We start from the raw sequence: 57,671 nt of genomic DNA, 5'->3' as shown, positions 1-57,671 counted from the left end.
CGACGAGGCGGCGTCCCGGCTGCGGATGGAGATCGACTCCTCGCCCGTCGAGATCGACGAGCTGCAACGCGCCGTCGACCGGCTGCACATGGAGGAGCTGGCGCTGAAGAACGAGACCGACCCCGGGTCCGTGCAGCGCCTGGAGAAGCTCCGCCGCGACCTCGCCGACAAGGAGGAGGAGCTGCGTGGCCTCACCGCCCGCTGGGAGAAGGAGAAGCAGGGCCTCAACCGCGTCGGTGAGCTGAAGGAACGCCTCGACGAACTGCGCGGACAGGCCGAACGCGCCCAGCGTGACGGTGACTTCGACACGGCTTCCAAGCTGCTGTACGGGGAGATCCCGGGCCTGGAGCGGGAGCTGGCGGAGGCCGACGAGGCCGAGCAGGAGGCCGCCAAGGACACCATGGTCAAGGACGAGGTGGGTCCGGACGACATCGCCGATGTCGTCGGTGCCTGGACCGGCATCCCGGCCGGGCGGCTGCTGGAGGGCGAGACCCAGAAGCTTCTGCGGATGGAGGAGGAGCTGGGCAGGCGGCTGATCGGCCAGACCGAGGCCGTGCAGGCGGTGTCGGACGCGGTGCGCCGCACCAGGGCCGGCATCGCCGACCCGGACCGGCCCACCGGCTCGTTCCTCTTCCTCGGCCCGACCGGTGTCGGCAAGACCGAGCTGGCGAAGGCACTCGCCGACTTCCTGTTCGACGACGAGCGGGCCATGGTCCGTATCGACATGAGCGAGTACGGGGAGAAGCACAGCGTCGCCCGGCTGGTCGGCGCGCCGCCCGGTTACGTCGGTTACGAGGAGGGCGGTCAGCTCACGGAGGCGGTCCGCCGCCGCCCGTACAGCGTCGTCCTGCTCGACGAGGTGGAGAAGGCCCATCCCGAGGTCTTCGACATCCTGCTCCAGGTCCTCGACGACGGCCGGCTCACCGACGGACAGGGACGGACGGTGGACTTCCGCAACACCATCCTGGTCCTGACGTCGAACCTCGGGAGCCAGTACCTGGTCGATCCGCTGGCCAAGCCGGAGGAGAAGAAGGAGCGGGTGCTGGAGGTCGTACGTGCCTCCTTCAAGCCCGAGTTCCTCAACCGCCTCGACGACGTGGTGGTCTTCTCCGCACTCTCCGGCGACGAACTCGCGCACATCGCGGGGCTCCAGATCGAGCGGCTCGCCAAGCGGATGGCCGACCGGCGTCTCACCCTCGACGTCACCCCGGCCGCGCTGGCCTGGCTGGCGAAGGAGGGCAACGACCCGGCGTACGGGGCGCGGCCGCTGCGCCGGCTGATCCAGACGGCGATCGGCGACCGGCTCGCGAAGGAGATCCTCGCGGGCGAGGTCACGGACGGGGACACCGTGCGGGTGGACACGTTCGGGGACGGCGAGGAGGGCGGTCTGATCGTGGGCGCCGCGCGGTGACGGCCCGCACGGCCCTCGGACGTCGAAGGGGCTGAAGTGTACGAGGGCGGTGTCGCCGTCCTCGTGCACGACGGTCGGATCGGCCGCGACCGCACGGCCCGGAGAGGGGTCGGCGAGCTCGATGTGCGCGCAGGCGCCGGCCCGATCACCGCAGAGCTCCGGATCCTTGTCGAGAACGGTGCCCGGGCAGGCCGATTCCAGCCAGGCGTCAAGGTCCTTCCGTGCGATCCGGAAGCGCACGTCGTACGCCGTGTCCGGCCGGACACGGCACCGTGCACGACCGGTCGCGGGCTCCGGCCGGCAGGGGGCGCCCGCGAACGCCATCGCCTCGTCGCAGGAGGCCTTCGACGCCGTGTGGAAGGGATCGGAGCTCGTCGCGGAGTCGATGACGCGCCACCCGATCCACCCGACGGTGAGCGCGGGCAGCGTCAGAAAACGCCGGCAGCATGCGGAAATTGCTCCGGCGACGCGTGCCGTCCATGGCATTCCCTTCCTCCCGCCCCCGCCGGAGGCTCTCCGTGACGGGCCGGATCGTGTCAGCCGGTAGCTGATTGGACCAGTCGGGGGTTGCCATCCACCGCCTGCCATGGGAGAGGATGGCGCCAACCGTACGAAGGGAAATACACGGTGAGCATCGACCCGTCCTCGATTCCGAATTTCGGGGGCCAGCCCGAACCGCAGGCGGCAGGACCGGAGGGCCCCGTCGTCCCTGACCAGGACCTCGTGAAGCAGCTCCTCGACCAGATGGAACTGAAGTACGTCGTCGACGACGAGGGTGACCTCGCGGCGCCGTGGGAGGACTTCCGCACGTACTTCATGTTCCGCGGCGAGGACGAGCAGCAGGTCTTCTCGGTCCGTACGTTCTACGACCGCCCGCACGCCGCGGACCAGCGCCCGGTCCTTCTCGACGCGATCGACGACTGGAACCGCCGCACCCTGTGGCCCAAGGTCTACACGCACACGCACGAGCCCGAGGAGGGCGGCGCGGAGACCGAGACCTCGGTCCGTCTGATCGGTGAGGCGCAGATGCTCATCGGTACGGGCGTCAGCCTGGAGCACTTCGTCTCGTCGACGGTCAGCTGGGTGCGGGCCTCGATCGAGTTCGACAAGTGGCTGCGGGAGCGTCTGGGCCTGGAGCCGGCCGACAAGGAGTCGGACGGCGAGGGCGACGCGGCACCGGGCGCCTGATCCCCGGCAGCTGAACGCGGCACGGCTGCAAGGCGCGTCCACGTGCGCCGCGCGGCCGAGCGAGGGCCCGGCCGGGACGACGGTCATCACGACCGCCGTCCCGGGCCGGGCCTCTGCCGTCGCGGGCGGTCGCACGGAAGCGGCACGGCCCGCCGGGCGAACCGGCGAGCCGTCACGGGAGTTCGGAGCCCCCGGAGCCGGGAGCGGCACGGCACCGGGCCTACGGGCAGCGGATGACCAGACCGGCGTAGGACAGACCGCCGCCGAAGCCGAAGAGCAGGACGGGTGAGCCGCTCTTGACCTCGCCCCGTTCGATCAGCTTGGACAGCGCGAGCGGGATGCTCGCGGCAGAGGTGTTGCCCGACTCCACCACGTCGCGGGCGACGACGGCGTTCACGGCGCCGATCTTGCGGGCGAGGGGCTCGATGATCCGCAGGTTGGCCTGGTGCAGCACCACGGCGCCCAGGTCCTCCGGTGTGATGCCTGCCTTGTTGCAGGCCTGTACCGCCAGCTGGGGCAGCGCGGTCGTCGCCCAGCGGTAGACCGCCTGGCCCTCCTGGGCGAAGGTGAGCGACGGCGCCTCGATGCGCACGGTGTGCCCCATGGTGGGCACCGAGCCCCAGGTCACGGGACTGATCTCCGGCTCGTCTGAGGCCACCACCACGGCCGCCCCGGCTCCGTCACCGACCAGCACGCACGTACTGCGGTCGTTCCAGTCGGCGAAGTCGCTCAGTTTCTCCACGCCGATGACCAGCGCCTTGGTGGCGGACCCTCCCCGGATGCACTGGTCCGCGAGCGCCAGTGCGTGGGGGAACCCGGAGCAGGCCGTGTTGACGTCGATGGCGGCCGGCGAGCCGGCGCCCACCGCCGCGGCGACGCGGGCCGCCATGTTCGGCGAGCGGTCGACCGCGGTGCAGGTGGCGACCACGACCTGATCGATTTCCGCGCCGGTGAGCCCGGCCAGGGCCAATGCGTTCTCCGCCGCCTTCGCGGCCATGTCCTGCACCGACTCACTCTCGGTGGCGAGATGCCTGGTCTTGATTCCTACCCGGCTCTGGATCCACTCATCGCTCGTATCGACCATGAGCGCCAGATCGTCGTTCGTCACCACCTTTAATGGCTGGTGGTGGCCGAAGGAAAGTACGCGGGACCCAGTCAACGGGAAATCTCCTAGACATGATGGCGCGAGGTTTCAGAGACGGACGGACGAGCCCACGGGGCACTCCTGGAGCGACTTGAGCCGTCCGCCCTCCCCCATTATGCAGGGGGCTGCCCTTTCCAGAGACGGCGCATGGGCGAGAACCGCATGCTGCAGGCTTCTCAACTGAGGCGTCGGCTCGACCCCGAGATCGTCCATCAGAATGGACCGAATATGGTCGTATGCCGCCAGGGCGTCCGCGGCCCGGCCGCTCCGGTAGAGCGCCACCATCAGATACCCGTAAAGACTCTCTCGCGTCGAGTATTCATCGATGAGGCTGTGTATCTCTTCGATGATGGTCTTGTGGTTGCCGATTTCCAGTTCTAATTCGATGCGCTGTTCGCAGGCATGGGCGCGCCGCTCGTCCAGCCGCCGGCCCAGCGTTTCGAATACGGGGAGTTCTCGCAGATCGTCGAGTGCGCGGCCCTGCCACAGGGAAATCGCGTCGGCCAGGTGCTCGGCCGCCTCGACCGTTTCTCCGACAGCGTGTGCCTCCCGGGACTTCGTGACTCTGCTTTCGAACTCCGCCAGATCCAGTGAGTAACCGCACAGATTCAGCCGGTAACCAGGAGGCTGCGTCACGATGAGGGATGCGCCGTCGAGACCGATGCCCGCCAGGTGCTTGCGCAGCTTCGAGACGTAGACGTGCAGCGCGGTGGAGGCTGTTCGAGGCGGCTCGGCCGGCCACAGGGCCTCGATGAGCCTGCCGGCGTGAACAGTCTGCCCTTTGCTGACGCACAGGTAGCCGAGGACGGCCCGGAGCTTCTTCGCCTTCGGGGCGGCTTGGCTGCTTTCTGCGGTTTCTATGGCCACAGGGCCCAGTACTCGAAAATCCATTGACTCCCCCTGTCAATTGGACAGCGAACAGGAGGGCTGGCTTCCCGCGTATCGGTTGCTCAGCACTCCCGGTACATTTGCAGTTGCCTGCGGCGCAACTCCCCCCCGGAGTTGTCCTCTCGGGAAGGATCGATTAGATGCCGATCCGAGTCAAGCGGGATTCAGGACACGGGAAACGCGTGCGCATACCACTTTTTCCGCCGTCGCGGGCGTGCGTTAAGCGATAGAAACAGGACGTATGCAGCCCGGCCGGGAGCGGCCCGGTGCCGTGCGGGATGATCCGCACTTCCTGTGTGCGTGGCCGGAACCCGCGCGCGGAGGTGTGGGCCGGCTCAGGCCCCTTCGCCCCGGGCGTCCACCCCGGGCGACCGCCCCCGGCCGGGCGATAACAGCCTTGATATGGCTTTTCATGCGTTCTGCGAACTGATTAACAAGAATTAAGCCGGATTTTAGCCTGCTCCTGTAGCGTCCTCCCAATCGTGCGCCGAATGAATATCGGCGGAGCGGAATTCTTATTCTTGTCCGCTGTTGATTCCGACGGGGGTGTGGGGGCTCGTGATTGTTCGCAGGGTTTTGCGGGCCATCTGTTCCGTGCTGATGCGGGTAATATTCCGGCCGAGTGTGTCCGGCCGTGACCGCATTCCGGGCGATGGGCCTTTCATCATCGCGGCGAATCATCTTTCTTTCTGCGATCACATATTCATCCAGCTGGCGACCCGGCGTCCGATCTATTTCATCGGAAAGGCCGAGAGGCTGACCGGAAAAGGGTTCCGCGGCTATGTGAACCGCACGTTCTTCACCGCGATCGGCATCATCCCGGTCGTTCGCGACGGAGGGCCGGGCGGGGTCGCGGCGCTCGACACGGCGCAGGGCGTGCTGGAGCGCGGTGACGGTTTCGGCATCCATCCCGAGGGGACGCGCTCCCCGGACGGGCAGGTCTACAAGGGGCGTACGGGAGTGGGCTGGCTGGCGATGGCGACGGCCGCACCGGTCATCCCGTGCGGTCTGGCCGGCACCGAACGGGTGCAGCCGGCAGGCAAGTTGATGCTGCGGCCGCGCAGTTTCCGGATGCATTTCGGCGACCCCATGCGCTTTCCGGACCATGCGGGAATGCAGGGCAGCGCCAAGGCGCGCCGAGAGGTCACCGACGCGGTCATGAGCGAGATCCAGCGGCTCTCCGGCCTCGACTACGTGCCCCGGTACGCCACCAGCGTCAAGACGTGACCGATCTCTGTTCCGCCGGCCGCCCGACCCCCTTCGCTCAGGGAGACGTATGTTCCACCAGATTCAGGAACGGCTGCACGACCCGGTAGTTTTCGCGCTTCCTGCCATCGCCCTGGTCATAGCGGTCGAGCTGCTGGCGCTGCGCTTCGGTGCGGACGACGACGGAGTGAAGCGGTACGACCCGCGTGACCACCGGGCGAGCATCCTCACCGGTCTGGGCGCCCTGGTCGTCACCACGGTGCTCAAGGCCGGGTCGCTGGCCCTGTACGCGTACATCTACGCGTACGTGTCGCCGTGGCACCTCCCGGCGAACACCTGGCTCACCTGGCTCCTCGTCTTCGTCGGCGTCGACCTGACCATCTACGGCTACCACCGGATGGCGCACCGGGTACGGGTCATGTGGGCCGGCCATCAGGTGCACCACTCCAGTGAGTACCTCAATGTGTCCACCGCCCTGCGGCGCAAGTGGGCCCAGTGGTTCGAGAAGCTCATCTGGATCCCCATGGTGGTACTGGGGATCCCGCCGGTCATGATCTTCACGATGCAGTCCCTGCACCTCATCTACGGCCTGTGGGTGCACACCGAGAAGATCGGGAAGCTGCCGGCGCCCGTCGAGTTCGTGCTGGTGACGCCCTCGCACCACCGTGTGCACCACGGCAGCGACCCGGAGTACCTGGACAAGAACTACGGCAGCATCCTGATCGTCTGGGATCGCCTCCTCGGCACCTTCCAGCCGGAGACCAGGCGCCCGACCTACGGCCTCACGAAGCGGATCGACAGCTTCAGCATGAAGACCATCCAACTGCACGAGTTCGCGGAGATGTTCCGTGACATCCGCGGCGCCAACGGGTGGCGCGACCGTCTGGGGTACGTCTTCGGCCCGCCCGGCTGGCAGCCGGGCACGGACCGGCCGACGCCGGCCGAGCCGACCACCGCCGTGCCGCAGGCGAACTGAGAGGAGCATCCGGATGACGAGTTGTCCCGCAGTCCGCTGCGGACGCGCCCTGGTGGTCGTCGAGGGCCCGGGCCGGTTGCTGACCCGCCGGACCGGACCGGCCGGCTGGACCGTCGACGGCGTCTGGCCGTCCGCGGAGGAGGCCGTCGAGGTGGCCGGCCGCATCGCAGGCGGCGAGCCGCTGCTCGTCGTCCTGGGACGCGATGCGGTCCAGGTGCCCTTCTTCGCCGAGGAGTTGGACGGGATCCCGCAGGGCGTCCGCGCCGAGCGGTCCCCGGACGGCCTGACCGACCTTCATGTGGAGGCGCTCGACTGGCTTCCCGTCCACCTGCGCAAACGCGGCGAACGGTTCCTCGCCGGAGCCCGGCGGACCATCGCGCGGACGCCGAAGGTGCTGCTCCCGCCGGTGCTGATGGACGAGGGCGACAGCGCCCACCCGCATGTGCGGTTCGCGCTGCCCACGCGGGCCGTGGCACTGACGGAGCCGGACCTCGAACGGATCGTGGCACACATCTTCGCGGACAGGCAGCCGGCGACGTGCCCGCAGCCGGCCGGACTCAGCGGAAGGGCACTGTGAACACCGACTCACGGCTGGACGGCCGGGTCATCGCACTGACCGGGGCCGGCAGAGGGCTCGGGCTGCAGATCACCCAGGCCCTGCTGGACAGCGGGGCCACCGTGGTGGCCAACCACCGATCGGAGTCCCCGGCCCTGCTGGAGCTCGCCGAGAAGTTCGGCGACAGCCTCCGGCTGTGCCAGGGCGACGTCGCCGAGGAGGACACCGCCCAGCGGCTGACAGCGATGGCGCGCCGGTGCGGACGGCTGGACGTGCTGGTGCACAACGCGGGCATCTCCCGGGACAAACCCCTGGTGCTCATGAGCCCGGACGACTGGGACGAAGTGATGCGCGTGAACCTGCGCAGCGCGTTCCTGACCACCAAGCAGGCGGTGCGGGTGATGATGCGCCAGCGCTACGGACGCATCATCTACATCTCATCGGTCGCCGCCGTCCTCGGCAACGCGGGCCAGGCCAACTACGCGGCCAGCAAGGCGGGTCTGCACGGGCTCGCCCGGACGGTCGCCCAGGAGTACGCCGGTTACGGAATCCGCAGTGTGGTCCTCGCGCCCGGCCTGCTCGACACCGGCCTCGGTGCCGCGCTGCCCGACGGCATCCGCACGGCGAAGGCCGAGAGGTCGCTGCTCGGCCAGGGCAGCGGACCGGGAGTGGCGGAGACGGTCGCGTTCCTCGCCGGTCCCGCCGCGGATTTCATCAATGCCGAAGTCATCCGTATGGACGGCGGAATCGCCAGCTAGCCCGGAGCGGCCGGTGGGCGGGCAGCGGACCATGCGGACAGGGGAGCCATGATCGAAGAGGTACTGGACCGTCGAGGCGGTCCGCGGGAGCGCACCGGACGTGCCTGGCTCACCCTGCTGGCCCTGTCGCTCGGCGCGATGATGGTCTCCCTCGACGGAACGATCGTCACGGTCGCCCAGCCGGCCATGCAGGCGGACCTGCGGACGTCGCTGACGGGCGTCCAGTGGGTGGTCAACGGCTATCTGCTGGCGGTGTCCGCCCTGTTGATCACCGCCGGGAAGCTCGGCGACCGGTACGGGCACCGCAAGGTGTTCCTGACCGGCGCCGCGGGGTTCACCGCCGCGTCGGTGGCCATCGGGTTCTGCGGGCAGATCGGCTGGGTCATCGGACTGCGGGTGCTGCAGGGGGTGTTCGGCGCCCTGATGCAGCCGGCCACCCTCGGGTTGCTGCGCCACACCTTTCCCGCGGACCGGCTCAACGGCCCGATCGCCGTGCGCAGTGCGGTGATCGCGGCGGCCACCGCGGCCGGCCCCGTCGTGGGCGGGGTGCTGGTCGACCATGCCGGCTGGCGCTGGGTCTTCTTCCTCAACGTGCCCCTCGGCGCCGCGGTGCTCGTCCTGGGTTCCGTGGTGTTGGGAGAGACCCGTGGGGGGAGTGCGGCGGTACGGCTCGATCTCTCCGGCATGGTGCTCCTGGCCGGCACGCTGTGCCTCTTCATCGGTGGTCTCGGCACGGCCGCCGACCACGGCCGGCCCGATGTCCGGACGGCGGTCCTGCTGGTGGTGGCGGTCCTGCTCGGAGCCGTCTTCGTCCGGCGGCAACGGACGGCGGACGACCCGCTGGTACCGCCGGGCATGTTCCGGTCGGCGCGGTTCACGGCCGGTGTGCTGAGCATGACCGCCATGTCGTTCGTGATGTTCGGGGCCCCGTTCGTCCTCGTCTTCTACCTGCAGAACATCCTGGGCCTTACTCCGACCGACTCGGGTGTACGGGTGCTGGCGCTGACCGGACTCATGATCGTGGGCGCTCCGGTCGCGGCGGTCTGGATCGGCAGGTCGGGTCCGTGGCTGCCGGTGGCCTCGGGGCTCGCCGTCACCGCCACGGCGATGTGCGCGCTCTCCCAGCTCGACGCCCAGTCGGGTCCGGTGCGGACGACCGCCTGTTTCTTCCTGCTGGGACTCGGATTCAGTCCCGTCATGGTCGGTGCCACCAAACTCGTACTCAGCGGCGCCCCGACGGAACTCTCCGGCGTGGCGGGCGGCATGCAGCAGACGGCCATGCAGGTGGGCGGCAGCCTCGGCATCGCCGCGGTCGGCGTGGTGGTGGCGACGTACACCGCGACAACGATGCCGGGCCGGCTGGCGGCCGCGGGCATCGCCCTCGGGCCGGACCGGACCGCGGAAGCGGGCCGGGGCGCCGCGGTGGGCCTCGCCCCCGACGGAATCGGAGCCGCCGCGACCCGTGTCGTCCGGTCGGTCTTCCTGGAGGGCATGGAGTACGCCCTGCTGGCCGCCGCCGCGGTGGCGGTTCTGGGCGCGCTGGCCGTGCTTCTCGGCCGCCGGGCAGAGAGGCAGCAGACGTGAAGGCCCCCCGCCGTCCGGCCCCGCCCGGACGGTGCCGCACCCGGGACCGGCCGGGCGGCGACTGACCGCCACCGCCGGCACCGCCTCAGCCGGACCGCCCGGCCGGACCGGCCCGGCGACGCGCAGTCCCCCGGGACGCATACCGCCCATTCAGCGAAGCAGACAACAGGAGATATCGGCATGAGTTCTGCGGAGATACCGGCGCGCCAGGAGCGCGGTGCGGTACCCGGTGCCCGGCAACTGCGCGAACTGTTCGCCCGCGACGGTGCCGTACGCATCGTCGGCGCACACAATCCGCTGGGCGCGCGCCTTGCCGAACGCGCCGGTTTCGACGGTGTGTGGTCGAGCGGCCTGGAGGTCTCGGCCTCCCAGGGCGTGCCCGACACCGACATCCTCACCATGAGCGAGCTGCTCGGCGTGGCCTCGTCGCTCGTCTCGGCGGTCGGCATCCCGGTGGTCGCGGACTGCGACGCGGGATACGGCAACGCCCACAACGTGATGAACATGATCCGCCGCTACGAGGCGGCCGGAATCGCTGCCGTGTCCATCGAGGACAAGCGCTTCCCCAAGGTCAACAGCTTCATCCCGGGGCGTCAGGAGCTCGCCCCCATAGCCGAGTTCTGCGGGAAGCTGGCCGCGGCCAAGGCCGCCCAGCGGACCAGGGACTTCATGGTGATCGCCCGTATCGAGGCACTGATCGCCGGCTGGGGCCCGGCGGAGGCGCTGCGCCGCGGGGAGGCCTACGCGGAGGCCGGCGCGGACGCCGTGCTGATCCACTCCAAGGACGAGAACCCGGAGGAGGTGCTGCGCTTCCTCAGCAGCTGGACCCTCCGGACACCGGTGGTCGTGGTCCCCACCACGTACCACACGGTGACCGCCACGGAGCTGGCCGAGGCGGGCGCCAAGATGGTGATCTACGCCAACCACGGTCTGCGCGCCGGGATCACCGCCGTCAGCGAGACCTTCGCCTCGATCCTGCGCGAGGACAGGACCACCGCCGTCGAGGCCCGGATCGCCCCGCTGGCCACCGTCTTCGACCTCCAGGGCGTGCCCGAGCAGAAGCGGTTCGAGGCGCAGTTCATCACCCCGCACGAGGGCCGGCCCCGAGCCCTGGTGGTACCCGGCGGCGCGGTGGCCGGAGCCGGGCCGCGCCTGCTGGAGGAGCAGACGTCCGCGCTGCGCCGGGCAGGTATCGAGTCGGTCGCCGTCGCCACCGCGGGGGCCGCCGTGGCCGAGTGCCCGCAGGACGTCACCCCGGGCGCCTCGCACACGGATGCGGCCGGAGCGGTGCTGGAGCTGCCGGGCGGCGGCGCGGGCCGCACGGTGCTGGTCTCGGCCGACTCGTTCGTCGAGGCGGAACCGCTGCGGCGGCTCATCGCTACGGACGCCGACATCGCCGTGCTGGTCGATGTCACGGCCGGGACCGGTGAACGGCCCGGTGCGCTGGGGCTGCGGCTGACCTCGGTGGCCCGTGACGGCCGCCGGATCGGCGGAAGCGAGGGCGGGGAGGTCGCCGGTCGGGCCGGGGACCGGGCGGACGGCGAGTTCGCCGGGGCCGCGGCGTTCTCCGCGGCCGGCATGGCACTGCTGCGCAGGGCCGCAGAGAAGCGGCGGGCCAACTCCGAACAGGCCGACCTCGCACGGCTGCTGGACGATCTGCTCGCGGACGGCCACCAGCCGCGCGCGGTCGAGATCGCGTCCGGCTGGCTCGAACTGCGTACCGACGACGACGTCCACCGCGCCACGCAGATGCTGGCAGCCCGGGAGGCGGCCCGATGACTACCTCCGGCCCGGGCGCACTGGACGCCCGCGCCCTCGTCACCGCGCTGCAGGACCGCGGATTCGGCCCCTTCACCGGCGTGCCGTGTTCCTTCCTCGGACCGGTCATCTCCCATCTGGAAGCCGAACATCCGCAGCAGTACGTGATCGCCGCCAATGAAGGAGAAGCGGTGGCGCTCGCGGCCGGAGCCCGCCTCGCGGGCCGCCGGCCGGTGGTGATCCTGCAGAATTCGGGGCTGGGCAACACCGTCAACCCGCTCACGTCCCTCTGCCACACCCTGCGCCTGCCGGTCCTGCTGCTGGTGACCTGGCGCGGCCGTCCCGGCCAGGAGGACGAGCCCCAGCACGAGCTGATGGGCCGCATCACCCCCGAGCTCCTGACCGCCATGGGCATCCGCAACGAGTTGCTCCCCACGGACCAGGCGGAGCTCGGCCCCGTGCTGGACGCCGCGGCCGAGCACATGGCCGTCACCGGGCTGCCGTTCGCCTTCGTCGTGCCCAAGGGCGCGATCGCCCCCCGTACGGGCGGGGGCGGCACCCGGCACCGGGACGCCCGCCTGATGAAGCGGGCCGAGGCGATCGCGCACGTCGTCGGTGCCATGGACCCCAAGACGCTGCTGGTGGCCACGACCGGCAAGACCGCCCGGGAACTCGAACGGGACTGGGACCGTCCGGAGAATCTCTACGTGGTCGGCTCGATGGGCTGCGCGTCGAGCGTGGCCCTCGGCGTGGCGATGCACGCCGCAGGCCGGAAGGTCGCGGTGCTGGACGGCGACGGCGCGGCGCTCATGCGCCTGGAGGCGATGGCCACGATCGGCCAGCGGCGCGACACCGACCTGTGCCATGTGCTGCTCGACAACGAGGCGTACGAGTCGACCGGCGGCCAGCCCACCGTCTCCGCGGGCGTCGACCTCTGCGCGATCGCCACCGCCTGCGGCTACCGCCACACCCGCGACGTCACGACCGGCGAGGCCGTGCGCGACGCCGTGCGGCACGCCCAGGAGGCGGGCGGCACCCATCTGATCCGGGTCCGCATCGCCCCGGGCTCCGATCCGGGCCTCGGCCGCCCGGCCTTCCCGCCGCCCAGGTCGGCGGCCCGGTTCATGGAGGCGGTCGCCCGATGAGCGCCGGTACGTACGCACACCCCGCACGCCTGGTCCTGATGAATCCGGGACCCGTCATGACGGACGGCCGGGTGCGCGACGCGCTCGGCGGCCCCGATCTGTGCCACCGGGAGCCCGAGTTCTCCGAACTCCTGGCCCGGGTGCGGCACCGCACCACCCTCGTCGCGGGCGGCGACGACCGCCACACCTCCGTGGTCCTGACCGGATCCGGAACGTCCGCCGTCGAGGCGGCCATCAGCTCGGCGGTCCCCGCGGACGGCGGCCTGCTGGCCGTGGACAACGGCCACTACGGTGAACGGTTCTCCCACATCGCGCGGGCCCACGGCATCCGGAGCCACCGGCTGGAGCTGGGCTGGGGCAACCCGGCCGACCCGGCCGCCGTCGACCGGGCGCTGTCCGGCCGCCCCGGTCTCACGCACGTCGGACTCGTCCACCACGAGACGAGCAGCGGCATGCTCAACGACGTGGCGGCGCTGACCGAGGTCGCCCACAGCCATGGGTGCGAGGTCATCGTGGATGCCGTCAGCAGCATCGGCGCCGAGCGCATCGGACTGGCCGAGGACGGGATCGACTGGCTCGCCGGATCGGCCAACAAGTGCCTCGAAGGTGCTCCGGGGCTCGGCTTCGTCAGTGCCTCCCGGACGGCTTTCGAAGCGCTGGCCGGTGCGCCGCGGCGCAGCTACAGCCTGGACCTGCACCGTCACTACCTGGCCCAGGAGAAGGCGCAGGCCCCGGCGTTCACGCCGGGCGTGCCCGCGTTCTACGCGTTCGACACCGCGCTCTCCCTGGCCGTCGCCGAGGGGTGGGAGGCCCGAAACCTCCGGTACCGGGGCCTGGCGCGGCAGCTGCGCGACGGACTGGAGGAGCTGGGTCTGGAGATCCTGCTCCCCCCGGAGCAGCGGGCCGCCGGGCTGACGGCGGTACGGATACCGGGGGGATGGAGCTACTCCGAACTCCACGAAGGCCTGCGCGCCCACGGGTTCGTGATCTATGCGGCCCAGGAGCAGCTGGCCCGCGACTACTTCCGGCTCTCGACCATGGGCTGCATGACCGAGGGGGACATCGGCCGCTTCCTGCTGGTGCTCCGTCGCCTCCTGGGGGATCGGGACGGGACGACGGGGACGAGGCAGGCGCGGACGCGGACCGGCGAAGGCGGGGAGGTGTGAGGTGACCACCCCCCGAACCGCGCTGCCGGACGGCGCCGCGGAACCCTATCGGCTGGCCCTGGTGGGCGGCGGTCCCAGGGCGACGTACGTCATGGAGCGGCTCTCGGCGACGGTCGGCCGGCTGGGTGCGCACGCCCGCCTGGAGGTGCGGGTCTTCGAGCGGACCGGGGAGTTCGGCGCGGGACAGGCGCACAGCCCGGCCCAGGCGCGGACGAGCTATCTCAACCGCATCGCCTGCCAGGTGAGTTTCGCCGCCGACGAGAGCACCCCGGGCGCGGGGCCGCTCCGGCCCGCCCCGGAGCGGCCCACACTGTACGAATGGTGCCGGCGCACCTTCCAGGAGACCGGGGACCCGGACTTCGACCTGCGCCCCGAGGACTGGCCGAAGCGTCATGTGCACGGGCGTGCCCTGAGCGAGATGTTCCGTGCGTACACGGCGGACCTGCTGCGTCACCCGGGCACCGAACTGCACCTGCACCAAGCCGAGGTGGTGGACCTCGCCCCGCTCGGGCGCGGCTTCGAGGTGGTGACCGCGGACGGGGACCGGTACCGGGCGGACGAGGTGCTGCTGCTGACCGGGCACTCCTTCCACGACCCGGGACGCGCCGCGAGCGCGCCAGGCGGCCGTACCCGCCACGTGCCGCACCCGTATCCGCTGGAGGCACGGCTGGGACCCGAGCAGTGCGGTCCCTCGGACGTGGTCGGCTGCATGGGCATGGGGCTGACCGCGATCGACACCGTGCTGCACCTGACGGAAGGGCGCGGCGGCACCTTCCAGCCGGACTCCGGCGGCGGGCTGGTCTATCTGCCCAGCGGCCGGGAACCCGAGGCCGTCGTGGCCTTCAGCAGGTCAGGGCTCTTCACCTTCGCCCGCCCCGACAACCACAAGCCGAACGGCGGCGACCACCCGGGCACGTTCCTGACGACCGGGGCGGTCGATCTGCTCCGGGCGCACCGGGGCACGCCGGCCTCGCCCGAGGCCGGGGCCGGCCGCGCGCAGCTCGACTTCGAGCGCGACGTCCTGCCACTGGCCGTGCTGGAGATGGCGCACCTGCACTACGTCACCCTCTTCGGCCCGGGTACCGCGCTGCTGCTGACGCAGCGGGTCCTGCCGCACTGGCTCGCCTTCCTGACCGGCGGCCCCGCCGCCCCGCGGACCGGCGACCTGCTGGCCCCCCTGGAGCGTGCGGCCGACGAGATCGCGGAGGTGCTGGACGCCGTACTGCGCGGTAAGCAGGCGGTGTTCACGGCGGAACGCACGGTCGGCTGGCCGGTCCGGGACGTCCTGCTGCACTGGGTCAGGACGGTCTACGGCGCCTCCGCGGCGTACGAGGTCCGGCGCTGCGTCGACCGTTCGGTGGCCCCGTCGGCGGAGACGGACGGGCTGGAGTCGCCGTGCGGGATGGACCCGTCGGTCCACGGCAACCGGTTCGACTGGCAGCGGACGGTCTCCCCGCTGCCGTCCTGCGGGTCCGCGGCGGAGGTCCGCGCGGCGGTGCTGGACTTCATGGCGCGCGACCAGCTGTGGGCCCGGCAGGGCAATGCCGGCAACCCGCACAAGGCCGCGGCCGACGGCGTCTGGCGCGATCTGCGCGGGGTGATCTCGTACGCGGTGGACGACGCCGGCCTGACGCCCGCCTCCCAGCGGCACTTCCTGAGCACGTGGGTGGGCCATCACAACCGGCTGGCCAACGGCGCCGCACCCGAGATCATGGCGAAGATCATCGCGCTGATCGAGCACGGGCTGCTGGACGTCGGGGCGGGACGCGACGCACGGGTCCGGGTCGACGAGGCGACCGGCCGGGCCTTCGTCGAGGGGCCGCACACCGGTCTGCGGCGCCCGGTCGACGTGCTGGTGGAGGCGCGGATGCACGGGTTCGACCCCCGGCTCGACGCGCTGCCGCTCTACCGCAGCCTTCTCGACCGTGGCCTGGTGCGGCTGTGGCGCAACGAGTCGCCCGGCGGCGAGGTCTTCGAGCCGGGTGGCCTCGATCTGACGGCGGAGTTCCATCCGGTCGGTGCCGACGGTTCCGCCGACACCAGGATCACCGTGCTCGGGGTGCCGTCCGAGGGGGCCCGGTCCTTCCTGCTGTCCGCCCTGCGCCCCCACGTCGACCACTACGTGATGCGTGACGTGCTGGTCTGGCTGGACGGATTCTGGCGCGCGGCCGGCGGCCGGCGACTTCCGGCAGCCGTCGCCGACGACGGCGTAAGCAATCGATAACCGGGCTTTAAGCGGGCGTGGTTAGTGTCGCACGGGGCCTGGATACGGGGTGCCCGCGTCATCCGCAACCACGCGAGCCAGCCATTCAACCGGGGGAAGAACTGTGATCATCAGCAAGCAGACGGATGCCAGGATGGGCTCTGTGGTCGAGGGGTTCGACATCGCCTCGGCCACCGCCGCCGATGTCGCGCGGATCAAGGAACTCGTCTACACGGACAAGATAGTCATCCTGAGGAAGCAGGAGCTCTCCACCGGGGCGTTCGTGGAGCTGGGCAAGCTCTTCGGCGAGCCGGCCCCCTACTACGAGCCCATGTACCACCACCCGGAGAACGATCTCGTCTTCGTCTCCTCCAACGTGCCGGAGGACGGCAAGCAGGTCGGCGTGCCCAAGACGGGCAAGTTCTGGCACGCGGACTACCAGTTCATGGAGAAGCCGTTCGGCTTCACCCTGATCCATCCGCAGGTGGTGCCCACCGGGGACCGCGGCACCTTCTTCATCGATCTGGGCAGGGCGTACGAGGCCCTCCCGCAGGAACTCAAGGACGCCGCCGCGCAGGCCCGGGCCGTGCACAGCCCCCGCCGCTTCTTCAAGATCCGCCCGGAGGACGTCTACCGTCCGGTGGGCGAGCTGCTGGCCGAGATCGAGACGAAGACCCCGGCCGTCGTCCACAACGCGGTGACCCGCCACCCGCACACCGGAGAATCGATTCTCTACATCAGTGAGGGGTTCACCGTCGGGCTCACCGACGAGGCGGGCAACGACCTCGGCGCCGACCTGCTCCAGAACCTGCTCGAAGCCACCGGTCAGTACGACCGGACCTTCGAGCACCCGCAGATCCATCTGCAGCGCTTCGACGCCGGCGACCTGCTGATCTGGGACAACCGCAGCCTGGTGCACCGCGCCCTGCACACGACGACGCCGAAGCCGGCCGTCTCGTACCGCGTGACCGTCTACGACGAGTACCCCTTCGACGCAGCCGTCTGACGCCACCCGCAACCTCGACAGGACAGGACCACCCATGGCCAAGTGTCCCTTCGACGGCACGCCCTTCGATGCCGCGTACTTCGACGACCCGTACGCCCGGTACAGCGAACTGCGGGAGGAGTCCCCGGTCCACCGCGTCTGGCTGCCGGAAGGAGTCCCCGTATGGCTGGTGACCCGGTACGAGGACGTGCACGCCTGCCTCAACGACAAGCGCCTGGTGCGCAGCCGCAAGCACGCCAACAGCGACTACCGCAGCGAGCTGCTGCCCGAGGCGGTACGTGACGGCAACCTCCACATGGAGGACGGCGAGATCCACACCCGGCTGCGCCGGTTCATGAACTTCGCCTTCACCCCCAAGCGCATCGCCGCGCTGCGGCCGCGCATGGACGAGGTCGCCGACGCACTGCTGGAGAAGCTCGCCACGGCCGGCGGCGGGGACCTGATGGCCGACTTCGCGGAGCCGCTGCCCATCGCCATCATCGTGGACATCCTCGGCATCCCGCGCGACATGGGCGGCGACTTCCACCTGTGGAGCGACCAGATCATGTGCGGCGTGCCCGAGGACGCCCAGAAGGGCGGCGCGGCACTGATCCAGTACACGTACCAGCTGATCGCCCGGAAGCGTGAGGAGCCCGGCGACGATCTGCTCTCGCACTGGGTCCACGGGAAGGACGAGGAGGGCAAGGGCCTGTCCGAGCAGGAGATCGTCGGCATGGCGTTCTTCCTCCTGCTCGGCGGCTACATCACCACCTTCGGCTCGTTCGGCACGGCGGTACTCGGACTGCTCACCCGTCCGGAGAAGGCCGAGGAGCTCCGGGCCCACCCGGAGCTGATCCCCGCCGCGGTCGAGGAGTTCCTGCGCTGGGACGGATCCGCGCAGAACTCCATCCGCCGGTTCGCCGTCGAGGAGCTGGAACTGGCGGGCACACGCATCGGCAAGGGCGACACCGTGATGCTCTCCATCGGATCGGCCAACCGCGACCCGCGGCGGTTCCCGGAGCCGGACGAGATGAGGTTCGACCGCGAGGACAGCGCCCAGCACCTCACCTTCGGCAGGGGGACGCACCACTGCCCCGGCAAGGAACTGGCCCGGATCGAGCTGCAGGTGATGATCGCGAAGCTGCTGCAGCGCTTCCCGGACCTGGCTCTCGCCGTCCCGGCCGATTCGGTCACCTGGCGCCCGAACTACACCTTCCGAGCCCCGCGTTCCCTTCCCGTCACGGTGTGACCGTGGCGCCCTGCCCCGAGGTTGGAACATGACGACGAAGTGCCCCTTCCACGACCGTGATGTCCCGTTCGACGCCGAGTTCTACGCCGACCCGTACCCGGTCTACACCCGGCTGCGCGAGGAGGCGCCGATCCACCGGATCTGCATGCCCGAGGGCAACGAGGCATGGCTGGTCACCCGCTACGAGGACGTCTCGGAGCTGCTGAAGGACCGCCGGCTGGTGCGCAACCACCGGCACGCCAAGGACTACAAGAACGAGGTGCTGCCCGAGTTCGTCCGGGCGGGCAACCTCCACATGGAGGACGGGGAGATCCACACCCGGCTGCGCCGGTTCATGAACTTCGCGTTCACCCCCAAGCGCATCGACGCCCTGCGGCCGTGGATCGTGGCCGAGACCAACCGCCTGCTCGACGAGGTCGAGAAGAACGGCGGCGGCGACCTGATGCAGATGATCGCCGCGCCGCTGCCGATCACCGTCACCGTCGAACTGCTCGGCATACCCAGCGACATGAGCGGACCGTTCCGGGACTGGAGCGACGCGCTGCTCGGCGGTGTCCTCGCCGACGGGCAGGCGGCCGGCAAGGCGCTGATCGAGTTCGTCTACCGGCTGGTCGAGCTCAAGCGTGCCGAGCCGGGCGACGACCTGATGTCGCACTGGATCCACTCGGTGGACGAAGAGGGCCGTCACCTGTCCGAGCAGGAGATCGTCGGCATGGCGTTCTTCCTCGTCATCGGCGGCTACGACACGACGGTCGGTTCCATCGGCAGCAGCCTGCTGGCCCTGCTGGACCGCCCCGATCTGGCGGAGCGGCTCAGGCAGGAGCCGGAGCTGATCCCGGAGGCCGTCGAGGAGCTGCTGCGCTGGGACGGCTCCGCGCACAACGCGTTCCGCCGGTTCGCCCTGGAGGACATGACGATCGCCGGCACCCCCGTCGCGAAGGGCGAGACGGTGATCCTCAGCATCTCGTCCGCCAACCGCGACCCGCGCCGCTTCGCGGAGCCCGACGTACTGGACTTCGACCGCGAGGACAAGCAGCACTGGGCGTTCGGCCGCGGCGCGCACCACTGCCCCGGCAAGGAACTCGCCCGCATCGAGATGCAGATCCTGGTCGAGCTGCTGCTGAAGCGCTTCCCCGGCATGGCCCTGGCCGACACCGAGGAGGAGGTGCAGTGGCGGCCGAACTATCTCATCCGGTCGCCGCGCAAGGTCGTGGTGACGGTGTGATGACCTGGACCGGCGAGCAAAGGCACCCGCAGTGAGCGCACAGACAGCCGGCCTCGACCCGTCCGGCATCCTCACCTACGACACCGACGGCGAACTGCTGCCCCTCGTGCTCCGCCCCTACCGGGAGCACTGCAAGTACATGAAGTCGGCAGCCCTGTCGACCGGTCCGGAACCGCACGAGGTCACCGTCTCCGCGGAGTTCGAGATCGGCGAGTCCTGCTACATCGACGACACCGGTCACTTCAACGCCGTCGAGTTCAACATCTGCTACAACCAGATGGCGTACTACCTGATCGCCAAGTCGGTCCGGGAAGGCCTGATTCCGGTCCTCCGGGAATGGTCCCTGGAGGACTTCTGGCGGCTGCAGCTGCCGAACATCCTGATCACGAGTTTCCGGAGCCGGTTCAAGCGCGAGATGCGCGGCAAGCGGTTCTCCGGGAGCGTGACCCTCACCGACACCGCCCGGCTGGAGAAGTCGGAGCGCTGGAACCCGCTGGTCGTACTCCATACGACGTGCCGGTTCTGGGACGGGACCGGCGGGGACAGCCGGGGTGAGGCGCGGATCGCCATCACGGATCCGGCATGACGGCGGAGAGGCAGACGGGGGCCGCCGTTCGGGAGCAGCTGGCGCGGACCCCGCGGGCGCAACGGCGCGCGGCTCTCGAAGCCTTCGTGAGCCGCGAGTTCAAGCAGGCGCTGCTCATGACGGACGCGGACGAACTCCCGCTCGACGAGAACTACTTCGACCTCGGGGTGACGTCCCTGCGCGCCGTCGAGCTGAGGCAGCGCATCGAGGAGCAGCTGGGGTGCGAGCTGGACACCTCGGTGCTCTTCGGGCTCTCGACCGTCCGGCAGGTGGCCGACCACCTCGTCTCGGTCGTGCTGCCCGATGCCGTTGTCCCCCGCAGACGCGAGCCGGAGGACGCACCGGGCCCGTCCGCTGAACTCCAACGGCAGGTCAGCGACCTGATCGCCGATCTGTACGAGTCCTGAGCCGCACCCGCCGCGCCAGAATGCCGTCGTAGGAGACCACGCATGCCCGACAGTCGTGACACCTTGCTCCGCGAGCTGATGCTGGAGAAGTACGAGCCGATCGCCATCGTCGGTGTGGGCCTGAGGTTCCCCGGAGGAGCCACGACACCGGCGGAGTTCGAGGAGTTCCTGCGCTCCGGCAGGTCGGGGACCGGCCCGGTCCCCGATGACCGGTGGGACGTCGAGTCCCTGTACCGGGAGGGGCCGGCCGAGAAGGGCAGGATCTCCGCGGCCGGCGGCGGTTTCCTCGACGGCATCGACCGGTTCGACGCCGCCTTCTTCAACATCTCGCCGAAGGAGGCGGCCTACGTCGATCCCCAGCACCGGCTGGCGCTGGAGACTTCCTGGGACGCGCTGGAGAACGCCGGCATCGATCCGGGCACGCTCCGCGGCAGCGAGGGCGGTGTGTACTTCGGCATCTCCTGCTTCGACTACCTCCTGGAGGTCGGCGAGCTCGCCCGGGAGGATCTCGACGCCCACACCGGTACCGGTACGGCGCACAGCGCGGTGCCGGGACGGCTCTCCTACCTGCTGGGCTGGCGCGGTCCCAGCATGGCCATCGACACCGCCTGCTCCTCGTCCATCGTGGCGCTGGACCTCGCCGTCACCGGGCTCAGGAAGCGGGACTGCTCCATCGCGCTCTGCGGCGGGGTCAACGCGATTCACCACCCGCTCAACCACATCGTTTTCTCCCAGGCCGGAATGCTCTCACCGGACGGCCGCTGCAAGACCTTCGACGACAGTGCGGACGGTTACGCGCGCAGCGAGGGCTGCGGCGTCGTGGTGCTCAAGCGCTTCTCCGACGCCAAGCGCGACGGAGACCGGATCCTGGCGCTGATCCGCGGGACGGCCGTCCGCCAGGACGGCGAGAGCGGCGGCCTGACCGTGCCGAACAGCACGGGGCAGCAGGGCGTCATGCGAGCGGCGCTCCGCAACGCCTCGCTGCAGCCCTCCGACATCCAGTACGTCGAGGCGCACGGCACCGGTACCTCCCTCGGCGACCCCATCGAGATGCAGTCGGTCTCGTCCGTCTTCGCCGAGTCGCACACGGTCGCCGAGCCGGTGGTCGTCGGCTCGCTCAAGACGAACGTCGGGCACATGGAGGCCGCCGCCGGTATCGGCGGCGTGATCAAGACCGCGCTCCAGCTGCACCACGGGTGGATCTACCCGCACCTGAACATGGAACGGCCCTCCCAGCACATCCCGTGGGACCGGTCGCCGGTGACCGTGCCGACCGAGGGGCAGCCGTGGAAGGCACCGGTGCGCCGGGCGCTGGTGAACTCCTTCGGTTTCGCCGGGACGATCGCCTCGGCGGTACTCGAACAGGCACCCGCGCAGGCGGCGCCGGACGTAGCCGCCCCGGTTGCCGGGGGGAACGAGGTGTTCGTGCTGTCGGCCAGGAGCGAGCGGGCGCTGCGCCGGCAGGCGGAGAAGTACCTGGCCTTCCTCGATGCCGAACCCGGGGCGGCCCTGCGGGACATCGCGTACACCGCCGCCGTCGGCCGCGCCCACTTCAGCCACCGGCTCGGCGGCGTGGTGGGCGGCCGCGACGAACTCGCGGCGCTGCTGCGCGAGCAGTCCGGCACCGCCGTCGGTGAGCAGCCGCGGGTGGCGATGCTCTTCACCGGACAGGGCGCGCAGTACCCGGGCATGGGCCGGTCGCTCTACGAGAACCATCAGGTCTTCCGGGAGCACATGGACGAGTGCGACCGGCTCTTCGAACCGCATCTGGGCCGTTCCGTCCGCGACCTCGTGTTCGGTGACGACCCCGCCGGCGAGCTCGGGCAGACGCGGTACACCCAGCCCGCGCTGTTCGCGGTGGAGTACGCGACGGCGCGGCTGTGGATGAGCTTCGGTGTCGAGCCCGCCATGCTGATCGGGCACAGCATCGGTGAGGTCGTCGCCGCCGCGGTCGCCGGACTCTTCTCCCTGGAGGACGCGGTACGCCTGGTCGCCGCGCGGTCCCGGCTGATGCAGTCGGTGTCCGCGCCGGGCGGCATGGTGTCCGTGGAGGCCGCGATGGACACCGTGGCGCCCTTCATCCAGGGGTACCGGGACGTGTCGTTCGCCGCGGTGAACACCCCGCAGTCCTGTGTCGTGTCCGGTGGCGCCGACTCACTGGCGGAGATCGTCGCCAAGCTCGGTGCACGCTCCGTCCGGACGCAGCCGCTCAAGGTCTCCCACGCCTTCCACTCGCCGCTCATGGCCGAGGTCTTCGACGAGTTCGCGGCCGCCGTCGCGGATGTGCGGTTCCACGAGCCGGACCTCACCCTGGTGTCGAACGTGACCGGAGGGGTCGCCGCCTTCGAGGAGATCTCGACGCCGGAGTACTGGGTCCGGCACATCGGCGCACCGGTGGAGTTCGCGGCCGGTATGCGGACCATCGCCGACCACGGGGAGCACGTCTTCCTGGAGGTGGGGCCGTCCACGACACTCCTCGGGCTGGGCCGGAAGTGCGTGGCCGGACCCGGGCACACCTGGCTGGCGAGCGCGCACCGTGACGACGCGGCCGCGGACACGCTCAAGCGGTCGGTGGCCGAGCTCTACCGCGCGGGCCTGGACGTCTCGTGGGCCGCGTACCACCGCGGCCGGGAGGCCGACCGGCTCACCCTGCCGACCTACGCCTACGACCGCCGCCGTCACTGGCTGCCGAGCCGTCGCGGCCTGACGTCCGGCAGCGGCGGGGGCGCGACCCATCCGCTGCTCGGCGCCGAGCTCCGCGACCGCCCGGAGCAGGGCGACGGCGCCCGGGTCTTCCTGTCCGTGATCTCCCCGGACAGCCCCGGATATCTGCGTGACCACGTGGTGCTCGGGCAGATCGTCGTTCCGGCCGCCTGCTACGTGGACCTGCTGCTGGCCCTGCAGGACTCGGTGTTCGGCGAGACCGGTCGGCCGCTGACGGACATCGACATCCAGGAGCCCCTGATCGTCTCCGACGAGTACGGGGTCGAGCTCCTCACCCGGTTGCGTACCGCGGACGACGGTGGCGCCGCCGTGGAGATCTCCAGCCGCGTCGCCGGGGACACGGACGCGAGGGAGCGGCTGCACGCCACGGCCCGCATCGGCGCGGCCGCCGGGGAGCCCGGCACACAGGACACCGCGGACGCCCTGACCGCGGCGGCGGCGGTCGCCGAGACGCCCGGCGAAGCCGTGTCCGCCGACGACCTCTACGGAGACTTCGAGGACCTGGGTCTCGCCTACGGCCCGGAGTTCCAGCGGATCACATCGCTGCGGAAGGAGGGCGAGGGCGTCGCCGTGGCCCACCTGAAGGGCCATGACACCGCGCTGGGGGAGTATCTCCCCCCGTTCGTCCTGGACAACGTGATCCAGTCGGTCGCCGGCGTGCTCGGCGACGGCGAGACCTATCTGCCCGTCGGCTTCGGTGTCGTGCAGTTCCTGCGCAAGCCCAAGAGCGGGACGCTGCGCAGCCTGCTGCGGCTCACCGGCGCTGACGCCGGGAACCGGGAGCGTACGGCGGACATGATGCTGCTCGACGACGGCCGGCCGGTGGCCGTCGTGCGGGGGCTGCGGTTCCGCCAGGTGGTCGCGGTGGGCGACGGGAACCGCCGTCGGCTGTTCCACGAGACCCGGTGGGTCAAGCGGTCGACGGTCCGCAGGACCGACGGACAGGAACGCGACATCCTGGTCGTCAACCGCTCCGCAGGACAGTTCGCCGGGACGGCCGGCCGGTTCGAGGAGGCCGGTGCGCGCCTGCGGTACGCGGCGGACGCCCATGAGGCGGCCGGTCTGCTGACGCAGGGAAGCCCGACCGACGTGTGGTGGTTCTGGACCGCCGGACCCGACCGGGACACCGCCGCGGGACTGCGCGACGAATGCGAGCGCAACTACACCGACCTGCTCGCCCTGATCGCGGCACTGACCGCCGGCGGCTTCGGACAGGGGCAGCGGCTCTGGTTGGTGACCGAGGGGGCACAACTGCTCCCGGGCGACGGGCCGCAGCCGGGACGGACCCCTGCCGCGGCGACACTGTGGGGCTTCGGCCGGTCGCTGGGCAACGAGTACCCGGCGTACCGGGTGACCATGGTCGACCTGCCGGGCGACGGCGGCACCGACTGCTCCTCGATGTTCGAGGAGTGCCTGACCGCGGAGGGCGAGGAGTTCCAGATCGCCTACCGCCGCGGGAAGCGGCATGTCCTGCGGGTCTTCCCCACCGGCCACGCGGACGGCCAGGACGGGAACTTCGAGCTCGCCAGTGCGAATCCCGGGGAGTTCTCCGGCATCAAGCGGACACCGGTGCCCGACGAGGCGCCGCGGGGCGACGAGGTGGAGGTGTCCGTCCGCGCCGCGGGACTCAACTTCAAGGACGTCCTCAACGCACTCGGCATGCTGAAGCAGCACGCCGACACCATGGGCGTCGAGTACCACCCGCTGCCCCTCGGATTCGAGGCGGCGGGCACGGTCGTCGGAGCAGGACCTGACGCCGCCTTCGCGGTGGGCGACGACGTGGTGGTGAGCCATCTGGGCTGCCTGCGCAAGCGCGTCGTGGTGCCGTCCGCGGCGGTGGTGCGCAAGCCGCCGGCCCTCGGCTTCGCCGAAGCGGCGGCCCTGCCCACGGCGTACACCACCGCCTACTACTCGCTGCACGAGCTCGCCGGCATGAAGGCGGGCGACCGCGTCCTCATCCACGCCGCCGCCGGCGGTGTGGGCCAGGCCGCGGTGGCGCTGGCCAGGCTCGCGGGAGCGGAGATCTACGCCACGGCGAGCCCCGGCAAGCACGCCTTCCTGCACGCCCAGGGCATCACGCACGTGATGAACTCGCGTTCGCTGGACTTCGCCGACGAGATCCGCCGCACCACCGGCGGAGCGGGCGTGGACATCGTCCTCAACAGCCTGAACAGCGACTACATACCTGCGGGTCTGAGCGTCCTCGCCGAGGGCGGGCGCTTCGTGGAACTCGGCAAACTCGGCATCTGGTCCGCGGAGCGGATGCGCGAGGCCCGGCCCGATGTCGCGTACCACAACTTCGATCTCAGTGAGTTCGACGCCGATGAGCTCCAGCAGATCAACAAGCGGATCCTGGAGACGGTCGCGGGCCTGCTCGCGGACGGTTCGCTCGCACCGATCACGACCACTTCCTACACCCTCGACGAGGTCGAGGAGGCCTTCGGCGTGCTCAGCCGGGGCGGGAACATCGGCAAGCTCGTCATCGACATGCGCGAACCGGCCGTGCTCGGTTCGCGCCCCGAGCCGGCCCCGGACCCCGGCAAGAGCTATCTGATCACCGGCGGCACCGGTGCCCTGGGAGTGGTGACCGCGCAGAAACTGGTGGCCCAGGGCGCCCGCCACATCAGCATGGTGAGCCGCCGGCCGGTGAGCGGCGAGGACGCCGCCGCCCTGCGGGAACGGATCGGCGAGGACGTCCTGCTCCACTTCCACCAGGGCGACATCGCGGACCAGGAGGACGTCGAGCGGATCATGGCCGAGATCGGCGCCGGCGGGCATCCGCTGGGCGGCATCGTCCATGCCGCGGGCGTCCTCGCGGACGGACCGGTGTCCGCCATGTCCTGGGAACAGCTGGACACCGTCTTCCGTTCCAAGGTCTACGGCACATGGCTGCTGCACCAGGCCGCCGAGGCCCAGGACGGGCTGGAGTTCTTCGTCGGATACTCGTCCCTCGCCGCGGTGCTCGGCCCGGTCGGCCAGGCCAACTACGCGGCCGGGAACGCCTACATCGACGGCCTGATGACACGGCGGGCCGCGGCCGGCACGCCCGGGCTCTCCATCGGCTGGGGCCCCTGGGCCGAGGTGGGCATGGCGGCCAACCTGTCCGCCCGGTCGGCCACCGGGATCGAGAGCCAGGGCTTCCGGTTCCTCAGGCCCCGGGTCGGCGCCAGGGCGTTGTGGACGGCGCTCGGGCAGCCGCTGGGCCATCTGACGGCCGGCGAGGTCGACTGGGACCGATTCGTCTCCCAGCGGCTGAGCGGCAACGCCCTGTACCAGCGGGTCGCCCGGGGAACGGCCGTGTCCGTGCGCACGATCGACCTCGACGAGCTGAACGCGCTCCCGCGGACGCAGCGGCGCGAGACGATCAACGAGGCGGTACGGGAACGGATCGCGTCACTGCTGCACTTCGACGGCATCGACGACATCTCCCCGCACGCCCGGTTCATGGACCTCGGCGTGGACTCGCTGGCCGCCGTCGAGCTGAAGAACGCCCTGGAGGTGATGTTCCGCGCCTCGCTGCCGACCTCGCTCGTCTTCGACTACCCGACGGTCATGCAGCTCGCCTTCTTCGTCGACGAACAGCTGGCCGGAGCCGCGCAGCTGCCGCAGGCGCACGGCGACGACGTCGCCGAGGTCACGTCGCTGCCGGCCGAGGACATCGACGCCGAACTCGAATCCCTGCGGAGCATGTGACCGGTGAAGGACTACATCGACTCGATCGAGCAGCTGTCCCACAAACAGCTGGTCGTGCTGCTCGCCCGGCAGCGACTGGCGGCCACCCAGGGCATCGCCGTGGACGGCATGGCGCTCCGCCTGCCCGGGGGGATCGACAGCCCACGGTCCCTGTGGACCGCGCTGCGCGAGGCCCGGGTCGTGACGGACGGCCCGCCCCGGATACCGGCCGACAGCCGGGGCCGGCCGCGCTGGAACACCGACGCACCCGATCTCGCCCCGTACGCCGCTCTGTTGGGCCGCGGAGCCTATGTCGACGACATCGACCTGTTCGACGCGAAACGGTTCGGCCTCGGCGACGAGGAGGCCGGTTTCGCGGACCCGCAGCAGCGCCTGCTGGTCACCTGCGCCGCCGAGGCGCTGGCGGACGCCGGTGTCGACGGGACGGACGGGCTGCGCACCGGGGTGTTCGCGGCGCTGAGCTCGGTGGAGTACCAGTACGCCGCCCTGCGCAACCGCACGGGCCGGGACGAGCTGTCCGCGCACATGGGAACCGGAGGTGCGCTCAGCGGGGCCGCCGGCCGGATCGCGACCTGTCTCGGGCTCTGCGGACCGGCCCTGACCGTCGACACCGCCTGCTCCTCCGCGCTGACCGCCCTGCATCTCGCCTGCGCCTCGCTGCGGTCGGGGGAGTGCGATGTGGCGCTGGTGGGCGCCTGCAACCTGCTGCTGGCGCCCGGGGCGTTCGGGGTGCAGGAGCGGGCCGGACTGCTGTCGGCGAGCGGCCGTTCGCGGCCCTTCGACGCGGCCGCCGACGGCTATGTGCGCAGTGAGGGCTGCGGTGTCCTCGTGCTCCGCAGGCAGCCCGACGCCGCACGGCCCTACGCCGTCGTCAAGGGGACCGCCGTGTACCAGCACGGGGCCCGCGACTCGATCTCCCGGGTGTCGGCCGCCGGCCAGGCCGTTGTCGTCCGGCAGGCGCTGAAGGCCGCCGGGTGCACCCCGGACGAGGTCGGGTACGTCGAGGCGCAGGCCAACGGGGTCCGGCTGGCGGGCGTCATAGAGGCGGAGGTGCTCGCCGACGTCTTCGCGCGGACCACCGCGGGCACGCCGCCGCTGGTCGTCGGCTCCGCCAAGGCCAACCTGGGCTACCTCGAGACCACTTCGGGGATGGCCGGCCTGATGAAGGCGGTGCTCAGCGTGCGGCACGGCGAGATACCGCCGCAGCCCGGTCTCGGACAGCTCGACCCGGACGTCCCCTGGCAGCGGCTGGGCCTCGAAATCCCCCGTGAGATCACTCCCTGGCCGGACGGGAGGCGACGGCTCGCCGGAGTGAGCGCGCACGGCTTCACCGGGACGTACGGCCATGCGGTCGTGGAGGCGGCCGCCCCGGAGGCCGCTCCGCGTCCCGAACGCCCGGCGGCTGCCGTGGGCGACCACCACTGGCCCGACACGCATCGCTGGTCATGACCACAGGAGCCCTCACCGTGACGGACATCAGAGAACTGGCCACCATAGACGCCGTGCTGGCCCGGCACGCCGAGCACCGTCCCGACCGTGACGCGGTGCGCTGCGAGGAACGCGCCGTGACCTACGCGCAGTTGCTGGGACGCAGTGCCCGGGTGGCCAGGGCCCTGGTCGCCGACGGCGCCGGGCCCGGCACGCGGGTGCTCTACCTCGGGCAGGAATCGGAGTACTTCTACATCCTGCTGTACGCCTGCGCCCAGGCGGGCGCCGTGCTCGTGCCGGTCAACTGGCGCCTGGTCGTCCCCGAGGTGGAACACATCCTGAGCGACTCGCAGGCGCGGTTCATCTTCGTCGAACCCGACCACGCCGAGGTGGTCGGGAGCGCCGTGGCCGGGCTGGCGTCGGCGCCCGTGACGGTGCCGGTCGCCGCGGGGGAACCCGACGGCGGGCCCGCGTTCGCCGCGTGGCTGGAACAGACACCGCCAGGCGACCCCGTACCCTCGGCCGACACCGAGGCCCCGCTGGTCCAGATGTACACCAGCGGTACGACGGGCCTGCCCAAGGGCGTCGTGCTCGCACACCGCACGTTCTTCCAGGTCCGTGACGCCCTCGCCGGCGCCGGCCTGGACTGGATCGACTTCAGGGACACGGACGTCAGCCTGATCGGCGTGCCGGGGTTCCACATCGGTGGGCTCTGGTGGGCGCTGCAGGGCCTCAACGCCGGTGTCACCAACGTCAGTCTGCGGATGTTCACCGGCTCGGACGCCCTCGCGCACGTCCGTGACCACCGGGTGACCGTGGCCTGCGTGGTTCCGGCGATGCTCCGGCTGATGCTGTCCGAACGGGCCGCCACCCAAGAGGTGTTCGCCAGTCTGCGCAAGGTCGTCTACGGCGGATCGCCGATCGGCGAGGCGCTGCTGGAGGAGTGCCTGGAGCGGATCGGCTGCGAGTTCGCGCAGATCTACGGCCTCACCGAGTCGGGCAACACCGCGGTCTGCCTCCCGCCCGCCGAGCACGTCGTGGGCGGACCACGGCTCGCCGCCGCGGGCCGGCCCTATCCGGGCTTCGTGCTGGAGATCAGGGACGACGGGGGGAAGCCGCTGCCTGCCGGTGGGATCGGCGAGGTGTGGATCCGCACCCCGGCGCACATGGTCGAGTACTGGCGGCTCCCCGCGACGACGGAGCAGACGCTCGTCGACGGCTGGCTGCGTACCGGGGACGCGGGCTATCTCGACGAGGAGGGCTTCCTCTTCATCTGTGACCGGATCAAGGACACCATCATCGTCGCCGGCGAGAACGTCTACCCCGCGGAGATCGAGAACGTGCTCTCCCGTCACGAGGCGGTGGTCGAGGCCGCCGTCGTCGGTATTCCGGACCGGCGCTGGGGTGAGGCCGTGCACGCCTTCGTCGTGCTCGCGAGCGGGGCGACGGCCAGTGGCCGGGAACTGATGCTGTTCCAGCGGGGCCGACTGGCCGACTTCAAGATTCCCACCAGTTACTCGTACCTCGACCGACTGCCGCGGAACGCCAGCGGGAAGATCCTGCGGCGTGAGCTGCGCGAGACCTTCTGGCAGGGCGAGACGCGCCAGGTCAACTGACCACCCCCACACCGCACGGGAAAGGCACGACATGACTTCACTCGAGGAGATCCGGCGGCATCTGAACGACGTCGCCCGCGAGTCGCCGGAGAAGGCGGGCGCGCTGGCGTTTCCGATGCTGCTGAACACCGGCCCCCGGCTGCCGGTCCGCCCGGCCGAACAGCCGCTGCACGACCGGGCCACGGCCGGCACCCTCGATGTCGACGGCCGGAAGCTGGCTGTCTACCGCTGGGGCGACGGCGAGCGACGGGTGCTGCTCATGCACGGCTTCGAGGGCCGCGCGTCGAACATGACCGGGTTCGTCCCGGGCCTGGAGAAGCTCGGAATGTCCGCCGTGGCCTTCGACTTCTTCGGCCACGGCGAGTCCGAGGGGGACCGGGCGACCATCCTCGACGTGCAGGACGCCGTCCGGGCCGTCGAGGCCGAACACGGCCCCTTCGACACGATCGTGGCCCATTCGTTCGGCGGTCTCTGCGCCTATCAGGCCGTGCGCGGCGGCGTGCGGACCGACCGGCTGGTGACCATCGCGTCCGTCTGCGACTTCGGCCACCTGCCCAAGATCTTCTGCAACCGGCTCGGCCTGGATCCGAGCATCGAGGGCGTGCTGCGCCGGCTCAGCGAGGAGTACTTCCACCCCGAGACCGAGATCTGGGAGCGGTTCTCCGCCGGTCACCGGGCCGCCGAGTTCACCCTCCCGCTGCTCGTCGTCCACGACGAGAACGACAAGGAAGTCCCCGTGGAGCAAGGGCGGAAACTCTCCGCCGCCTACAGCCGGGCGCGGTACATCGAGACCCAGGGGCTCGGGCACCGGCGGATCGTCGCGGATCCCGGTGTCATCTCCGCGACGCTCGAATTCATCAGCGCACAGGTCCGTACAGACAGCAGAAAGCAGGAGAGCCGTGGCTGAGCACGACACCGACATGGAACTGCAGGACGTCGACGTGGAACTGCGGGACCGGATCCGCGGGATCATCGCCGACATCGTCGAGGTCGACGTCGACGAGATCGGCTGGACCACCCACTTCTGGGACGAGCTCGGAGCGGACTCCCTGCAGGGCATCGAGATCCTCTCCACGCTGGAGCGCCGGCTGGACATCACCATCGACCAGCGTCTGCTCGCGGACATGAAGGACGTCCGGAGCACGTACGGCGTGGTGCTGGCGGCCAGGAAGGGCGAGGCGCCCGATGTCTCGTGACAGAAGGCGGGTCGTCGTCACCGGCCTCGGCATAGTCAGCAGCATCGGGACCGGTGTCACCGAGTTCGCCGAGGGGCTCCGGCAGGGGCGCTCCGGCGTCCGGCCGATCAGCGCGTTCGACACCACGGGCTTCGCCCACACCAACGCGTGCGAGATCGTCGGCTTCACCCCCGAGAAGTGGATCTCGCGGCTGAAGCCGGCAGAGCTCGGCAGGGCCACCCAGCTGTCGATCGCCAGCACGGTGCTGGCGCTTGCCGACGCCGGCCTCCCGGTCGAGCGGTTACGCGACAAGCGCGCCCTGATAGCGGTGGGCACCACCTACGGGGAGTCCGGCGAGGTGGACCGGATCGTCGAGCGCCAGGCGGCCACCGGCAGCCCGGACGTCGACCGGGACGCGGCGGCGAAGTCGTCCTCCAGCAGGCTCTCCATCGACATAGCCAGGGAGCTGGAGCTGACCGAGGTGGAGGCGGTGACCATCCCCACGGCCTGCGCGGCGGGAAACTACGCCATCGGCTACGGGTTCGACGCCGTCGCATCGGGCGAGGTGGACGTGGCGCTGAGCGGCGGCGTGGACGCGCTGCTGCGGATGACGTTCGTGACGTTCTACCGGCTGGGCACCATCGCGCCGGAGACCTGCCAGCCCTTCGACCGGGACCGCAAGGGCATCCTGACGGGGGAGGGCGGCGCCGTACTGGTGCTGGAGGAACTCGACTCCGCCCTGGCGCGCGGCGCCCACATCTACGCCGAGGTCCTCGGATACGGCCTGGCCTGCGACGCGCACCACCCGGTGGCACCCGACCAGCAGAGCGTCGCACGCTGCATGACCCAGGCGCACGCCAACGCGGGCATCGACGCCGCCGCCGTGGACTACGTCTCCGCGCACGGCACAGGCACCCGGGCCAACGACGTGACCGAGGCCGCCGCCGTCAGGCAGGTCTTCGCGGGCGATCCGCCACCGGTCAGCTCGCTGAAGTCCATGCTCGGCCACGCCATGGGAGCGGCCAGCGCGCTGGCCGCCGCCGGCTGCGCGCTCGCCCTGGAACAGGGGTTCATGCCGCCGACGATCAACCACGTGGAGACCGATCCGGAGATCGACATCGACTGCGTGCCCAACACGGCGAGGCCGGCCGAACTGCGCGTCGTGCAGAACAACTCGCTCGCCTTCGCGGGCAACGACGCCGTGCTGATCCTCGGCCACTACGGGAAGGCCGCCTCATGAGCGCCCCGGTCATCACCGCATGGCAGACGTACTCCCCGCTGGGACACGGCGCCGACTCCCATATGCAGGAGCTCCGTTCACCCACGGGCGGGGGCACGGCGGGACCGGCCGTGCGGGACTTCGAGGTCCGCGAGATCCTCGGGCGGACCGGCACGCGGTCGATGGACCGTGTCGCGGGACTCGCCGTGGCGACGACCGCGCGGCTGCTGGAGGAGATCGGCACGCCCGAGTCCCGCTTCGGCGGATACGCACCGGAGGAAGTCGCCCTGGTACTGGGCACGAGCGACGGTTTCAGCAGTGTGAGCGCCTTCCTGCGGGACTCCTGGACCCGGTCCAAGCCCTACGACGTCGACCCGTCCCATGTCCCGCGCACCCTGATGAACTTCGCGGCCGGCCAGTGCGCCATCAGGCACGGCATCAAGGGGCCGAACACGACGATCTGCGGCAGCCACGCCACCGGGCTGCTCACCCTCAACTACGCCCGCCGGCTGCAGCACAACGGCCACGCGCGGGCGACGGTGTGGGGTGCCGTGGAGGAGATCTCGCCGGAACGCCTCGCCGTCGAGGCGGCCCGCCTCGACGGTCCGCCGGAGCGGCCGGCGAGCGAAGGCTGCGTGATGTTCCTGCTGGAGTCGCCCGGCGAGGTGCCGCCGGAGCGGACTCCGCTGGCCGAGGTGCTCGCCGTCGAGTTCGGCGTCTGGGCGGACACCGACAGCATCCGGTCCGCGCTCGCCGCCTGCCTGCGGCGCGCGATGACCCGGGCGGAGGTGACGGCCGGCGACGTCTTCGCGGTTGCTCCTTCGGAGTCCACCGGCGCGCGCGGCGCCGCCGAGCAGCGGGCCGTCGAGGACGTCCTCGGCACCGTGCCGCTGCTCACCGCGACCGTCGACGCCGTCGGGGACGCCAGGGCGGTCTCGGCCGCGTTCCAGATGGTCGAACTGATGGGAGCGGACGCCGGGCCGGGCCGGGTCGGCGTGGTCACCACGTCCGATGCGGAAGGCCGGGTCGGATGCGCCCTGCTGCGGCTCCGCTGAGCCGGCTCCGCCGGCCCCAGCCCACCCCCCTGCGAGCGCATCCGCTCGCCCCGCTCCTGGAGAGGACGACATGACGCAACGGCCCATCGCCCTGGTGACCGGCGGGTCCCGCGGAATCGGCCGGGCCGCAGTGGTGCGGCTCGCCCGGAGCGGTTACGACATCGCCTTCTGCTACCACTCCCGCGAGGACGAGGCGGAGAAGACCGCGGTGGCGGCCCGGGAGTTCGACGCCCGGGTGCTCGCCGCCCAGGTGGACGTGGCCGACGCGGCGGCGGTCGGCGCGTTCGTGCGCCGGATCGAGGACGAACTCGGTCCGATCGACGCGGCGGTCACCTCGGCGGGCATCACCCGCGACCGGTCACTGGCCATGATGTCCGACGACGACTGGTCCGCAGTGCAGCGCACCAATGTCGACGGGACCTTCAACGCCTGCCGGGCGGCGGTCTTCGGCATGATGAAGCGCCGCCGCGGCGCCATCGTCACCCTGTCCTCGATCGCGGGGCGGTACGGGCAGCCGGGGCAGACCAACTACTCGGCGGCGAAGGCCGCGATAGCCGGTTTCACCATGGCCACGGCCAGGGAGGTCGGGCGCTACGGGGTCCGGGTGAACGCCGTGGCACCCGGATACATCACCACCGACATGACCGGGACGCTGCCGGACCGGGTGTGGAAGCAGACACAGCCGCGGATCCCGCTGGGGCGCATGGGGACCGCGGACGAGGTGGCCGAGCTCGTCGAGTTCCTGCTCTCGGAGCGCGCCTCCTACATCACCGGCCAAGTCCTCGGCATCGACGGCGGACTGGTCCTCTAGGGCCCCTCGTCCGGCTCGCACCGGGCACCCCGCCGGCCGCCCCCGTGAACACCCGTCCCCTATAGCGGAGACCCCTTGAAATGAACGCTCATCCTGCCGGCGCCAAGCAGGGGTACGTCCCCCTCCTGCTCCTCGCGTCCAGCGCGACCTTCCTGGCCGTACTGGACGTCACCATCGTCAACCTCGCCATCCCGGACCTGCACCGCGACTTCGAGGGCGCGGAACTGGCCGACCTGTCCTGGGTCATCACCGCCTACGCCACGGTCTTCGCCGCCTTCCTCGCCCCGGCCGGCCGGTTGGCCGACCTGATCGGCCGGCGGTCCCTGTTCATCGGCGGCATCGGGGTGTTCACCCTGATGTCCCTGGTCTGTTCGGTCGCCCCGAACGTCCCGGCGCTGCTGGCGGCCCGCGCGCTCCAGGGCATAGGCGCCGCCGCGATGATCCCCGCCTCGCTGGCGATCGTCCTGATGGACACCCCTCCGGAACGCCGCCGCGCGGCCATCGGACAGTGGAGCGCCGCTTCCGCACTCGCCGCGGCGGTGGGCCCCGCCCTCGGAGGTGTGATGGTCGACCAGCTGGGCTGGCGGTCGCTCTTCCTGATCAACGTGCCGTTCGGCCTGATCCTGCTGGCCTGCGGGCGCATCGTGCCGCGCCGTGAGGAGCGCGGGGACGGCCGGATCCCCGACCTGGTGGGAACGGTGCTGCTGGGCGCCGGGGTCGGCCTGCTGAGCCTGGCCATCTCCAAGGGAAGCGCATGGGGGTGGTCCAGCACGTCGACGGTCGGCTGCCTGTTCCTCGGCGTGGCCGCCGTGTACGGGGCCGTCCGGCGCTCGGCGCGGCATCCCGCACCGGCGCTGGAGACCTCGCTGTGGCGGAACCGGACGTTCGCGCTGGCCAATCTGACCGCGCTGTTCTTCGGCGCCTGCCTCTTCGCGTGGCTGCTGGTCGGGGTCCTGTACATCACCACGGTCTGGCGGTGGTCGGAGCTCGGCGCGGGGCTGGCGGTGACACCGGGAGCCGTCAGCGCGGCCGTGGTCGCTCTCTACGCAGGCAAGGTGCAGGCGAAGTACGGCCCGCGGGTGGTCGTGGCGGCGGGCGCGCTGATCCTCGCGGGCACGGGCTTCTTCCTGGCGTTCACGCTGCCCGACGAGCCGATGTTCTTCTCCTACTGGCTGCCCAGCGGCATTCTGGCGGGCGCGGGGATGGGCGCGATCACCACCGCCGTCTCCACCGCGGCGGCGCTGTCGGTCTCGCCGCTGCGGTTCGCCGCCGCGACGGGCCTGAGCCAGACGTCACGTCAGGTCGGCGGTGCGCTGGGGATCGCGACCCTGTCCACCATGCTGACCGGGGGCACCACCGTGGACGACTTCGCCCGGGTGCTGCTCTTCTGCTCGGTCTCGGCGGTGCTGGCCGGGCTGGCCGGACTCGGCCTCGTCATCAGGGCCGAGGAGCCCTCGGCGGCCGGCGCGGCCGCCACCTCCGGATAGTCCGGCAGGCCCGCACCGACCGCCCGCACGGCCGGCCGGCGGGGCCCATGCGCACGGTGCTCGCGCCCGCACGGGCGCGAACACCGTGGTCAGTACGCCGCTTTGAGTTCCTTGAGGCGCGACACGGCTTCCCGCAGAACGCTCTCGCGTTTGCAGAAGGCGAACCGGACCTTGCTGCGGCCCTCCTCCTGATCGTCGTAGAACACCGCGTTGGGGATGGCGACGACACCGCACTGCTCGGGAAGCGCCCGGCAGAACGCGAAGCCGTCGGTCCCGCCGCCGAGCGGGCGGATGTCGGTGGTGACGAAGTACGTTCCGGCCGGCCGGTAGACCTCGAAACCCGCCTCGGCAAGTCCCGTGCTCAGCAGATCCCGTTTGGCGCGCAGGTCCGTGCGCAGCCCCTCGAAGTAGCTGTCGGGCAGGGCCAGCGCCTCGGCGACCGCGTACTGGAACGGACCGGCGGAGACGTACGTCAGGAACTGCTTCGCCGAGCGGACCGCCGCCACCAGCTTCGGGGCGGCCGTCACCCAGCCGACCTTCCAGCCGGTGAACGAGAACGTCTTGCCCGCCGAACCGATGGTCACCGTCCGCTCACGCATCCCGGGGAAGCCGGCGATCGGCAGGTGCGTGCCCTCGAAGACCAGGTGTTCGTACACCTCGTCGGTGACGACCAGCAGGTCGCGTTCGCAGGCCAGAGCGGCGATCGCCGCCAGCTCCTCGCGGGAGAGGACGGTGCCGGTCGGATTGTGCGGGGTGTTGAGGAGGATCAGCCGGGTGCGGGGGGTCACTGCGGCGCGCAGCTCGTCGAGGTCGAGCCGGTACGTACCGCTCTCCGGTTCCGGGTGCAGGGTGACCGGTACGCGGGTGCCGCCCGCCATGGCGATGCAGGCGGCGTACGAGTCGTAGTACGGCTCCAGCGCGACGACCTCGTCGCCGGGCTCCACGAGGGCCAGCAGGGAGGCGGCGATGGCCTCGGTGGCGCCCGCAGTGACGAGGACCTCCGAGTCGGGGTCGTACGCGAGGCCGTACCGGCGCTGCTGATGGCCGGCGATCGCGGTGCGCAGCTCCGGGACGCCAGGGCCCGGCGGGTACTGGTTGCCCTGCCCGGCACGCAGTGCGCGGACCGCTGCCTCCCGGACCTCTTCGGGTCCGTCGGTGTCGGGAAAGCCCTGGCCGAGGTTGATGGAGCCGGTCCGTACGGCCAGCGCCGACATCTCGGCGAAGATCGTCGTGCCGAACTCGGCGAGGCGGCGGTTGAGCAGCGGTCGTCCCTGTGTCATGGCCGCCATCCTGGGCCGAAGCTCTGGAGTTCCTCAACTTACCTTCGCGGATCGGCACCTGCGGCGGTACCCACCGGACCGTCGCCGAGCAGGGCGAGGGCGGCCGACGCCGGGGCGGCGAACAGGTTGGTGTGCGGGGCCGCCGGAAGCGGGTAACGTCTTTGTCATGTTCTTCCAGACGCCGATTTACGAGTGAGAGCGTGACGGGCCCCCGCTGACGTCCTTCGATGTCGCCGCACCCCCACCGATGAATCCGTAGATCACCTCACATCACCACCGGGAGAACCCGTGACCGACAGCAAGAACATCAACAACCCCGTGGGCCAGGGCGGCGGCCAGCGCAAGAAGCTGTCCCGCGCCGAACGGCAGAACAACGGTCCGCACCGTAACCTCGACCGCCAGGGTGCAGCCGACCAGAAGGCGGAGCTGGTGCGCAAGATGCGCGAGAAGGCACGCGCAGCTGGGGGCACCGGGCAGGCGGGCGACGACACCGCACAGAGCTGACGCAGCGCCGCCGCAGGGCGGCACCGCACGGGGCAGGACCCGGACCGTGACGCGCGGTCCGGGTCCTGCTGCCGTATCGGGCGCGGCCGGTCCCGCTCAGCTCTCGGCCGACCACCCGCGTCTCAGCCGACCACCCGGGGCAGCCGCAGATTCGGCAGCCCGGGAAGATCACGGCCTACAGACGGCCCAGTGAGCCCCGGGTGACCCCTGCCCTGCACTTACGTGCAGGGCAGGGGCCCTTTCCCCGATAGAACCCTCTGGAGTTCCTCAAGTCTGCTTTGACCCCACGGAGGCGAGGGCATCCCCCTCTCACGCGAGAAGCGGTGTCGAGCGGGGGACCTCGCTTCGGGGGACGGAAGGACGTGAAGCCGTGGAGATCTTTCCTGGTGCGCTGATCGGAATCGTGGTCGCCGGGTTGGTCGTCGCGCTGCTGCTGGCGGCGTCGGGCAACCGGAAGGCCGGGCGGGTGCGCCGCGGGCGGCGCGGCGCGGGCAGCGGTGCGGCCGCCGGAGGCGGCAGCTGGTGGGCGGGCGACGGCGGCGGCTCGTCCTGCGGGGGCGGTGGCCACTCGGGCGGTCACTCCGGGGGGCACTCGTGCGGCGGTGGCCACTCGTGCGGTGGAGGTTCCTCCTGCGGCGGCGGTTCGTCGTGCGGCGGCGGGGGCGGATGCGGCGGAGGCAGCTGACACGGGGCAGCTGGTCCGCGCGGTGAAGGTGCCCGGCGAGTGAACTCCCGCCGGGCACCTTTTTGTTGAGCCACACAGTGAGTTTGCGGTGAACAGTTGAACCGTGGGGCCCCCGAGGGGATGGAAACCCCGCCAAGTTGGGCAAAAACGCTGTGGATACGGCGTAGTTCGTGATTCCCTCATGGAAGAGAACATCCAGCCCTCGGACCCCAGTTGGACCTGATCGGGCGATCCCCACCTCCCACAGACCTTGTCGCGGGGACGCCCCCTGTCCATGTGTCCATGCGTGTTTTGCGGAGCCGACCCATGCTCACGACCCTCCAGACGGCCTATTCCGACACCCGTGCTGCCGACCTGGCCTGGGCGCTGGGGCGTGAACCGCTCCCCGCCCTGGCCGTGCTCGACCTCCGGCTCGGCGATGCCCGGCTTCAGATGCGCCTGCTCGGCGCCTCTCATCAGGTGCTCCTCGAAGAGGACGGCGGCACCTGTTCCGAAACCGTCGCCTGCATGTCCGGCAGCGCCACACCGCTGCCGCTCGGCGTGGCCGAACGGGTCGGGGACTGGGAGTACGAGTTCGCGGCACGCGTCGAGACGCTCTCCGCCGACTCCTTCGCGGTGCGCGCGCAGGAACTGCTCGCGCTGGTGACCGACCACCCGCACGGACTCGCCGGAACCTTCCCCGGCAGCCCGCACGCCTTCACCGCCATGCTCGCGCAGCGGACCGAGGGGCAGGTGAGATGGCGGACCTGGCATGCGTACCCGCAGGAGGGCCAACTGGTGGTGACCCGCAGCCGGGTGGGCGTGCGGATGCCGGCGGCCGCTCGCTGAAACCCCCAACTCGCCTACGTGCACGGCACTTACACCCTTGTGGGTGACAAGCGGCGAGGGGTTCGTGACGTAGCGTTCGCACCATGATCGACCAGCAGGTGTCGCTGCGAGGCGGCGCGGCGCGGCTTCCCGTCCGGCCGCGGACCGGTCGGTACCTCGTGCTGGCCGCGGTCTTCGTCTGCGCCGCATGCGGGCTGGTGTACGAGCTCGAACTGGTGGCGCTCGCCTCCTACCTGATCGGTGACTCCGTCACCCAGGCGTCCGTCGTGCTGTCCGTGATGGTCTTCGCGATGGGCATCGGCTCACTGCTCGCGAAACGCTTACGCGGCCGCCCCGCGGTCGGCTTCGGGCTGGTCGAGGCGGGGCTCGCACTGGTCGGCGGCTCATCGGCGCTCGTGCTCTACGCCGCGTTCGCCTGGATGGGGGAGTCGCGGTTCGCCCTGGTCGGATTCTCGCTCGCGATCGGCATCCTGATCGGTGCCGAGATCCCGCTGCTGATGACATTGATCCAGCGCGTCGACCGACAGGACGCGGGCGGAACCGTCGCGGACCTGTTCGCCGCGGACTACGTGGGGGCGCTCGTCGGCGGGCTGGCCTTTCCGTTCCTGCTGCTCCCGGTCCTCGGCCAGCTCACCGGGGCCCTGCTCACCGGGACGGTCAACGCGGCCGCGGGCGGCGCGCTCGTGCTCTGGGTGTTCCGGCGGGATCTGACCCGGCGCTCCCGTTGGCTGCTGATCCTCGCCAACGTGACCGTGATCGCGCTGCTGGCCACCGCCGCCGTGCTGGCCGACGACTTCGAGCGGGCGGCGCGGCGCGCGGTGTACGGGGACCGGGTGCGGGTCGCCGTCCGGACCGACGAGCAGGAGGTCGTCCTCACCGGGGCGGGCCGCAGTTCGCTCGGCCTCTACCTGGACGGGCGGCTGTGGGTCAGCGCCCGTGACGAGTACCGGTACCACGAGGCACTGGTCCATCCGGCGATGAACGGGCCGCACGCACGGGTGCTGATCCTGGGCGGAGGCGACGGTCTGGCCGCCCGGGAGGTGCTGCGCTACCCGGACGTACGGTCCGTCACGCTGGTCGAGGCCGACCGTGGCGTCACCCGACTGGCCCGTACCGACTCCGCGCTCTCCGCACTGAACGCGCACGCCTACCGCGACCCGCGGCTGGCGGCCGTCGCCGCGGACCCGTTCAACTGGCTGCGGGAGGGGCACCGCGGATACGACGTGGTGATCTCCGATCTTCCCGATCCCGGAATCACGGCGAGCACGAAGCTCTACTCCGCGGAGTTCTACGGCCTGATCACGGAGGCTCTCGCGCCGGGCGGCCGGCTGGCGGTGCACGCGGGCCCGCCCGGCGCCCGGCCGCGGACGTTCTGGACGGTCGAGGCGTCGATGGGAGCGGCCGGGCTGAGCACCCGCCCGTACCGCGTCAGCGGCCGCCCCGACGACGTCGTGGCGGGCCCGGAGCGGGACCGGGACCGGGCGGGGAACCCGCACTGCTGGGGCTTCGTCCTGGGCCGGCCCGGAGGCAGGGTCCCGGCCCTGCGCCTGCCGCCGCGGGCACCGCGACTCCGGTTCCTGACGGCAGGGAGACTGGCGCGCGCCGCCCGGGACGCCGAGCGCGGACGGCTGCGGGGACTGCAGCCGTCCACGCTGGTGCATCCGCGGTACTGGGAGGAGCCGTGAGGGCACGCGGAGCCACCGCCCTCCGGGGCGGTCTGCGGTGTGACGGTCCCGGACGGATCTTCCCGCCTCCGCGGGCGGAAGCGCTGACGTGGTGGCCGGGCCTGAGTAGGCTCGGTTTCCATGGAGCATGAGGTGTTCGTTCCGGTTCCGGTCCCGTCCCTGCTGCGGACGCTGGGTGACGCCGCCCGCATGGCCCGCTGCGTGCCGGGCCTGCAGCAGGACGCCGAGGCGTCCACGGGCCCATTGGCCGGCCGGCTCAAAATCCGGATCGGCGGCCACACGATCACGTACCGCGGCACGCTGACTCCGGCAGCGCTGCCGGACGGCACCGGGATCTCCGTCACCGGTGAGGGCGTGGAGGCGCGGGGCACCGGTTCGGCGAAGTTCGCCCTGACGATCCGGCTGACGGAGACGGACGGCGGCACCACGATCGGGTTCACCGGAACGGCGGGCGGCGACGGCCGCATCGTGGAGCTGGAAGCCGAACCGCTGCTCGCGGCGGCCCACCGGCTGCTGGACCGCTTCACGCAGCAGCTGGTGACGGAGTCGCTGGCATCGCACGAAGAGGACGGCACGTCGGGCGGAGCGCCGGACGGCGGGTCCGCGGGGTCCACCGGTCAGCTGTCCGGCCTGCCCACAGCCGATGTTCCCGAACCCACCCCCACCCATGACGCCACCGCCGACGAGGCGCCCTCCGCCGAGGCGCCGCCCGGCACCGGCCGGGTCTTCGACGCCCCGGTGCCCCCGCCCTCGCTCGACCCCGTGGCGGACATGGAATTCGTCGTTCCCGACGAGCCGCCCGCCGAGGCCGCACACGCGCGCCGCACCATGATCGGCCGCAGCGCGGAGGAGGTCGACCACGCGCCGCCACGCGGGCGGTACGCCCCGGTGCCGTCGCCCGACTCGACTCCCGCGGGCCTCACCCTGCGGTGGGTGGCCCCGGCTGCCGCTCTCGCGATCGCCTCCGCGGTCGTCGTGGGCCGGGCGCTGAGGCGGCGGAGGTAGCGGCGCCAGTACTGTCGTCCTGTGAGCAGTAGCGAGAAGAACGTCCGGCTGTCCGTCGGCGACACCGAGTTGACCGTGAACCCCGCCAACGGCTGCCGGATCAGCAGCCTTCGGATCGGCGGTACCGAGCTGCTGCGGCAAGGGGAGCGGTACGGCTGTTTCCCCATGGTGCCGTGGTGCGGACGGACCGAGAACGGCCGGTTCCACAACGGCGACGTCCTCCACCAGCTGCCCGTGGACGCCCCGCCGCACGCCATTCACGGCACCGGCAGGGACGTGGCATGGCACACCGCGAGGGCGAGCGATTCGGACGCCGCGTTCTACTACGACCTGTCGGAGCCGTGGCCGTATCCGGGCCGGGTGACCCAGACCTTCGCACTGGCAGAGGACTCGCTCACGCTCGCGTTCGGTGTCGAGACGTACGGGGACTCGTTCCCGGCACAGGCCGGCTGGCACCCCTGGTTCCTGCGGAACCTCGGAACCGGCGGTGACGACGTGCGGATCGACTTCGACGCCGCCTGGCAGGAGGAACGGGGCGGGAACCACCTGCCGACCGGCCGCCGTATCCCGCCGCTGCCCGGCCCCTGGGACGACTGCTTCGGGATGCCCGACGGGGTCGACGTGACGCTCACCTGGCCGCAGCAGCTGCTGCTGAACGTGAAGAGCCGGGCCGAGTGGGTCGTCGTCTACGACGAACAGGAGGAGGCGGTCTGCGTCGAACCGCAGTCGGGTCCGCCGAACGGGCTGAACAGCGCACCGCACCTTGTGACACCGATCGAGCCGCTGGAGATCGTGACGACCTGGAGCTGGCGCAGGCTCTGAGGCGGGCGGCCCACGGCCTCCCCGTTAAGCTCGTGGCCATGACTGACGTACGTGCTGAGCTGCTCCAGCAGATCAAGGACAAGGCCGTGGTGCACGGCAAGGTGACCCTCTCCTCGGGTCTTGAAGCCGACTGGTACATCGACCTGCGCCGGATCACGCTGGACGGCGAGGCCGCTCCGATGGTCGGCCAGGTCATGCTGGACGCGACCGCCGAGCTCGACTACGACTGCGTGGGTGGGCTGACGCTCGGCGCCGACCCGGTCGCCACGTCGATGCTGCACGCCGCCGCCGCCCGCGGCGGGCGGATGGACGCGTTCGTCGTCCGCAAGGCGCAGAAGGCGCACGGCATGCAGCGCCGTATCGAGGGCACGGACGTGAAGGGCCGCCGCTGCCTGGTCGTCGAGGACACCTCGACGACCGGTGGTTCGCCGCTGACGGCCGTCGAGGCGGTCCGCGAGGCCGGTGGCGAGGTCGTCGCCGTCGCCACGATCGTGGAGCGCGGTGCGGCTCCGGCCATTGCCGAGGCAGGGCTCCCGTACATCCACGCCTACTCGGTGGCCGACCTCGACCTGGCCTGATCTCCGGTTCGGCATCGAGGCTGACCTGCGGCTTTCTTCGAGGGTGGACGGTTTCACGTGAAACCGTCCACCCTCGCCGCGTCTCGGCAGGGGATCCGCCGGAAAGCCGTGGGGGCTCCACCGGGTGGAGCCGGAGCGAGAGTCTGGAAAGATGGGGGCGACGATGACGTCGCCCCCAGGTCAGGGAACCAGCACGCACACCCGCACATCCCAAGGAGCGGACAGATGCCCATCGCAACCCCCGAGGTCTACGCCGAGATGCTCGACCGGGCGAAGGCAGGCAAGTTCGCCTACCCGGCCATCAATGTGACGTCGACCCAGACCCTGCACGCTGCACTGCGCGGCTTCGCGGAGGCGGAGAGCGACGGCATCGTCCAGATCTCCACCGGTGGGGCGGAGTTCCTGGGCGGCCAGTACAACAAGGACATGGTCACGGGCGCCGTCGCCCTTGCCGAGTTCGCACACATCGTCGCCGCCAAGTACGACGTCACGGTCGCCCTGCACACGGACCACTGCCCGAAGGACAAGCTGGACGCCTACGTGCGCCCGCTGATCGACATCTCCGCCGAGCGCGTCGCCAAGGGCCTGAACCCGCTGTTCCAGTCCCACATGTGGGACGGTTCGGCCGAGACCCTCGCCGACAACCTGGCCATCGGCCAGGAGCTGCTCGCCAAGGCGGCCGCCGCCAAGATCATCCTTGAGGTCGAGATCACCCCGACCGGTGGCGAGGAGGACGGCGTCACGCACGAGATCAACGACGAGCTGTACACCACCGTCGACGACGCGCTGCGTACCGCCGAGGCGCTGGGTCTGGGCGAGAAGGGCCGCTACCTGCTGGCCGCTTCCTTCGGCAACGTGCACGGCGTCTACAAGCCGGGCAATGTCGTGCTCCGTCCCGAGCTGCTGAAGGACCTCCAGGAGGGCGTCGGCGCCAAGTACGGCAAGTCGTCGCCGTTCGACTTCGTCTTCCACGGCGGCTCAGGCTCCACCGAGCAGGAGATCGCCACCGCGCTGGAGAACGGCGTCGTGAAGATGAACCTCGACACCGACACCCAGTACGCCTTCACCCGCCCGATCGTGGACCACGTGTTCCGCAACTACGACGGCGTGCTGAAGGTCGACGGCGAGGTCGGCAACAAGAAGGTCTACGACCCGCGCAGCTGGGGCAAGTCCGCCGAGGGCGGCATGGCCAAGCGTGTCACGGAGGCCTGCGCCAACCTGCGGTCCACCGGCACCAAGCTGAAGTAGTAGCAGTCAGGCACGGACGACGGCCGTGGGCCCGGTACTCCCAGGGGGTGCCGGGCCCATGGCATGTCGGCGAACGAGCAGGAGGATCCCGCTGTGCAGGCGAGCGCGCACTATGACTTCGACACCGTCATCGACCGCAGGGGCACCTGGTGTGTCCAGTGGGACGGGGTCGCCGACCGGTTCGGGGTCGACGGGCTGCTCCCGTTCACCATCTCCGACATGGACTTCGAGACCGCGCCCGAGGTGCTGGCCGCACTGCGGACCCGGCTCGAACACGGCGTGCTCGGCTACACGAACTGGCAGCAGGACGACTTCCGGTCGGCGATAGCGCACTGGTACGGGACGCGGTACGGCACCGAGCTGGACACCGACCGGCTGGTCTACGGACCGTCCGTACTCAGCCAGTTCTCGCAGCTTCTGCAGATGTGGACGGCGGAGGGCGACGACGTCGTCGTCCACACCCCCACGTACGACGGCTTCCGCAAGGCGATCACCGGCCTCGGCCGCGAGCTTCGGGGTGTGCCGGTGGGCGACACCGAGGCGCTGGAACGGGAACTGGCGCGCCCGGACGCGAAGGTGCTGGTGCTGTGCTCGCCGCACAACCCGACCGGCCGGGTGTGGACGGAGCCGGAACTCGCCGCGATGGCTTCGCTGGCCGCGCGGCACGGCGTCGCGGTGATCAGCGACGAGATCCATGCGGACTTCGTGCACGAGGGGCATCGCCATGTGCCGTGGACGCGGGTGGCCGACGGGGCCGGCGGCCGCTGGGCGGTGATCACGTCCGCCTCGAAGTCCTTCAACTTCCCCGCGCTGACGGGCTCGTACGGCATCATCGGCGACCCGGCGGACCGGACGGAGTTCCTGCGCCGCATGGAGACGGCGGAGGGTCTCGCCTCCCCGGCGGTCCTCTCGCTGACCGCGCACATCGCCGCGTACCGGGAGGGCGGCGCATGGCTGGACGCGGTGCGCGCATACGTGCGCTCCAACCTGGCACTGGTCGCGGAACGGCTGAACGGCGCCTTTCCCGAGCTGTCCTGGGCACCCCCGCAGGCCGGCTACCTGGCGTGGATCGACCTCCGGCCGCTGGACGTGGACGACGAGGCGCTGCAGCGGGAGCTGATCGAACGCGAAAAGGTCGCGATCATGCCGGGGACGGTCTACGGGGCGCAGGGCCATCTGCGGCTCAACGTGGGGTGTCCGCGGAGCAAGGTGGAGGCGGGCGTCGAGGCGCTGATCCGGGCGCTGAAGGCAGTGCGGGCGTAAGGCTCCCGGGACGGCCGCGGCCGGTTCGCCGACCGGTGCCGTACGGTGCCCGATGGCACCTGGGCGCCACCGCACGGCCGGGGGCCCGCTCCACGCCCCCGGCACGGCGGTGTCTGTGCCGGGGTGATTCCCGCGGACGCTGACTGGCCGCCTCTCCCCGGACCGGAGATGCTGCTCGTATGGGTGAGACATCGGCCGGCCGGATCCGTGCCGCCTCCGCGGCCGGACGCTGGGTCGTCCTGACCACCGTCCTCGGATCCACCATGGCCCTGCTCGATTCCACGGTCATCAACGTCGCCCTGCCCCGCATCGGCGAGGACCTCGGCACCGATCTCGCCGCGCTGCAGTGGACCGTCAACGCCTATCTGCTGACGCTTGCCGGGCTGATCCTCCTCGGTGGGGCGCTCGGTGACCGGTTCGGGCGGCGGCGGGTGTTCGTGGTGGGGGTGGTGTGGTTCGCGACCGCGTCGTTGCTGTGCGGAGTGGCGCCGAACTCCACCGTCCTGATCATCGCCCGCGCCCTCCAGGGGGTGGGCGGGGCCATGCTGACGCCCGGGTCGCTGGCGCTGATCCAGGCCAGTTTCCATCCGGACGACCGGGCCCGGGCGGTCGGGCTGTGGTCGGGTTTCGGCGGGGTGGGGGCCGCGATCGGACCGTTCGTCGGCGGGTGGCTCGTCGACGGGCCCGGGTGGCGGTGGGTCTTCCTGATCAACGTGCCGGTCGCCGCGGTATGTGTGCCGGTGGCGTTGCGGCACGTACCGGAGTCGCGGGACCCGCACGTGCACGGACGCTTCGACGTACTGGGGGCCGTGCTCGGTGCGCTCGCCCTGGCCCTGGTGACCTATGCGCTGATCGAGGCACCGGCGCAGGGGGCGTCCGCGGTCGTGATCGCGGCCGCTGTCTGCGGGGTACTGATGGCGGCGGTGTTCGTGCAGGTGGAGCGGGTGCGGGCGGAGCCCATGCTGCCGCCGTCGATGTTCGAGTCCCGTCAGTTCACCGCCGTCAACGTCGTCACGCTCTGCGTCTACGGTGCGCTCGGCGGCTATTTCTTCCTCTCCGCCATTCAGCTCCAGGTCGTGGCCGGGTACTCCGCTCTCGGCGCCGGGACCGCCCTGCTGCCGACGACGGTGCTGATGCTGCTGTTCTCCGCCTCCTCCGGTGAACTGGCGCAGCGCATCGGACCGCGGATCCCGCTCACCGTCGGGCCGTTGCTCGCCGCCACCGGGATGCTGCTGATGATGCGGGTGGGGCCGGGCGACGCCTCGCCCTCCGGGTACGTGCGGGACGTGCTGCCCGCCGTCGGCGTGCTCGGCCTGGGACTGGTCACCGTGGTGGCACCGCTCACCGCGACCGTCCTCGCCTCCGTCGACACCGCGCGGGCCGGGCTGGCCAGCGGGATCAACAACGCCGCCGCCCGCGCCGCCGGGCTGATCGCCGTGGCCGCGCTGCCGTTGCTCGCCGGAATGGGGCCGGAGGCGTACCGGGACGCCGGTGAGTTCGCCGCGACGTTCCGACGGGCCATGCCGATGTGCGCGGGACTGCTGGTGCTGGGGTCGGTGATCGCCTGGGCGACGGTACGCACCCCCGTGGCGCCCCGGAAGGATGCGGCGCGGCCCGAGTGCACCGTGCACTGCGGGGTCAGCGCCCCGCCCCTGGAGCCGGCCCCCGAGACCGGGCCGGAACCGGACGGGGTCTGACCGCCCGCCGGTGCCCGGCTACCCCCTGCGGGCATGTGCCAGGCACACTTGAACCCATGTCCATCCACGAGAACCTGCTCGGGGGACCTCCCCCGACCCACCTGCCCGACGACCCCGAGCCGCGCGAGCTGCTCGCCAACGGCACGGCCCCCGCCGACGTCGCCGCGAAGTACCCGACGTCTTCGCTGGCCTGGGCACAGCTCGCCGACGAGGCGTTCGAGGGCGGCCGCGTCGTCGAGTCGTACGCCTACGCCCGCACCGGCTACCACCGCGGCCTGGACGCGCTGCGCCGGGCCGGCTGGAAGGGCCACGGCCCCGTCCCCTTCGAGCACGAACCGAACCGCGGCTTCCTGCGTGCCCTGCATGCCCTCGCCCGCGCCGCGCAGTCGATCGGTGAGCAGGAGGAGTACGAGCGCTGCGCGACGTTCCTCCGCGACTCGTCGCCGACCGCGGCCGAGATCCTGGGCTAGGGCCCTCGTTCGTTCGGATCACGCCGGGCTCACCGGCCCGCAGCTTTCGGCACGCGCACACCCCGGGTGTTCCGGGCCCCGCAGACCGGTACCTCGTACCGTCTGCGGGGCCTGCGTCCTTCCGCACGGTCCGTTTAGGATGCGGGCAGGGGACCGGAGCTCCATCACCTCACGGAAGGGGCGGACCGCTACCCGGAAGCTCGTGTCGAGGAGACAGCGATGTCGACGATCCACCCCGACCCCGAAGCCACCGGTGCGGACACTCCGCACCTGGACTTCGCGGGAACGACTCCGTACGAGGACTATGTCCAGGCGGATGTCCTGACCCACCTCCAGCACCTCCGCTCCGACGACCCGGGCGAGATGGTCTTCCTGGTCACCACCCAGGTCATGGAGCTGTGGTTCACGGTCATCGTCCATGAGTGGGAGACCGCCGCGCACGCCCTGCGCGAGGAGCGGCTGCAGGTCGCGCGCGACGCGCTGAAGCGGTCGGTGCGGGAACTGGAGGCGCTCAACGCGTCCTGGACGCCGCTCGCCCAGCTCACCCCCGCCCAGTTCAACTCCTACCGCGGCGCCCTCGGCGAGGGCTCCGGCTTCCAGTCGGCGATGTACCGGCGGATGGAGTTCCTGCTCGGCGACAAGTCCGCGTCGATGCTCGTACCGCACCGGGGCGCGCCCCGTGTCCACGCCGAGCTGGAGAAGGCGCTCGCGGAACCGAGTCTGTACGACGAGGTGCTCGCCCTGCTCGCGCGACGCGGGCACGCCGTGCCGCAGGCCGTGCTCGGCCGGGACCTGACGCAGAAGTACGAGCCGTCCCCCGAGGTCGAGGCCGTCTGGGCGGAGATATACGCCGACCCCGAGCGGTACGACGATCTCGTCCGGCTCGGCGAGGCTCTGACCGACGTCGGCGAGCTGGTGTGGCGCTGGCGCAACGACCACCTCGTCGCCACCCGGCGCGCGATGGGTTCGAAGACCGGCACCGGCGGTTCGGCCGGCGTCGCGTGGCTGGAGAAACGCGCCACCAAGAACGTGTTCCCGGAGCTGTGGACGGCGCGCAGCCATGTCTGAGAACTTCGCCGCGCGGGCCGCGGCACTCGACGGGGCCGACGAACTCGCCGACCTGCGCAAGCTGTTCACCCTCGACGACGGGGTGTACCTCGACGGCAACTCGCTCGGCGCGCTGCCGCGGCACGTACCCGCCCGGATGCAGGAGGTCCTCGCCCGCGAGTGGGGCGAGCTGCGCATCCGGTCCTGGGACGAGAGCGGCTGGTGGACCGCGCCCGAGCGGATCGGCGACCGGATCGCCCCGCTCGTCGGAGCCGCCGCCGGGCAGATCGTGGTGGGCGATTCGACGAGCGTGAACGTCTTCAAGGCCGTCGTCGCCGCGAGCCGGCTGGCGCCGGAGGGGCGCGACGAGATCCTCGTCGACGCGACGACGTTCCCCTCGGACGGGTACATCGCCGAGTCGGCCGCCCGGATGACCGGACACCGGATCGTCCCCGTCGCCCCGGCCGATGTGCCGGGCGCGGTCGGGCCCCGGACCGCGGTCGCCCTGCTCAACCACGTCGACTACCGCACCGGCCGGCTGCACGACCTGCCCGGTCTCACCGCAACGGTGCACGCGGCGGGCGGGCTCGCCGTCTGGGACCTGTGCCACAGCGCGGGCGCGCTGCCGGTCGGGCTCGACGCGCACGGGGTGGACGTTGCGGTCGGCTGCACCTACAAGTACCTCAACGGCGGGCCCGGTTCGCCCGCCTACCTGTACGTCGCCGAGCGGCATCAGGCGGCCTTCGACTCGCCGCTGCCGGGATGGACGTCGCACGCCGACCCGTTCGCGATGACTCCGGGGTACGCACCCGCGGACGGCTCCGTACGGGGCCGGGTCGGAACCCCCGACATCCTGTCCATGCTGGCGCTCGAAGCCGCACTGGACGTGTGGGACGGGGTGCCGGTCGAGGCGGTGCGGGCCAAGTCCCTGGCGCTGACCGACTTCTTCCTGGAGTGCGTCGGGGCGTATGTACCCGAGGGCGTCGTCGTCCCGGTCACGCCGCGCGCGCACGGGGAGCGCGGCAGCCAGGTGTCGCTCCGGTGCGTGGACGCGTCGGTCACCGGACCGGCGATGCGTGCGCTCATCGAGCGGGGCGTGGTCGGGGACCTGCGGCGGCCGGATGTGCTGCGGTTCGGGTTCACGCCGCTGTACGTGGGGTTCGCGGATGCGGAGCGGGCCGCGCGGGTGCTGGGTGAGGTGCTCGACGAGGTGACGGGCCGGAAGTGACGCGTGCCGCGTCCCCACGGTGAATCCCCGTGGGGACGCGGCGCCGCATGCTGGTACCGTCCCCGCTGGTCAGGCCAGTTGGGCACCTCCGTCGAATGGTTGGAGCAGCATGTCGGATTCCGCCGCGCGCGATCGGGACGCAGTCGAGACCGAGTCGGCGTTCTCGCATCCGGCCGTCGCCCCCGACGCCTCCGCCGCCTACGGTGACCATCCCGACCAGGTGATCGACTTCTATGCCCCGCGCGACGGCCGGACCGGGGCGCCCGTGGTGGTCGTGCTGCACGGCGGTGCGTGGCGGGCCCCGTACGACCGGCTCCATGTGACGCCGCTGGCGGACTTCCTGGCCCGGCGCGGTTTCGCCGTCGCCAATGTCGAGTACCGGCGCGGCAGCGAGATTCCGCAGCAGCACGGTTCCTCCGGTCCGGTCGCGGGCCGGTGGCCGGAGACGTTCGACGATGTCGCCGCGGCGATGGACGCCCTGCCCGCACTGCTGGCCCGGGAGCTGCCGACCGCCGACGCGCGCCGGATCGTCGTCACCGGGCACTCGGCGGGCGGTCACCTGGCGCTGTGGGCCGCCGCGCGGCACGTACTCCCCGAAGGATCGCCGTGGCGGCTGCCCGCCGCGCCACCGCTGCGCGGGGTCGTCGCCCTCGCGCCGGTGGCCGATTTCGCCACGGCGGTGGAGCTGGACGTCTGCTCCGGAGCGGTGGCCCAGCTCCTGGGCGGGGAGCAGGACTTCGCGGACCGGTGCCGGTACGCCGATCCGGCCGTGCTGCTGCCCACCGGTATCGCCACCGCCGTGGTGCAGGGGCGCAGCGATCTCACGGTGCCGCACGCGGTGGCAGAGGCGTTCGTCGAAGCGGCGGCGAAGGCCGGGGAGACGGTCGGGCTGACTTTGCTGCAGGACGTCGGGCACTTCCCGCTGATCGATCCCGCGGCGGACGCCTGCGCGGTGGTGGCCGAGGAAATCGCCCAGTTGGCGTGGTGACCGGGGCGGCCGGCGCTCGTCCATGTCGCTGATGTCCCGGTTCCGGTAGTCCTTGCGACGGATGCCGCAGGATCCGTATCACTGCTGACGACGTCGCGCCGCGGTCCGCCTACCTTGGGAGCGTGACCGAGACCATCAAGACCAGAAGCCCCGAATTCCGGCTGGCCGCAGGGGTGCTGGGCGGCCTGCGGCAGGACCTCTTCCATGATGCGTTCGCCTACCGTCCGCTGCCGCCCATGCGGACCGACGGGGCGCTGACCCGGCGGCTGTCCGAGCGGATGCGCGCGCGGGCCGCCCGGACGCCGCACGCGCTGGTCGGGCTGGCCGCGCTGATCACGGCCCTCATAGGCATCGGCGCGGCGGGCGGCTCCGGGCCCTGGTCCGGGATCGAGATCGTCTTGGCCGGGCTGCTCCCGGCGCTGACCGTCACGATGACGTTGTTCCGGCCGGTCGGCGCGTTCTGGATGTCGATGGCGCTCACTCCGGTGACCGCCGTGATCACCGGCGGCGAATGGCCGTGGGTGCCGAGCGTGTTCTTCTCGCACCTGGTGGTGCTCGTCGTGGTCGCGGCCCGGACCCGGCCGCGTACCGCCGCCTGGATGTGGGTCCTGACCCTGGTGCTCGGCAGCTTCCTGGAGAACTTCGGCTGGCACTACTCGTCGACCACCGGGCCCATGGCCGTGGCCTCCGCGTTCGCCCTGCTCGTGGTGACCGTCGTGCAGACCCGCCGGGAGGCGGAGCGCGAGGTGACCGTGCAGCGCACCGTCACCGCCGTGGAACGCGACCGGCGCACGCTGCTGGAGGAGCGCACCACCATCGCCCGCGAGCTGCACGACGTGGTCGCCCACCACATGTCGGTCGTCGCGATCCAGGCCGAGGCCGCCCCGTACCGGGTGGAGAACCCGCCGCCCGAGCTGGAGCAGGCGTTCGTCACCATCCGGGAGAACGCCGTCGCCGCCCTCACCGAACTGCGCCGGGTCCTCGGCGTCGTACGGGCCGAGGACTACGAGGCACCGGACGCCCCGCAACCCACCCTCGCCGATCTCGACCGGCTGCTCGCCAATGTCGCGGACGCGGGCCTGGTCGCGGAGAAGACCGTCACCGGCGCGGTACGTGAACTGCCGCAGGGCGTCGAGCTGTCGGCGTACCGGATCATCCAGGAGGGCCTCAGCAACACGCTGCGGCACGCGCCGGGTGCCACCGCCAAGGTCGAGATCGGCTATGTGCTGGGCGGGCTGGGACTGCGGGTCGTCAACGGACCGCCGACCGGCCCGGTGAAGCCCTCGCCGGGCGCCGGGCACGGCATCACGGGTATGCGGGAGCGCGTCGTGATGCTGAACGGCGAGATGACCGCCGGGACGACCGCGGACGACGGGTACGAGGTCGCCGTGTTCCTCCCCGTACCCCTGACCCGGGAACCCGCGCAGGACGAGACCTCATGAACGACATCCGTGTCCTGATCGTCGACGACCAGATGATGGTCCGCGAGGGCTTCTCGGTGCTCCTGGGCGCGATGCCGGGCATCGAGGTCGTCGGCGAGGCCGTCGACGGCCGGCAGGCCATCGCCCGGGCGGCCGCGCTCCGGCCCGACGTGGTGCTGATGGACATCCGGATGCCGGAGCTCAACGGCATCGAGGCGACCCGCGAGATCGTCGCCGCCGACGCCGCCGCCAAGGTGCTGGTGCTGACCACCTTCGACCTCGACGAGTACGTGTACCAGGCGCTGCGCGCCGGGGCGTCCGGGTTCCTGCTGAAGGACGCCTCCGCCCGCCAGCTCGCCGACGGCGTACGGGTGGTGGCGTCCGGGGAGGCGTTGCTGGCGCCCTCCGTCACCAAGCGGCTCATCACCGAGTTCTCCCGGCTCGCCGGAGCGCCGCGGCCGCCCGCGCTGACCCGGATGGGCGACCTCACCGAGCGCGAGACGGAGGTGCTCGTCCTCATCGCGCAGGGACTGTCGAACGCGGAGATCGCCTCGCATCTGGTGGTCGCCGAGTCCACCATCAAGACGCATGTGAGCCGGATCCTGGTGAAGCTCGGGCTGCGGGACCGCACCCAGGCGGCGGTGTTCGCGTACGAGGCGAGACTGGTCACCCCCTCCTGAGCGGCCCGCCGGCAGCCCTTAGCCTCCTTCCATGCACCCGTCCCCGCGGTCCGAACCCGCCGCCACCGCCCCGTTCGACCCCTGGTCGCCCGCGTTCGTCGCCGACCCGTACCCCGCCTACGCCGCGCTGCGGGCGGCCGGCCGGGTGCACCGCTTCGAACCCACGGACCAGTGGCTCGTCCCGCACCACGCCGATGTGTCCGCGCTGCTGCGGGACCGGCGTCTGGGCCGCACGTATCTGCACCGCTTCACCCACGAGGAGTTCGGCCGGACGCCGCCGCCCGCCGCGCACGAGCCCTTCACCACCCTCAACGGGCAGGGGCTGCTCGACCTGGAGGCCCCCGACCACACCCGGATCCGGCGCCTGGTCTCCAAGGCGTTCACCCCGCGCACGGTGGAGCGGCTCGTCCCGACGGTGCGGCGGCTCGCCGCCGAGCTGGTCGACCGCTTCGTGGAGGCCGGCGGCGGCGACCTGCTCACCGCGGTCGCCGAGCCGCTGCCCGTCGCCGTCATCGCGGAGATGCTCGGCATCCCGGAGGCCGACCGCGGGCCGTTGCGGCCCTGGTCCGCGGCGATCTGCGGAATGTTTGAACTGAACCCGTCCGAGGAGACCGCGCGTGCCGCCGTCCGCGCCTCGGAGGACTTCTCCGCCTATCTGCGGGAGCTGATCGCGGAGCGCCGCAAGAACCCCGGCACCGACCTGATCTCGGCGCTGATCGCCGCGCACGACGAGGGGGAGCGGCTCAGCGAGCAGGAGATGATCTCGACCTGCGTGCTGCTGCTGAACGCGGGCCACGAGGCGACGGTCAACACCACCGTCAACGGCTGGTGGACGCTGCTGCGTCACCCGGGGCAGCTGGCGGCCCTCCGCGCCGACCACGGGCTGCTGCCCACGGCCGTGGAGGAACTGATGCGGTACGACACCCCGTTGCAGATGTTCGAGCGCTGGGTCCTCGACGACATCGAGATCGACGGCACGGTCATTCCGCGCGGCTCCGAGGTGGCCCTGCTCTTCGGCTCCGCCAACCGTGACCCGGCATGCTTCGCGGACCCGGACACCCTGGACCTGTCCCGGCGGGAGAACCCGCACCTCACGTTCGGCGCGGGCATCCACTTCTGTCTGGGCGCGCCGCTGGCCCGCGTCGAACTGGCCGCATCCTTCGGTGAATTGCTGCGACGGGCGCCCGGGATGCGGCTGGCGGCCGAACCGGAGTGGAAGCCGGGGTACGTGATCCGGGGGGTGAAGGAGCTGCGCGTGGAGCTGTGACCGTTCCCCGCCCCCGCGGGCGCCGGGCCGTGGGGGCTGCGGGTGGCGGGAACGGCCGTCCGGTCACACCTGTACGTCGCGCCTGCGCAGCGCCCCCAGGCCCGCCGCCACCAGGGCCACCGCACCCGCGGTGAGCCACAGCGCCGGCGCCCACTGCATCTGCGCGCCCGGGAGCTTCGGAAGGTGGCTGAACGGCGACAGGTCCATCACGGGCTGCGGCAGGTTCACGGCCGGCCCGATCCACCCCAGCGCCAGGCAGACCCCGACGACTCCCCATGAGGCCACTGCCGCCTTCGGCAGCGCCCCGTACAGCAGGACCGCCAGTCCGCCGAGCAGCCAGACCGCGGGCAGCTGCACCAGTGACGCGCCCAGGACCGCGGGGAGTCGGTGCCCGTAGCCGGCGGCCAGGCCGGCTCCGCCGACCAGCATGATCAGCGCCGCGCCGCCGAAGGCGATGACCAGGTGTCCGGCCGCCCAGCCGATCCGGCTCACTCCGCCCGCGAGCACCGGTTCGGCCCGCCCGGCGGTCTCCTCGCCGTGCAGCCGCAGCACCGACGCGACGATGTACAGGGCGGCGACCATCCCCAGCATCGAGACCATGGCGGCGAGGAAGGCGTCGGTCAGCCCGGCCTGTCCGCCCATCCGCTCGAAGATCTCCTTCGTCTTCTCGTTGTCGCCGACGAGATCCGCCGCACCGCCGGTCAGCCCGCCGAAGACGGCGCCGGCCGCGGCGAACGACAGCGTCCATCCGATCAGCGCACCGCGCTGCAGCCGCAGTGCCAGCCCGAAGGCCGAGGAGATCCGCCCGGTCGCGGGCCCGGGGCGCGTCGGCAGGAAGCTCATGCCGACATCGCGCCGCCCGGCCAGGGTGTACGCGACACCGCCCTGGACCAGCACCGCCGCACCGATCACCAGCAGCACCCACCACCGTTCGTCCGCGTACGCCCGGACGTTCTCCGCCCAGCCGATCGGCGAGAGCCAGTTCAGTACGGACGAGGCGTCGTCCGTCGAGGCGTCGCCCGCGGCCTTCATGACGAACGCGGCACCGATCACCGCTGCCGTCAGCCCCTTCGCGAGCCGCGCACTCTCGGTGAACTGGGCGGCGATCGCGGCGGTGCAGGCGAACAGCACCCCGGTCCCGGCGACGGCCAGCGCGAGCGTCACCGCGCCGCTGCCGCCCGCCCCGGACCCGGCCATCCCGGCCGCGGTCGTCAGGGCGAGCGCGGCGTCGGCGATCAGCGCGGCGAGAAGCGCGGCGGTCAGCGGTGCACGGCGCCCCACCATGGCGGAGGAGAGCATCTCCTGGCGGCCGCTCTCCTCCTCCTCACGGGTGTGCCGGACGACGATGATCAGGCTCATGACGGCCGCCATCGCGGCGCCGAGGCTGCCCATGCGCCAGGCGACGAGCCCGCCGACGGAGTCGTCGAAGACGGGCCCGTACACCGCGCGCAAGGAACTGTTGCCGTTCATCGACGCGGCGAGTTCGGCGCGCCGGGCCGCGGTGTCGTACAGCGACGAGAAGGACCTCCCGATGGAGGAGAACGATCCGCCGAGCACGATCACCCAGATCGGCATCATGATCCGGTCGCGTCGCAGCGCGAGCCGGAGCAGGGTGCCGGTGCCGGCGAGCTGCCCGCCCCGGGCGGCGCGGACCGGACGGGTCACGGGCACGGTCACGGCGGTCATCGGGCATCCACCCCCGTGCGCTCGTCGGCGTCCGCGGCGTAGTGCCGCAGGAAGAGTTCCTCCAGGGTGGGCGGGGTGCTGGTCAGCGACCGGACGCCGGACGAGGTGAGCGCGCCGAGGACGGCGTCCAGCTTGTCCGTGTCGACCTGGAGCGTGACCCGCAGGCCCTGGACGTCGACACCGTGCACCCCGGGCAGGTGCGCGAGCCCGTCGGGGGCGCCGGCCAGTTCGGCGGTGATGCTCGTACGCGTCAGATGCCGCATCTCCGCCAGCGAACCGGTCTCCACCGTCCGTCCCTGCCGGATGATGCTCACCCGGTCGCAGAGCGACTCGACCTCGCTCAGGATGTGGCTGGAGAGCAGGATCGTCCGCCCGCGCGCACGTTCCTCGGCGACGCAGCTCTGGAAGACCTCCTCCATCAGGGGGTCGAGCCCGCTGGTCGGCTCGTCGAGGATCAGCAGATCCACGTCCGATGCGAACGCGGCGACGAGGGCGACCTTCTGCCGGTTCCCCTTGGAGTACGTACGCCCCTTCTTGGTCGGGTCGAGTTCGTACCGGTCGATGAGGTCGGCGCGCCGGGCCCGGTCCAGGCCGCCGCGGAGCCGCCCGAACAGGTCGATCACCTCGCCGCCGGAGAGGTTCCGCCAGAGCGTGACGTCACCGGGGACGTACGCCACCCGCCGGTGCAGCTCGACCGCGTCGTTCCACGGGTCCCGGCCGAGCAGCTGGGCCGCGCCGGAGTCGGCCCGCAGCAGGCCCAGCAGGACCCGGATGGTGGTGGACTTCCCGGAGCCGTTGGGGCCGAGGAAGCCGTGAACCTCACCGGTCTCGACCGCGAGGTCGAGGCCGTCCAGCGCGTGTGTCCGCCCGAACGACTTGTGCAGTCCGGCCACGGTGATCGCCTTCGTCATGTTTCTGAACGTACGCTATCTTCACAAAATTGTGAAGTTAAGGAAGCGTATAAAGTTGAGCCGGGGTGGGAGCCGGGGACACCGCCGGGACTTCAGGGGAGACGATGGGGCGATGAGCAGCGAGAACGGGGCGGACGGATACGCACACGGGCGCGACGAGGAGGCCGTGTCGCGGTTCGTGGAGCGTTTCGCCGCAGAGATGACCGAGGCGGGCATGCAGCGGATGGCGTCCCGGGTCTTTGCCGCGCTGCTCGCCGACGACGACGGTTCGATGACCTCGGCGGAGCTCGGCGAACAGCTCCGCATCAGCCCGGCGGCGGTCTCCGGCGCGATCAACTACCTCACGCAGGTCAGCATGGTCGGCCGTGAACGCGACCCGGGCTCGCGCCGGGACCGGTACCGCCTGCACAACGAGATCTGGTACTCCACCTTCGCCGGCCGGGACCGGGTGCTGACCCGCTGGGAGCACACGCTCAAGGACGGTGCCCGGGCCCTGGGCGAGGACACCCCCGCCGGGGCGCGGCTCGTGGAGACCGCGGAGTTCTTCGAATTCCTGCAGAAGGAACTGACCGAGCTGATGGACCGCTGGCGCGACCACCGGAAGACGCTCGGCCTGCCGGGTTCGGGCGACAGGGGCAGGCCCTAGGGCGTGTTTCGAAAGTCCCGCCTGCTCGGCGACGTCTCGCACGCACGCTCGCCGCGTTGTCGGGATCACCCCGATACATCCAGTATCGG

Annotated in this window: 48 protein-coding genes (1 of these 48 running past the window's edge); 43 read left to right on the top strand and 5 right to left on the bottom strand. The window is 71.3% G+C overall.

Translation table 11 applies throughout. The features are described 5' to 3' along the window. Positions 1 to 1,411: the 3' portion of an ATP-dependent chaperone ClpB gene (gene clpB, locus ACFVXE_RS27085; protein ID WP_389674925.1), read on the top strand. Its footprint begins 1,187 nt before the window's first position; 1,411 of the gene's 2,598 nt are visible here — the last part of the coding sequence; the start codon falls outside the window, past its left edge; its stop codon occupies positions 1,409 to 1,411. A gap of 627 nt (positions 1,412 to 2,038) precedes the next feature. Continuing rightward, positions 2,039 to 2,599: a YbjN domain-containing protein gene (locus ACFVXE_RS27080; RefSeq protein ID WP_389674923.1), complete on the top strand. Its 561-nt coding sequence runs from the start codon at positions 2,039 to 2,041 to the stop codon at positions 2,597 to 2,599. 220 nt (positions 2,600 to 2,819) lie between these two features. Here ACFVXE_RS27080 and ACFVXE_RS27075 read toward each other — a convergent pair whose 3' ends face one another. Continuing rightward, entirely contained in the window at positions 2,820 to 3,758 is a 939-nt protein-coding gene (locus ACFVXE_RS27075) for a beta-ketoacyl-ACP synthase III (RefSeq protein ID WP_389674922.1), read from the bottom strand. 33 nt (positions 3,759 to 3,791) lie between these two features. Continuing rightward, positions 3,792 to 4,610: a BTAD domain-containing putative transcriptional regulator gene (locus tag ACFVXE_RS27070; RefSeq protein ID WP_389674920.1), complete on the bottom strand. Its 819-nt coding sequence runs from the start codon at positions 4,608 to 4,610 to the stop codon at positions 3,792 to 3,794. A 621-nt stretch (positions 4,611 to 5,231) separates the two neighbouring features. Here ACFVXE_RS27070 and ACFVXE_RS27065 point away from each other — a divergent pair. From ACFVXE_RS27065 to ACFVXE_RS26955, 23 genes are all read left to right on the top strand, one after another. Further along, on the top strand, positions 5,232 to 5,858 hold the full coding sequence (locus tag ACFVXE_RS27065) for a lysophospholipid acyltransferase family protein (RefSeq protein ID WP_389674932.1): 627 nt from the start codon (positions 5,232 to 5,234) through the stop codon (positions 5,856 to 5,858). Between the two features lie 49 nt (positions 5,859 to 5,907). Beyond that, on the top strand, positions 5,908 to 6,813 hold the full coding sequence (locus ACFVXE_RS27060) for a sterol desaturase family protein (protein ID WP_389674918.1): 906 nt from the start codon (positions 5,908 to 5,910) through the stop codon (positions 6,811 to 6,813). Between the two features lie 13 nt (positions 6,814 to 6,826). Next, entirely contained in the window at positions 6,827 to 7,390 is a 564-nt protein-coding gene (locus ACFVXE_RS27055) for a hypothetical protein (protein ID WP_389674917.1), read from the top strand. Beyond that, positions 7,387 to 8,127 carry an SDR family oxidoreductase gene (locus ACFVXE_RS27050; protein WP_389674915.1) on the top strand — a complete coding sequence of 247 codons (741 nt, stop codon included), beginning with the start codon at positions 7,387 to 7,389 and terminating at the stop codon, positions 8,125 to 8,127. Before ACFVXE_RS27055 ends, ACFVXE_RS27050 begins: the two co-directional genes overlap by 4 nt. 48 nt (positions 8,128 to 8,175) lie before the next feature. Further along, a complete protein-coding gene (locus ACFVXE_RS27045) occupies positions 8,176 to 9,711 on the top strand; it encodes an MFS transporter (RefSeq protein ID WP_389674914.1) in 1,536 nt (511 codons plus the stop codon). A gap of 180 nt (positions 9,712 to 9,891) precedes the next feature. Continuing rightward, positions 9,892 to 11,490, top strand: a complete 1,599-nt coding sequence (locus tag ACFVXE_RS27040) for an isocitrate lyase/phosphoenolpyruvate mutase family protein (RefSeq protein ID WP_389674912.1) — start codon at positions 9,892 to 9,894, stop codon at positions 11,488 to 11,490. Beyond that, positions 11,487 to 12,614 (top strand): phosphonopyruvate decarboxylase, encoded by a 1,128-nt coding sequence (aepY, locus tag ACFVXE_RS27035; RefSeq protein WP_389674910.1) that lies wholly within the window; start codon positions 11,487 to 11,489, stop codon positions 12,612 to 12,614. The genes ACFVXE_RS27040 and aepY overlap by 4 nt, the downstream gene beginning before the upstream one ends. Beyond that, positions 12,611 to 13,780, top strand: coding sequence for a pyridoxal-phosphate-dependent aminotransferase family protein (locus ACFVXE_RS27030; RefSeq protein ID WP_389674908.1), 1,170 nt, complete (start codon positions 12,611 to 12,613; stop codon positions 13,778 to 13,780). The genes aepY and ACFVXE_RS27030 overlap by 4 nt, the downstream gene beginning before the upstream one ends. A 1-nt stretch (position 13,781) precedes the next feature. Next, complete coding sequence (locus ACFVXE_RS27025) at positions 13,782 to 16,004, top strand: FAD/NAD(P)-binding protein (protein ID WP_389674907.1); 2,223 nt, start codon at positions 13,782 to 13,784, stop codon at positions 16,002 to 16,004. Positions 16,005 to 16,107: 103 nt separating this feature from the next. After that, on the top strand, positions 16,108 to 16,989 hold the full coding sequence (locus ACFVXE_RS27020; protein WP_389674905.1) for a TauD/TfdA dioxygenase family protein: 882 nt from the start codon (positions 16,108 to 16,110) through the stop codon (positions 16,987 to 16,989). 34 nt (positions 16,990 to 17,023) lie between these two features. Further along, the gene (locus ACFVXE_RS27015) at positions 17,024 to 18,217 is read left to right on the top strand and encodes a cytochrome P450 (RefSeq protein WP_389674904.1); all 1,194 of its coding nucleotides are present in this window, start codon (positions 17,024 to 17,026) and stop codon (positions 18,215 to 18,217) included. A 28-nt stretch (positions 18,218 to 18,245) separates the two neighbouring features. Further along, positions 18,246 to 19,442 (top strand): cytochrome P450, encoded by a 1,197-nt coding sequence (locus ACFVXE_RS27010; protein WP_389674902.1) that lies wholly within the window; start codon positions 18,246 to 18,248, stop codon positions 19,440 to 19,442. Positions 19,443 to 19,473: 31 nt separating this feature from the next. Further along, positions 19,474 to 20,028 carry an FcoT family thioesterase gene (locus ACFVXE_RS27005; RefSeq protein WP_389674900.1) on the top strand — a complete coding sequence of 185 codons (555 nt, stop codon included), beginning with the start codon at positions 19,474 to 19,476 and terminating at the stop codon, positions 20,026 to 20,028. Beyond that, complete coding sequence (locus tag ACFVXE_RS27000; RefSeq protein WP_389674898.1) at positions 20,025 to 20,435, top strand: acyl carrier protein; 411 nt, start codon at positions 20,025 to 20,027, stop codon at positions 20,433 to 20,435. Before ACFVXE_RS27005 ends, ACFVXE_RS27000 begins: the two co-directional genes overlap by 4 nt. 42 nt (positions 20,436 to 20,477) lie before the next feature. Beyond that, a complete protein-coding gene (locus tag ACFVXE_RS26995; protein ID WP_389674897.1) occupies positions 20,478 to 26,852 on the top strand; it encodes a type I polyketide synthase in 6,375 nt (2,124 codons plus the stop codon). Between the two features lie 3 nt (positions 26,853 to 26,855). Continuing rightward, positions 26,856 to 28,301 (top strand): polyketide synthase, encoded by a 1,446-nt coding sequence (locus ACFVXE_RS26990; protein ID WP_389674895.1) that lies wholly within the window; start codon positions 26,856 to 26,858, stop codon positions 28,299 to 28,301. A gap of 17 nt (positions 28,302 to 28,318) precedes the next feature. Beyond that, entirely contained in the window at positions 28,319 to 29,896 is a 1,578-nt protein-coding gene (locus ACFVXE_RS26985; RefSeq protein ID WP_389674893.1) for a long-chain-fatty-acid--CoA ligase, read from the top strand. A gap of 31 nt (positions 29,897 to 29,927) precedes the next feature. Continuing rightward, positions 29,928 to 30,803: an alpha/beta hydrolase gene (locus ACFVXE_RS26980; protein ID WP_389674892.1), complete on the top strand. Its 876-nt coding sequence runs from the start codon at positions 29,928 to 29,930 to the stop codon at positions 30,801 to 30,803. Beyond that, complete coding sequence (locus ACFVXE_RS26975; RefSeq protein WP_389674891.1) at positions 30,796 to 31,092, top strand: acyl carrier protein; 297 nt, start codon at positions 30,796 to 30,798, stop codon at positions 31,090 to 31,092. The genes ACFVXE_RS26980 and ACFVXE_RS26975 overlap by 8 nt, the downstream gene beginning before the upstream one ends. After that, positions 31,082 to 32,311, top strand: a complete 1,230-nt coding sequence (locus ACFVXE_RS26970) for a beta-ketoacyl-[acyl-carrier-protein] synthase family protein (RefSeq protein WP_389674890.1) — start codon at positions 31,082 to 31,084, stop codon at positions 32,309 to 32,311. Before ACFVXE_RS26975 ends, ACFVXE_RS26970 begins: the two co-directional genes overlap by 11 nt. Next, positions 32,308 to 33,345: a beta-ketoacyl synthase N-terminal-like domain-containing protein gene (locus tag ACFVXE_RS26965; RefSeq protein ID WP_389674889.1), complete on the top strand. Its 1,038-nt coding sequence runs from the start codon at positions 32,308 to 32,310 to the stop codon at positions 33,343 to 33,345. The genes ACFVXE_RS26970 and ACFVXE_RS26965 overlap by 4 nt, the downstream gene beginning before the upstream one ends. 70 nt (positions 33,346 to 33,415) lie before the next feature. Then, positions 33,416 to 34,156, top strand: coding sequence for a 3-oxoacyl-ACP reductase FabG (gene fabG, locus ACFVXE_RS26960; protein WP_389674888.1), 741 nt, complete (start codon positions 33,416 to 33,418; stop codon positions 34,154 to 34,156). An 80-nt stretch (positions 34,157 to 34,236) separates the two neighbouring features. Continuing rightward, complete coding sequence (locus ACFVXE_RS26955) at positions 34,237 to 35,643, top strand: DHA2 family efflux MFS transporter permease subunit (protein ID WP_389674886.1); 1,407 nt, start codon at positions 34,237 to 34,239, stop codon at positions 35,641 to 35,643. 89 nt (positions 35,644 to 35,732) lie between these two features. Here ACFVXE_RS26955 and ACFVXE_RS26950 read toward each other — a convergent pair whose 3' ends face one another. After that, positions 35,733 to 36,923, bottom strand: a complete 1,191-nt coding sequence (locus ACFVXE_RS26950; protein WP_389674885.1) for a pyridoxal phosphate-dependent aminotransferase — start codon at positions 36,921 to 36,923, stop codon at positions 35,733 to 35,735. Between the two features lie 288 nt (positions 36,924 to 37,211). Here ACFVXE_RS26950 and ACFVXE_RS26945 point away from each other — a divergent pair, with 288 nt between their 5' ends. From ACFVXE_RS26945 to ACFVXE_RS26865, 17 genes are all read left to right on the top strand, one after another. Next, a complete protein-coding gene (locus ACFVXE_RS26945; protein WP_389674883.1) occupies positions 37,212 to 37,427 on the top strand; it encodes a DUF6243 family protein in 216 nt (71 codons plus the stop codon). 370 nt (positions 37,428 to 37,797) lie between these two features. Next, positions 37,798 to 38,112, top strand: a complete 315-nt coding sequence (locus ACFVXE_RS26940; RefSeq protein ID WP_389674882.1) for a hypothetical protein — start codon at positions 37,798 to 37,800, stop codon at positions 38,110 to 38,112. A 306-nt stretch (positions 38,113 to 38,418) separates the two neighbouring features. After that, a complete protein-coding gene (locus tag ACFVXE_RS26935) occupies positions 38,419 to 38,940 on the top strand; it encodes a DUF2617 family protein (protein WP_389674881.1) in 522 nt (173 codons plus the stop codon). A gap of 83 nt (positions 38,941 to 39,023) precedes the next feature. After that, positions 39,024 to 40,625 carry a polyamine aminopropyltransferase gene (locus ACFVXE_RS26930; protein ID WP_389674880.1) on the top strand — a complete coding sequence of 534 codons (1,602 nt, stop codon included), beginning with the start codon at positions 39,024 to 39,026 and terminating at the stop codon, positions 40,623 to 40,625. Positions 40,626 to 40,745: 120 nt separating this feature from the next. Beyond that, positions 40,746 to 41,630, top strand: coding sequence for an SRPBCC family protein (locus tag ACFVXE_RS26925; protein ID WP_389674879.1), 885 nt, complete (start codon positions 40,746 to 40,748; stop codon positions 41,628 to 41,630). 21 nt (positions 41,631 to 41,651) lie between these two features. Further along, complete coding sequence (locus tag ACFVXE_RS26920) at positions 41,652 to 42,452, top strand: aldose 1-epimerase (protein WP_389674878.1); 801 nt, start codon at positions 41,652 to 41,654, stop codon at positions 42,450 to 42,452. Between the two features lie 38 nt (positions 42,453 to 42,490). Further along, positions 42,491 to 43,030, top strand: a complete 540-nt coding sequence (pyrE, locus tag ACFVXE_RS26915; protein ID WP_389674877.1) for an orotate phosphoribosyltransferase — start codon at positions 42,491 to 42,493, stop codon at positions 43,028 to 43,030. 225 nt (positions 43,031 to 43,255) lie between these two features. Beyond that, positions 43,256 to 44,278, top strand: coding sequence for a class II fructose-bisphosphate aldolase (fbaA, locus tag ACFVXE_RS26910; protein WP_389674876.1), 1,023 nt, complete (start codon positions 43,256 to 43,258; stop codon positions 44,276 to 44,278). A gap of 63 nt (positions 44,279 to 44,341) precedes the next feature. Continuing rightward, on the top strand, positions 44,342 to 45,541 hold the full coding sequence (locus ACFVXE_RS26905) for a MalY/PatB family protein (protein ID WP_389674875.1): 1,200 nt from the start codon (positions 44,342 to 44,344) through the stop codon (positions 45,539 to 45,541). Positions 45,542 to 45,720: 179 nt separating this feature from the next. Beyond that, positions 45,721 to 47,238, top strand: coding sequence for an MFS transporter (locus tag ACFVXE_RS26900; protein ID WP_389674874.1), 1,518 nt, complete (start codon positions 45,721 to 45,723; stop codon positions 47,236 to 47,238). A gap of 56 nt (positions 47,239 to 47,294) precedes the next feature. Next, positions 47,295 to 47,708, top strand: a complete 414-nt coding sequence (locus ACFVXE_RS26895; protein WP_389674873.1) for a DUF3151 domain-containing protein — start codon at positions 47,295 to 47,297, stop codon at positions 47,706 to 47,708. Between the two features lie 219 nt (positions 47,709 to 47,927). Beyond that, positions 47,928 to 48,776: a tryptophan 2,3-dioxygenase family protein gene (locus ACFVXE_RS26890; protein WP_389674871.1), complete on the top strand. Its 849-nt coding sequence runs from the start codon at positions 47,928 to 47,930 to the stop codon at positions 48,774 to 48,776. Further along, positions 48,769 to 49,983 carry a kynureninase gene (gene kynU / locus ACFVXE_RS26885; protein ID WP_389674870.1) on the top strand — a complete coding sequence of 405 codons (1,215 nt, stop codon included), beginning with the start codon at positions 48,769 to 48,771 and terminating at the stop codon, positions 49,981 to 49,983. The genes ACFVXE_RS26890 and kynU overlap by 8 nt, the downstream gene beginning before the upstream one ends. A 109-nt stretch (positions 49,984 to 50,092) precedes the next feature. Next, positions 50,093 to 50,971, top strand: coding sequence for an alpha/beta hydrolase (locus tag ACFVXE_RS26880; protein WP_389674868.1), 879 nt, complete (start codon positions 50,093 to 50,095; stop codon positions 50,969 to 50,971). A gap of 122 nt (positions 50,972 to 51,093) precedes the next feature. Beyond that, a complete protein-coding gene (locus ACFVXE_RS26875; RefSeq protein ID WP_389674867.1) occupies positions 51,094 to 52,413 on the top strand; it encodes a sensor histidine kinase in 1,320 nt (439 codons plus the stop codon). Beyond that, entirely contained in the window at positions 52,410 to 53,072 is a 663-nt protein-coding gene (locus ACFVXE_RS26870; RefSeq protein ID WP_389674866.1) for a response regulator, read from the top strand. The genes ACFVXE_RS26875 and ACFVXE_RS26870 overlap by 4 nt, the downstream gene beginning before the upstream one ends. Before the next feature lie 31 nt (positions 53,073 to 53,103). Continuing rightward, positions 53,104 to 54,339 (top strand): cytochrome P450, encoded by a 1,236-nt coding sequence (locus ACFVXE_RS26865; protein WP_389674865.1) that lies wholly within the window; start codon positions 53,104 to 53,106, stop codon positions 54,337 to 54,339. A gap of 63 nt (positions 54,340 to 54,402) precedes the next feature. Here ACFVXE_RS26865 and ACFVXE_RS26860 read toward each other — a convergent pair whose 3' ends face one another. Together ACFVXE_RS26860 and ACFVXE_RS26855 are read right to left on the bottom strand one after the other, a co-directional pair. Further along, entirely contained in the window at positions 54,403 to 56,025 is a 1,623-nt protein-coding gene (locus ACFVXE_RS26860; RefSeq protein ID WP_389674864.1) for an ABC transporter permease, read from the bottom strand. Then, entirely contained in the window at positions 56,022 to 56,936 is a 915-nt protein-coding gene (locus ACFVXE_RS26855; RefSeq protein WP_389674863.1) for an ATP-binding cassette domain-containing protein, read from the bottom strand. Before ACFVXE_RS26855 ends, ACFVXE_RS26860 begins: the two co-directional genes overlap by 4 nt. 112 nt (positions 56,937 to 57,048) lie before the next feature. Here ACFVXE_RS26855 and ACFVXE_RS26850 point away from each other — a divergent pair, with 112 nt between their 5' ends. After that, a complete protein-coding gene (locus ACFVXE_RS26850; RefSeq protein ID WP_389674861.1) occupies positions 57,049 to 57,582 on the top strand; it encodes a GbsR/MarR family transcriptional regulator in 534 nt (177 codons plus the stop codon). The last annotated feature ends 89 nt before the right edge of the window (positions 57,583 to 57,671 follow it).

This window comes from Streptomyces sp. NPDC058231 (genome assembly GCF_042882275.1).
Taxonomy (GTDB): Bacteria; Actinomycetota; Actinomycetes; order Streptomycetales; family Streptomycetaceae; genus Streptomyces.
This window is presented reverse-complemented; position numbering and strand designations above follow the sequence as displayed.

What these genes read in the sequence shown, in the direction of transcription:
- kynU (WP_389674870.1), top strand. Translation starts at nt 48,769, where the DNA reads ATGTCTGAGAACTTCGCCGCGCGGGCCGCGGCACTCGACGGGGCCGAC.
- ACFVXE_RS26900 (WP_389674874.1), top strand. Translation starts at nt 45,721, where the DNA reads ATGGGTGAGACATCGGCCGGCCGGATCCGTGCCGCCTCCGCGGCCGGA.
- ACFVXE_RS26905 (WP_389674875.1), top strand. Translation starts at nt 44,342, where the DNA reads ATGTCGGCGAACGAGCAGGAGGATCCCGCTGTGCAGGCGAGCGCGCAC.
- ACFVXE_RS26935 (WP_389674881.1), top strand. Translation starts at nt 38,419, where the DNA reads ATGCTCACGACCCTCCAGACGGCCTATTCCGACACCCGTGCTGCCGAC.
- ACFVXE_RS26970 (WP_389674890.1), top strand. Translation starts at nt 31,082, where the DNA reads ATGTCTCGTGACAGAAGGCGGGTCGTCGTCACCGGCCTCGGCATAGTC.
- ACFVXE_RS26930 (WP_389674880.1), top strand. Translation starts at nt 39,024, where the DNA reads ATGATCGACCAGCAGGTGTCGCTGCGAGGCGGCGCGGCGCGGCTTCCC.
- ACFVXE_RS26850 (WP_389674861.1), top strand. Translation starts at nt 57,049, where the DNA reads ATGAGCAGCGAGAACGGGGCGGACGGATACGCACACGGGCGCGACGAG.
- ACFVXE_RS27055 (WP_389674917.1), top strand. Translation starts at nt 6,827, where the DNA reads ATGACGAGTTGTCCCGCAGTCCGCTGCGGACGCGCCCTGGTGGTCGTC.
- ACFVXE_RS26950 (WP_389674885.1), bottom strand. Translation starts at nt 36,923, where the DNA reads ATGACACAGGGACGACCGCTGCTCAACCGCCGCCTCGCCGAGTTCGGC.
- ACFVXE_RS27015 (WP_389674904.1), top strand. Translation starts at nt 17,024, where the DNA reads ATGGCCAAGTGTCCCTTCGACGGCACGCCCTTCGATGCCGCGTACTTC.
- ACFVXE_RS26890 (WP_389674871.1), top strand. Translation starts at nt 47,928, where the DNA reads ATGTCGACGATCCACCCCGACCCCGAAGCCACCGGTGCGGACACTCCG.
- ACFVXE_RS26955 (WP_389674886.1), top strand. Translation starts at nt 34,237, where the DNA reads ATGAACGCTCATCCTGCCGGCGCCAAGCAGGGGTACGTCCCCCTCCTG.
- fbaA (WP_389674876.1), top strand. Translation starts at nt 43,256, where the DNA reads ATGCCCATCGCAACCCCCGAGGTCTACGCCGAGATGCTCGACCGGGCG.
- ACFVXE_RS26895 (WP_389674873.1), top strand. Translation starts at nt 47,295, where the DNA reads ATGTCCATCCACGAGAACCTGCTCGGGGGACCTCCCCCGACCCACCTG.
- ACFVXE_RS27040 (WP_389674912.1), top strand. Translation starts at nt 9,892, where the DNA reads ATGAGTTCTGCGGAGATACCGGCGCGCCAGGAGCGCGGTGCGGTACCC.
- ACFVXE_RS26925 (WP_389674879.1), top strand. Translation starts at nt 40,746, where the DNA reads ATGGAGCATGAGGTGTTCGTTCCGGTTCCGGTCCCGTCCCTGCTGCGG.
- ACFVXE_RS27045 (WP_389674914.1), top strand. Translation starts at nt 8,176, where the DNA reads ATGATCGAAGAGGTACTGGACCGTCGAGGCGGTCCGCGGGAGCGCACC.
- ACFVXE_RS27060 (WP_389674918.1), top strand. Translation starts at nt 5,908, where the DNA reads ATGTTCCACCAGATTCAGGAACGGCTGCACGACCCGGTAGTTTTCGCG.
- fabG (WP_389674888.1), top strand. Translation starts at nt 33,416, where the DNA reads ATGACGCAACGGCCCATCGCCCTGGTGACCGGCGGGTCCCGCGGAATC.
- ACFVXE_RS27065 (WP_389674932.1), top strand. Translation starts at nt 5,232, where the DNA reads ATGCGGGTAATATTCCGGCCGAGTGTGTCCGGCCGTGACCGCATTCCG.
- ACFVXE_RS26870 (WP_389674866.1), top strand. Translation starts at nt 52,410, where the DNA reads ATGAACGACATCCGTGTCCTGATCGTCGACGACCAGATGATGGTCCGC.
- aepY (WP_389674910.1), top strand. Translation starts at nt 11,487, where the DNA reads ATGACTACCTCCGGCCCGGGCGCACTGGACGCCCGCGCCCTCGTCACC.
- ACFVXE_RS26880 (WP_389674868.1), top strand. Translation starts at nt 50,093, where the DNA reads ATGTCGGATTCCGCCGCGCGCGATCGGGACGCAGTCGAGACCGAGTCG.
- ACFVXE_RS27000 (WP_389674898.1), top strand. Translation starts at nt 20,025, where the DNA reads ATGACGGCGGAGAGGCAGACGGGGGCCGCCGTTCGGGAGCAGCTGGCG.
- ACFVXE_RS26995 (WP_389674897.1), top strand. Translation starts at nt 20,478, where the DNA reads ATGCCCGACAGTCGTGACACCTTGCTCCGCGAGCTGATGCTGGAGAAG.
- ACFVXE_RS26980 (WP_389674892.1), top strand. Translation starts at nt 29,928, where the DNA reads ATGACTTCACTCGAGGAGATCCGGCGGCATCTGAACGACGTCGCCCGC.
- ACFVXE_RS26865 (WP_389674865.1), top strand. Translation starts at nt 53,104, where the DNA reads ATGCACCCGTCCCCGCGGTCCGAACCCGCCGCCACCGCCCCGTTCGAC.
- pyrE (WP_389674877.1), top strand. Translation starts at nt 42,491, where the DNA reads ATGACTGACGTACGTGCTGAGCTGCTCCAGCAGATCAAGGACAAGGCC.
- ACFVXE_RS27030 (WP_389674908.1), top strand. Translation starts at nt 12,611, where the DNA reads ATGAGCGCCGGTACGTACGCACACCCCGCACGCCTGGTCCTGATGAAT.
- ACFVXE_RS26860 (WP_389674864.1), bottom strand. Translation starts at nt 56,025, where the DNA reads ATGACCGCCGTGACCGTGCCCGTGACCCGTCCGGTCCGCGCCGCCCGG.
- ACFVXE_RS26855 (WP_389674863.1), bottom strand. Translation starts at nt 56,936, where the DNA reads ATGACGAAGGCGATCACCGTGGCCGGACTGCACAAGTCGTTCGGGCGG.
- ACFVXE_RS26965 (WP_389674889.1), top strand. Translation starts at nt 32,308, where the DNA reads ATGAGCGCCCCGGTCATCACCGCATGGCAGACGTACTCCCCGCTGGGA.
- ACFVXE_RS27010 (WP_389674902.1), top strand. Translation starts at nt 18,246, where the DNA reads ATGACGACGAAGTGCCCCTTCCACGACCGTGATGTCCCGTTCGACGCC.